Annotated in this window: 46 protein-coding genes and 1 other RNA gene (1 of these 47 running past the window's edge); 26 read left to right on the forward strand and 21 right to left on the reverse strand. The window is 71.4% G+C overall.

The window, feature by feature from the left end; all coding sequences use genetic code 11:
- Positions 1-156 precede the first annotated feature (156 nt).
- The 10 genes from JSX79_RS07100 (at position 157) to JSX79_RS07145 (ending at position 8,932) form a co-directional block, all read left to right on the forward strand.
- Entirely contained in the window at positions 157-1,599 is a 1,443-nt protein-coding gene (locus JSX79_RS07100; RefSeq protein ID WP_071296160.1) for a sugar porter family MFS transporter, read from the forward strand.
- A 300-nt stretch (positions 1,600-1,899) separates the two neighbouring features.
- Positions 1,900-2,841 (forward strand): 30S ribosomal protein S2, encoded by a 942-nt coding sequence (rpsB, locus tag JSX79_RS07105; RefSeq protein WP_229085584.1) that lies wholly within the window; start codon positions 1,900-1,902, stop codon positions 2,839-2,841.
- 81 nt (positions 2,842-2,922) lie between these two features.
- Positions 2,923-3,750, forward strand: coding sequence for a translation elongation factor Ts (tsf, locus tag JSX79_RS07110; protein ID WP_071296161.1), 828 nt, complete (start codon positions 2,923-2,925; stop codon positions 3,748-3,750).
- 153 nt (positions 3,751-3,903) lie between these two features.
- Complete coding sequence (pyrH, locus tag JSX79_RS07115; protein WP_070416390.1) at positions 3,904-4,623, forward strand: UMP kinase; 720 nt, start codon at positions 3,904-3,906, stop codon at positions 4,621-4,623.
- 47 nt (positions 4,624-4,670) lie between these two features.
- On the forward strand, positions 4,671-5,225 hold the full coding sequence (gene frr, locus JSX79_RS07120) for a ribosome recycling factor (protein WP_070416389.1): 555 nt from the start codon (positions 4,671-4,673) through the stop codon (positions 5,223-5,225).
- Positions 5,225-6,217 carry a phosphatidate cytidylyltransferase gene (locus tag JSX79_RS07125; protein ID WP_175473642.1) on the forward strand — a complete coding sequence of 331 codons (993 nt, stop codon included), beginning with the start codon at positions 5,225-5,227 and terminating at the stop codon, positions 6,215-6,217. The genes frr and JSX79_RS07125 overlap by 1 nt, the downstream gene beginning before the upstream one ends.
- A 68-nt stretch (positions 6,218-6,285) precedes the next feature.
- Positions 6,286-6,834 (forward strand): DivIVA domain-containing protein, encoded by a 549-nt coding sequence (locus JSX79_RS07130; protein ID WP_070419098.1) that lies wholly within the window; start codon positions 6,286-6,288, stop codon positions 6,832-6,834.
- A 396-nt stretch (positions 6,835-7,230) separates the two neighbouring features.
- On the forward strand, positions 7,231-7,887 hold the full coding sequence (locus tag JSX79_RS07135) for a transglycosylase SLT domain-containing protein (protein ID WP_374475066.1): 657 nt from the start codon (positions 7,231-7,233) through the stop codon (positions 7,885-7,887).
- 14 nt (positions 7,888-7,901) lie between these two features.
- Complete coding sequence (locus tag JSX79_RS07140) at positions 7,902-8,207, forward strand: hypothetical protein (protein ID WP_070416388.1); 306 nt, start codon at positions 7,902-7,904, stop codon at positions 8,205-8,207.
- Positions 8,204-8,932 carry an alpha/beta hydrolase gene (locus tag JSX79_RS07145; protein ID WP_229085586.1) on the forward strand — a complete coding sequence of 243 codons (729 nt, stop codon included), beginning with the start codon at positions 8,204-8,206 and terminating at the stop codon, positions 8,930-8,932. Before JSX79_RS07140 ends, JSX79_RS07145 begins: the two co-directional genes overlap by 4 nt.
- 89 nt (positions 8,933-9,021) lie before the next feature.
- Here JSX79_RS07145 and JSX79_RS07150 read toward each other — a convergent pair whose 3' ends face one another.
- On the reverse strand, positions 9,022-10,896 hold the full coding sequence (locus JSX79_RS07150; RefSeq protein WP_229085587.1) for a hypothetical protein: 1,875 nt from the start codon (positions 10,894-10,896) through the stop codon (positions 9,022-9,024).
- A 185-nt stretch (positions 10,897-11,081) separates the two neighbouring features.
- Here JSX79_RS07150 and JSX79_RS07155 point away from each other — a divergent pair, with 185 nt between their 5' ends.
- Together JSX79_RS07155 and JSX79_RS07160 are read left to right on the forward strand one after the other, a co-directional pair.
- Complete coding sequence (locus JSX79_RS07155) at positions 11,082-12,818, forward strand: hypothetical protein (RefSeq protein ID WP_229085588.1); 1,737 nt, start codon at positions 11,082-11,084, stop codon at positions 12,816-12,818.
- Positions 12,815-13,819: a tetratricopeptide repeat protein gene (locus JSX79_RS07160; protein ID WP_229085589.1), complete on the forward strand. Its 1,005-nt coding sequence runs from the start codon at positions 12,815-12,817 to the stop codon at positions 13,817-13,819. The genes JSX79_RS07155 and JSX79_RS07160 overlap by 4 nt, the downstream gene beginning before the upstream one ends.
- 190 nt (positions 13,820-14,009) lie before the next feature.
- Here the strand turns inward: JSX79_RS07160 and glgB are convergent, their stop codons facing one another.
- From glgB to JSX79_RS07175, 3 genes are all read right to left on the reverse strand, one after another.
- A complete protein-coding gene (gene glgB, locus JSX79_RS07165; RefSeq protein WP_374475068.1) occupies positions 14,010-16,652 on the reverse strand; it encodes a 1,4-alpha-glucan branching protein GlgB in 2,643 nt (880 codons plus the stop codon).
- Positions 16,653-16,762: 110 nt separating this feature from the next.
- Positions 16,763-18,763 carry an alpha-1,4-glucan--maltose-1-phosphate maltosyltransferase gene (locus JSX79_RS07170; protein WP_229085591.1) on the reverse strand — a complete coding sequence of 667 codons (2,001 nt, stop codon included), beginning with the start codon at positions 18,761-18,763 and terminating at the stop codon, positions 16,763-16,765.
- 141 nt (positions 18,764-18,904) lie between these two features.
- Entirely contained in the window at positions 18,905-20,923 is a 2,019-nt protein-coding gene (locus tag JSX79_RS07175; RefSeq protein ID WP_229085592.1) for a glycogen-debranching protein, read from the reverse strand.
- Between the two features lie 58 nt (positions 20,924-20,981).
- Here JSX79_RS07175 and JSX79_RS07180 point away from each other — a divergent pair, with 58 nt between their 5' ends.
- From JSX79_RS07180 to JSX79_RS07215, 8 genes are all read left to right on the forward strand, one after another.
- The gene (locus tag JSX79_RS07180; protein ID WP_229085593.1) at positions 20,982-22,145 is read left to right on the forward strand and encodes a cysteine desulfurase family protein; all 1,164 of its coding nucleotides are present in this window, start codon (positions 20,982-20,984) and stop codon (positions 22,143-22,145) included.
- Between the two features lie 61 nt (positions 22,146-22,206).
- The gene (gene prfB, locus JSX79_RS07185) at positions 22,207-23,316 is read left to right on the forward strand and encodes a peptide chain release factor 2 (protein WP_070419094.1); all 1,110 of its coding nucleotides are present in this window, start codon (positions 22,207-22,209) and stop codon (positions 23,314-23,316) included.
- A 51-nt stretch (positions 23,317-23,367) separates the two neighbouring features.
- A complete protein-coding gene (ftsE, locus tag JSX79_RS07190; RefSeq protein WP_070416382.1) occupies positions 23,368-24,123 on the forward strand; it encodes a cell division ATP-binding protein FtsE in 756 nt (251 codons plus the stop codon).
- Positions 24,120-25,034 carry a permease-like cell division protein FtsX gene (gene ftsX, locus JSX79_RS07195; RefSeq protein ID WP_070416381.1) on the forward strand — a complete coding sequence of 305 codons (915 nt, stop codon included), beginning with the start codon at positions 24,120-24,122 and terminating at the stop codon, positions 25,032-25,034. The genes ftsE and ftsX overlap by 4 nt, the downstream gene beginning before the upstream one ends.
- 205 nt (positions 25,035-25,239) lie before the next feature.
- A complete protein-coding gene (smpB, locus tag JSX79_RS07200; RefSeq protein WP_022907777.1) occupies positions 25,240-25,716 on the forward strand; it encodes an SsrA-binding protein SmpB in 477 nt (158 codons plus the stop codon).
- A 96-nt stretch (positions 25,717-25,812) separates the two neighbouring features.
- Positions 25,813-26,190: a transfer-messenger RNA gene (gene ssrA / locus JSX79_RS07205) on the forward strand.
- Between the two features lie 207 nt (positions 26,191-26,397).
- Positions 26,398-27,114: a hypothetical protein gene (locus JSX79_RS07210; protein ID WP_229085594.1), complete on the forward strand. Its 717-nt coding sequence runs from the start codon at positions 26,398-26,400 to the stop codon at positions 27,112-27,114.
- Positions 27,115-27,240: 126 nt separating this feature from the next.
- Positions 27,241-28,905 carry an APC family permease gene (locus JSX79_RS07215; protein WP_229085595.1) on the forward strand — a complete coding sequence of 555 codons (1,665 nt, stop codon included), beginning with the start codon at positions 27,241-27,243 and terminating at the stop codon, positions 28,903-28,905.
- 24 nt (positions 28,906-28,929) lie between these two features.
- Here JSX79_RS07215 and JSX79_RS07220 read toward each other — a convergent pair whose 3' ends face one another.
- Together JSX79_RS07220 and JSX79_RS07225 are read right to left on the reverse strand one after the other, a co-directional pair.
- Positions 28,930-30,234, reverse strand: a complete 1,305-nt coding sequence (locus tag JSX79_RS07220) for an LLM class flavin-dependent oxidoreductase (protein ID WP_229085596.1) — start codon at positions 30,232-30,234, stop codon at positions 28,930-28,932.
- Between the two features lie 3 nt (positions 30,235-30,237).
- Positions 30,238-31,629: a PLP-dependent transferase gene (locus tag JSX79_RS07225; protein WP_229085597.1), complete on the reverse strand. Its 1,392-nt coding sequence runs from the start codon at positions 31,627-31,629 to the stop codon at positions 30,238-30,240.
- A gap of 125 nt (positions 31,630-31,754) precedes the next feature.
- Here JSX79_RS07225 and JSX79_RS07230 point away from each other — a divergent pair, with 125 nt between their 5' ends.
- Positions 31,755-32,969, forward strand: a complete 1,215-nt coding sequence (locus tag JSX79_RS07230; protein WP_229085598.1) for an amidohydrolase family protein — start codon at positions 31,755-31,757, stop codon at positions 32,967-32,969.
- A gap of 145 nt (positions 32,970-33,114) precedes the next feature.
- Here JSX79_RS07230 and JSX79_RS07235 read toward each other — a convergent pair whose 3' ends face one another.
- The 9 genes from JSX79_RS07235 to aroA form a co-directional block, all read right to left on the reverse strand.
- Positions 33,115-33,657: an NUDIX hydrolase gene (locus JSX79_RS07235; protein ID WP_229085599.1), complete on the reverse strand. Its 543-nt coding sequence runs from the start codon at positions 33,655-33,657 to the stop codon at positions 33,115-33,117.
- Positions 33,658-33,826: 169 nt separating this feature from the next.
- Entirely contained in the window at positions 33,827-34,540 is a 714-nt protein-coding gene (locus JSX79_RS07240; RefSeq protein WP_229085600.1) for a M50 family metallopeptidase, read from the reverse strand.
- Complete coding sequence (locus JSX79_RS18190) at positions 34,537-34,671, reverse strand: hypothetical protein (RefSeq protein WP_267484186.1); 135 nt, start codon at positions 34,669-34,671, stop codon at positions 34,537-34,539. The genes JSX79_RS07240 and JSX79_RS18190 overlap by 4 nt, the downstream gene beginning before the upstream one ends.
- 29 nt (positions 34,672-34,700) lie before the next feature.
- Positions 34,701-36,515, reverse strand: coding sequence for a glutamine--fructose-6-phosphate transaminase (isomerizing) (gene glmS / locus JSX79_RS07245; RefSeq protein WP_071296173.1), 1,815 nt, complete (start codon positions 36,513-36,515; stop codon positions 34,701-34,703).
- A 417-nt stretch (positions 36,516-36,932) separates the two neighbouring features.
- A complete protein-coding gene (locus JSX79_RS07250; RefSeq protein ID WP_229085601.1) occupies positions 36,933-39,629 on the reverse strand; it encodes a LuxR family transcriptional regulator in 2,697 nt (898 codons plus the stop codon).
- A gap of 591 nt (positions 39,630-40,220) precedes the next feature.
- Positions 40,221-41,003 carry an inositol monophosphatase family protein gene (locus JSX79_RS07255; RefSeq protein WP_083294964.1) on the reverse strand — a complete coding sequence of 261 codons (783 nt, stop codon included), beginning with the start codon at positions 41,001-41,003 and terminating at the stop codon, positions 40,221-40,223.
- 20 nt (positions 41,004-41,023) lie between these two features.
- Positions 41,024-42,136, reverse strand: a complete 1,113-nt coding sequence (locus JSX79_RS07260) for a hypothetical protein (protein ID WP_229085602.1) — start codon at positions 42,134-42,136, stop codon at positions 41,024-41,026.
- 279 nt (positions 42,137-42,415) lie between these two features.
- Positions 42,416-43,462 carry a ribosome small subunit-dependent GTPase A gene (rsgA, locus tag JSX79_RS07265; RefSeq protein ID WP_071296175.1) on the reverse strand — a complete coding sequence of 349 codons (1,047 nt, stop codon included), beginning with the start codon at positions 43,460-43,462 and terminating at the stop codon, positions 42,416-42,418.
- A 4-nt stretch (positions 43,463-43,466) separates the two neighbouring features.
- Positions 43,467-44,828, reverse strand: a complete 1,362-nt coding sequence (gene aroA, locus JSX79_RS07270) for a 3-phosphoshikimate 1-carboxyvinyltransferase (protein WP_229085603.1) — start codon at positions 44,826-44,828, stop codon at positions 43,467-43,469.
- 126 nt (positions 44,829-44,954) lie between these two features.
- Between aroA and JSX79_RS07275 the strand changes: the two genes are divergently transcribed.
- From JSX79_RS07275 to JSX79_RS07285, 3 genes are all read left to right on the forward strand, one after another.
- Positions 44,955-45,776, forward strand: coding sequence for a sigma-70 family RNA polymerase sigma factor (locus tag JSX79_RS07275; RefSeq protein ID WP_229085604.1), 822 nt, complete (start codon positions 44,955-44,957; stop codon positions 45,774-45,776).
- Positions 45,773-46,015: a zf-HC2 domain-containing protein gene (locus JSX79_RS07280; RefSeq protein WP_070416370.1), complete on the forward strand. Its 243-nt coding sequence runs from the start codon at positions 45,773-45,775 to the stop codon at positions 46,013-46,015. The genes JSX79_RS07275 and JSX79_RS07280 overlap by 4 nt, the downstream gene beginning before the upstream one ends.
- A gap of 80 nt (positions 46,016-46,095) precedes the next feature.
- Positions 46,096-46,536: a GNAT family N-acetyltransferase gene (locus tag JSX79_RS07285; RefSeq protein WP_070416369.1), complete on the forward strand. Its 441-nt coding sequence runs from the start codon at positions 46,096-46,098 to the stop codon at positions 46,534-46,536.
- A 33-nt stretch (positions 46,537-46,569) separates the two neighbouring features.
- On the opposite strand, the gene JSX79_RS07290 is transcribed toward JSX79_RS07285, so the two are convergent.
- Positions 46,570-50,319, reverse strand: a complete 3,750-nt coding sequence (locus tag JSX79_RS07290) for a multifunctional oxoglutarate decarboxylase/oxoglutarate dehydrogenase thiamine pyrophosphate-binding subunit/dihydrolipoyllysine-residue succinyltransferase subunit (protein ID WP_175473640.1) — start codon at positions 50,317-50,319, stop codon at positions 46,570-46,572.
- 212 nt (positions 50,320-50,531) lie between these two features.
- On the opposite strand from JSX79_RS07290, the gene JSX79_RS07295 reads away from it, so the two are divergent.
- Positions 50,532-51,971: a GuaB1 family IMP dehydrogenase-related protein gene (locus JSX79_RS07295; RefSeq protein ID WP_070416368.1), complete on the forward strand. Its 1,440-nt coding sequence runs from the start codon at positions 50,532-50,534 to the stop codon at positions 51,969-51,971.
- A 170-nt stretch (positions 51,972-52,141) separates the two neighbouring features.
- Here the strand turns inward: JSX79_RS07295 and JSX79_RS07300 are convergent, their stop codons facing one another.
- The 4 genes from JSX79_RS07300 to JSX79_RS07315 all read right to left on the reverse strand — a co-directional run bounded on the left by JSX79_RS07300 (position 52,142) and on the right by JSX79_RS07315 (position 56,419).
- Entirely contained in the window at positions 52,142-53,191 is a 1,050-nt protein-coding gene (locus tag JSX79_RS07300; RefSeq protein ID WP_229085605.1) for a hemolysin family protein, read from the reverse strand.
- Positions 53,188-54,552 (reverse strand): hemolysin family protein, encoded by a 1,365-nt coding sequence (locus JSX79_RS07305; RefSeq protein WP_229085606.1) that lies wholly within the window; start codon positions 54,550-54,552, stop codon positions 53,188-53,190. The genes JSX79_RS07300 and JSX79_RS07305 overlap by 4 nt, the downstream gene beginning before the upstream one ends.
- A 146-nt stretch (positions 54,553-54,698) precedes the next feature.
- Positions 54,699-55,781 carry an NADH:flavin oxidoreductase/NADH oxidase gene (locus tag JSX79_RS07310; protein ID WP_229085607.1) on the reverse strand — a complete coding sequence of 361 codons (1,083 nt, stop codon included), beginning with the start codon at positions 55,779-55,781 and terminating at the stop codon, positions 54,699-54,701.
- On the reverse strand, positions 55,778-56,419 hold the full coding sequence (locus JSX79_RS07315; protein ID WP_229085608.1) for an HAD family phosphatase: 642 nt from the start codon (positions 56,417-56,419) through the stop codon (positions 55,778-55,780). The genes JSX79_RS07310 and JSX79_RS07315 overlap by 4 nt, the downstream gene beginning before the upstream one ends.
- On the opposite strand from JSX79_RS07315, the gene JSX79_RS07320 reads away from it, so the two are divergent.
- Complete coding sequence (locus tag JSX79_RS07320; protein ID WP_229085609.1) at positions 56,418-57,305, forward strand: ADP/ATP-dependent (S)-NAD(P)H-hydrate dehydratase; 888 nt, start codon at positions 56,418-56,420, stop codon at positions 57,303-57,305. The genes JSX79_RS07315 and JSX79_RS07320 overlap by 2 nt on opposite strands.
- A gap of 97 nt (positions 57,306-57,402) precedes the next feature.
- Here the strand turns inward: JSX79_RS07320 and JSX79_RS07325 are convergent, their stop codons facing one another.
- Positions 57,403-57,671 carry the 3' portion of a YceI family protein gene (locus JSX79_RS07325; protein WP_229085610.1) on the reverse strand. 442 nt of this gene lie beyond the right edge of the window, so only the last 269 of its 711 coding nucleotides appear in the window; the start codon falls outside the window, past its right edge — the gene reads right to left on this strand; it ends in the stop codon at positions 57,403-57,405.

Raw genomic sequence — 57,671 nt, forward strand, 5'->3', positions numbered from 1 at the left:
GGCCAACCGCGCCCGCGCGCCCGGTTGGCCCCCGCGCCCGATCCGGTAGTACAGTCGGGGCCGCTCCGGAACACGCAACGCCGCTCGGACGGCGAACCAGCCGACCGCCGGGGCACCGTGCAGCATCCCGCACGGCGGCGGGAAACCTGGAGCATCGTGTCGAACGCGACAACGCAGCACGGCGAAGACCGTGCCTTCAAGGGGAAGGTCACGCTGTTCGCCATCGCGGCAGCGGTCGGCGGCTTCCTCTTCGGATTCGACTCGTCCGTCATCAACGGTGCGGTCGAGGCAATCAAGGGCGAGTTCGGCCTGTCCGAGGCCGCGAGCGGCTTCGCCGTCGCCTCGGCACTCATCGGCTGCGCGTTCGGCGCCTACTTCGCCGGCCGCCTCGCGGACCGCTGGGGTCGCACGCGCGTCATGTTCTGGGCCGCCGTCCTGTTCTTCGTGAGCTCGATCGGCAGCGCGTTCGCGTTCGCCACCTGGGACCTCGTGATCTGGCGCCTCGTCGGCGGTCTGGGCATCGGCACCGCGTCGGTCATCGCGCCGGCGTACATCTCCGAGGTCTCGCCGAAGGCCATCCGCGGTCGCCTGGCCTCGTTCCAGCAGCTCGCGATCACGCTCGGTATCTTCGCCGCACTCCTGTCCGACCAGCTCTTCGCGGTGACCGCCGGCGGCGCCTCGGAGCAGGTGCTCGGCCTCGCCGCGTGGCGCTGGATGTTCCTGGTCGGCGTGATCCCCTCGGTCGTGTACGGCGTCCTCGCCATCACGCTCCCCGAATCGCCGCGCTTCCTCCTCGCCAAGGGCAGGACGGACGACGCGCGCGAGGTGATGGGCAAGATCGTGCCGCGCGACACGGTGAACACCAGCCTCGAGGAGATCCAGGACGGCATCAAGAAGGAGGCCAGCGAGAAGAAGGGCTCCATCCGGGGCAACCGCTTCGGACTCCAGCCGATCGTCTGGGTCGGCATCATCCTCGCGGTGCTGCAGCAGTTCGTCGGCATCAACGTGATCTTCTACTACTCGACGACGCTCTGGCAGGCGGTCGGCTTCAAGGAGGACCAGTCCTTCCTCATCTCGACCATCACCTCGGTCGTGAACGTCGCCGTCACCTTCATCGCGATCTTCACGGTGGACAAGCTCGGTCGGAAGCCGTTGCTCATCGCGGGTTCGACGGGCATGTTCGTGTCGCTGCTGATGGTCGCGATCGCGTTCTCGCAGGCGACGATCGTGAACGGCGAGCCGAACCTCCCCGGTGCGTGGGGCGTCATCGCGCTGATCTTCGCGAACCTCTTCGTCGTGTCGTTCGGTGCCACGTGGGGTCCGCTCATGTGGGTCCTGCTCGGTGAGATGTTCCCGAACCGCATCCGTGCGACGGCACTCGGCATCGGGTCCGCGGCGAACTGGATCGCGAACTTCCTCGTCACCATCACGTTCCCCGTCCTGTCCGGCTTCAACCTGACCGTGACCTACGGCATCTACGCGCTGTTCGCCCTGCTCTCCCTGTTCTTCGTCATCGCGAAGATCCCGGAGACCAAGGGCCGCTCCCTCGAGGAGATGGGCATCACGGCCGAGGGCGACACGGTGGACGCCAAGGCCTGACGCACCAGCGTCACCACCGTCCAGGAGGCGCGGTGCGGGTCCGACCCGCACCGCGCCTCCTGTGCGTCCACCGTCTGCTAACATCTCCTCAGCAGTGCGCTCCGGCGCGCTGACTTCGCGTGTCCACAGCGCCGTCACCGGCGCGGCACCCGACCATCGGTCTCGCTCTCACGAGCGGGCGGTCGCGTGCCAGGGCACCAGGGACCACGACCGACGGTCGTGATCGACACAACCGCAACAGGTCCGCAGCGACGTGCGAGAGCACGGCTGCGCGCCGAGAAGACAGAAGGAGGACGGCACATGGCCGTCGTCACCATCCGCCAGCTGCTCGACAGCGGCGTCCACTTCGGACACCAGACCCGTCGGTGGAACCCGAAGGTGAAGCGATTCATCCTCGCCGAGCGCTCCGGCATCCACATCATCGACCTGCAGCAGTCGCTGGCCTTCATCGACCGCGCGTACGACTTCGTCAAGGAGACGGTCGCGCACGGTGGCACGATCCTCTTCGTGGGCACCAAGAAGCAGGCCCAGGGCTCCATCGCCGAGCAGGCGACCCGCGTCGGCCAGCCGTACGTCAACCAGCGTTGGCTCGGCGGTCTGCTCACGAACTTCCAGACGGTCTCCAAGCGCCTCGCGCGCATGAAGGAGCTCGAGGAGATCGACTTCGACGACACGACGAAGGGCTTCACCAAGAAGGAGCTCCTCATCAAGAAGCGCGAGCTGGACAAGCTCCACAAGACCCTCGGTGGTATCCGCAACCTCACGCGGACCCCGAGCGCGCTCTGGATCGTCGACACCAAGAAGGAGCACCTCGCCGTCGACGAGGCGCAGAAGCTCGGTATCCCGATCATCGGCATCCTCGACACCAACTGCGACCCCGACGAGATCACGTACCCGATCCCGGGCAACGACGACGCGATCCGCTCCGTCGGTCTCCTCACCCGCATCGTCGCCGACGCCGCGGCCGAGGGCCTGAAGACCCGCCACAACGGTGGCGACGACGAGGCTGCGGCCGAGCCCCTCGCCGAGTGGGAGCAGGAGCTCCTCGGTGGCGAGACCGCCGCGCCGGCGGCTGCGACCGCGGCGCCCGCCGCCGCCGAGGCCGAGACCCCGGTCGAAGAGAACGACGCTGACGCGCAGGTCGCCGCGAAGGAGATCGGCGAGCCGATCGCCGACGACGCGAAGAACGCAGAGCCGACGGCCGAGGCCGAGGCCGCTGCGGAGACCACCCCCGCCGAGTGACCATCGGGGGCGTCGGGCCGATCGGTCCGGCGCCCCTGCTCCACTCTCCACAAACGCTCAGTCCAGAAAGGACTCCAGTCAATGGCCAACTACAGCCTTGCTGACGTGAAGAAGCTCCGCGAGGAACTCGGGGCCGGCATGATGGACGCGAAGACCGCGCTCGTCGAGGCCGACGGCGACTACGACAAGGCCGTCGAGCTGCTCCGCATCAAGGGCGCGAAGGCCGTCGCCAAGCGCGACGACCGTGCGACCTCCGAGGGTGTCGTCGTCGCGTCGACCGACGGTGGCGCCGCGACCGTCGTCGAGCTCGCGAGCGAGACCGACTTCGTCGCGAAGAACGAGAAGTTCACCACCCTCGCCGACAAGGTCGTCGCCGCGGTCGCCGCCGCCGGTGCCGCCGACGTCGAGTCCGGCAACGCCGCGCCGCTGGACGGCAAGACGGTCGCCGAGGTCATCGACGAGGCTGCCGCCGCGCTCGGTGAGAAGCTCGCGCTCCGCACGGTCACCCGTGTCGAGGGCGACGCCTTCGAGGTCTACCTGCACAAGACCAGCCAGGACCTCCCGCCGCAGATCGCCGTCGTCATCGCCTACTCGGGCTCCGACGCGGCCGAGGCCCGTTCCATCGCGCAGCACGTCGCGTTCGCGAACCCGACCTACCTCACGCGGGACGAGATCCCGGCCGAGGCGATCGAGAAGGAGCGCGCGACCGTCGAGGCGATCACGCGCGAGGAGGGCAAGCCGGAGGCCGCCCTGCCGAAGATCGTCGAGGGTCGCCTCAACGCCTACCGCAAGCAGGTCGCGCTCCTCGACCAGGACTACGCGAAGGACAACAAGATCTCCGTCGCGAAGGCCGCCGAGAACGCCGGCATCACGATCCAGGGCTTCGCCCGCGTCAAGGTCGGCGCGTAACGAACCCGTGACGGGGCTCGGAACCACCAGGTTCCGGGCCCCGTTTTCGCGCGCCGACACGCGCGAGCACCGACTGGAGGCGCGACCCGCCTCCGCCGGACCGGCTGCGGCCGGGTAGATTCCCACGAGACATTCGACGAAGGGTGCGACCACATGACGAACGAGAAGACCGGACGCCGCCGGGTCCTGCTGAAGCTGTCGGGGGAGGCGTTCGGTGCCGGTTCGCTCGGTGTGAACCCGGACGTCATCAGCACGATCGCGAAGGAGATCGCGGTCGCCGCGCAGGAGGTCGAGGTCGCGATCGTCGTCGGCGGCGGGAACTTCTTCCGCGGCGCCGAGCTCTCCCAGCGGGGCATGGACCGCGGGCGCGCCGACTACATGGGCATGCTCGGGACCGTCATGAACGCCCTCGCGCTGCAGGACTTCCTCGAGCAGGCCGGAGCCGCCACGCGGGTGCAGTCGGCGATCAGCATGACCCAGGTCGCCGAGCCGTACATCCCGCGGCGTGCCGAGCGGCACCTCGAGAAGGGGCGCATCGTCATCTTCGGTGCCGGGGCGGGCCTGCCCTACTTCTCGACCGACACGGTCGCCGCGCAGCGTGCCCTCGAGATCGACGCGCAAGAGGTCCTCGTCGCCAAGAACGGCGTCGACGGCGTCTACACGGCGGACCCGAAGAAGGACGCCACGGCGGAGAAGCTCCACCACGTCACCTACCAGGACGCGCTCCTGAAGGGCCTCAAGGTCGTCGACGCCACCGCGTTCTCGCTCTGCATGGACAACGGCATGCCGATGCACGTCTTCGGCATGGAGGGCGACGGCAACGTCGCCGCCGCGATCCGGGGCGAGCGCATCGGCACGGTGGTCAGCAACTGACCCCGTCCGCTGACTAGACTCGACGCCAGTACCGAAGGAGTAACACCGTGATCAGTGATGTCCTGACCGAAGCCACCGAGAAGATGGCGAAGGCGGTCGAGGTCGCCAAGGACGACTTCTCGACCGTCCGCACCGGCCGCATCAACGCGGCGCTCTTCCAGAAGATCCCGGTCGAGTACTACGGCACGCCGACGCCGCTCGCGCAGCTCGCGTCGCTGCAGACCCCCGAGGCCCGCACGCTCATCGTGACGCCGTACGACAAGACGGCGCTCAAGGAGATCGAGCGCGCGATCGCGACGTTCCCGAACCTCGGCGCCAGCCCGACGAACGACGGTGACATCGTCCGCGTGACGATCCCGGAGCTCACGCAGGACCGCCGCAAGGAGTTCGTCAAGCTCGTCCGGAGCAAGGGCGAGGACCACAAGGTCGTCATCCGCAACATCCGCCGCAAGGCCAAGGACGACCTCGACGCGCTGAAGGGCGAGATCTCGGACGACGAGATCTCCCGTGGCGACAAGGACCTCGAAGCCCTGACGAAGAAGCACGTCGACCAGATCGACGACTCGCTGAAGAAGAAGGAAGCCGAACTCCTCGAGGTCTGATGCACCGTCCGGACCAGGGCGGTGACCGCCCCACAGCAGAGAAGCGTTCCGCCAAGGGGCTGCGTCAGGACTTCGACGCGCGCGCACGAGCCGCACGCACCGACTTCGAGGCGCAGCTCCGGCAGCGGAAGGCCGACTTCGGCGCCCGCAACGAGGCGCTGACGGCGCGCACCGGACGCAACCTGCCGGCCGCGATCGGGATCGCCCTGGCGTTCGCGGTCGTGATGCTCGGCTCGTTGCTCATCTGGAAGCCGTCGTTCATGGTCGTCGGGGCGTTCCTGCTCGGCGTCGGCGTCTACGAGCTCGCGAGCGCCATGCGGTTCGCCGGGCGCGACGTGCCGCGCATCCCGAGCGTCATCGTCAGTGTGGCGATCGTGCCGGCGGCGTTCATCGGCGGTCAGATCCCGGCGCTGTTCACGCTCCTCGGCGGCATCGTGTTCATCAGCCTCTGGCGCCTGGTCGAGGTCGCGATCGCGCGTCCGAAGCCGGCCGCGGGCAACGTGGTGCGGGACCTCACGAACGGCTTGTTCGTGCAGGCCTACATCACGCTCCTCGGCGCCTGCGTCGTGCTGCTGGCGGCACAGCCCAGCGGGCAGCTCTGGGTGATCGGCTTCATCCTCGTGGTCGTCGCGGTCGACACCGGCGCGTACGCCACCGGGCTCAACCTCGGCAAGCACCCGATGGCGCCGCGGATCAGCCCGAAGAAGACGTGGGAGGGCTTCGCCGGCTCGGTCGCCGCCAGCATCATCGTCGGCATCCTCGTCTCGTGGCTCATGCTCGGGCTGCCCTGGTGGACGGGCATCATCCTCGGCGTGCTCATCTCCGGGTCCGCCACGCTCGGCGACCTCACCGAGTCGATGATCAAGCGCGACCTCGGCATCAAGGACATCTCGTCGTTCCTGCCCGGGCACGGTGGACTCCTCGACCGCATCGACAGCATCCTGCCGTCCGCCGCCGTCGCCTACGTGCTGTACCTCGTCGTCAACCACTGAACGGACCCCTGGCCCACGCCCCAGCGCGTCCAGGTCACACCATGGTCCGGTCCTGGCAGAATGTCGCCGTGGCCACCACCTTCCCGAACGCAGACCGCTCCGCCCTCGGATACGACGTCGACGAGGTCGAGCGCTTCCTCGAGGACGCCCGCCGCGCCTACACGGCGAACGACACCGCTCCGGCGATCGAGGCCGCGAAGATCCGGGCCACCGCCTTCTCGATGCGCAAGGGCGGCTACTCCACCGCACACGTCGACGCCGCACTCGAACGGCTCGAGGACGCCTTCGCGGCTCGTGAGCGCGAGCGGGAGATCGCGGACATCGGGCAGAAGGCCTGGTACGCCGAAGCCCGGTCGAAGGCCTCCGACGTCGTGGCGCGTCTCGAGCGTCCGGACGGGCAGCGGTTCGGTCGCGTCAGCTTCCTCGGCACCGGGTACCACCCGAAGGACGTCGACGCCTTCGCGAAGCGGCTCGAGGGCTACTTCCGCGACGGCAAGCCGCTCAGCCTGACCGAGGTCCGCTCGATCGTCTTCCGACCGAAGCACGGCGGCTACCGCGAAGCACAGGTCGACGCGCTGCTCGACGCCGTCGTCGAGGTCATGCTCGCTGTCCGCTGACGACGCGCTGGTGGCGGGTGCTTCGCTTTCCGTGATCGTTCCGTTATCCTGGTCGAACTCATGGGCAGGCACACGGCAGACATCAGCTCCGACCGCGATACCCGCGAGCACCTCGGCCTCACGGCCGCCGGTGAGCGCCGCGCGGCACTGAACCGAACCCGCACGGCGGAGAACTCGGTCCTCCCGGCGAACCCGACGGTGGTCACGGCATCGGTGCCGACCGCTCCGGCCGTCGCCCCCAAGTCGGTCGCGGCGAACCGCGTGTCGGACACGACGGACGCGCAGGCGTCGGTCGCCCACGCGGTGCCCGCCACCCCTGCCGACCCCCGCATCGTCAAGCAGCGTCGTGCCCGTGCGGTCGCCGCAGCCGCGAAGCCGTCGTCGTCCCCGCAGAGCATGAACACCTTCGTGCGCAAGCGCGCTGCGGTGCCGGTGCTGTCCTTCTTCGCGGTGTCCGGCATCGTCGTCGGCTCGCTGTTCAACCCGCTGCAGCCCGACGTGGCCCAGGCAGCGGTCTCCGCTCCGGTGCTCGTCAAGGCGCCGGCGGCCCCGCAGGAGTACACGGCGCACGGCACCTACGCCGCGTTCGACGTCTCCCGCGACGCGTACGGCGTGACGCTCCCGAAGCCCAAGGTCGTCGAGAAGCCGAAGACCGAGACCGAGACCACGGATGCCGACGCGGACACCGCCACGGACGAGACCGCCTCGGTGAGCGCCTCGAACACCCTCGCGGCGACCGCTGCGACGCCGGACCCGGGCAGCGCCCAGGCCATCGCGCAGGAGATGGTGGCCGCGCGCGGCTGGGGGACCGACCAGTACAACTGCCTCGTCTCGCTCTGGAACAAGGAGTCGGGCTGGCGCGTGAACGCGTACAACCCGAGCGGTGCCTACGGCATCCCGCAGGCGCTCCCCGGCAGCAAGATGGCCACGGCCGGCGCTGACTGGCAGACGAACCCGGCGACGCAGATCACCTGGGGCCTCAACTACATCTCCGGCGTCTACGGCACGCCGTGCGGTGCCTGGGGCCACAGCGTCGCGAACAACTGGTACTGATCGGCTGAACGCAGGTGCCGCGGAGCAACCGGCCGCGACGCCCTCGGGGCCGCGGTCCCGAGCAGGACGACGAGCCCACCGGTCTCGACCGGATGATGAGCTCGTGGAAGCGCACCGAGGTGCGCCGCGGCCGTGAGTACCTCGTGCAGCCCATCTCCGCCGCCTCGGCGCAGAAGGAGTACATCTGCCCGGGCTGCGGCGGCACGGTGCTGCCCGGCGTGGCGCACGTCGTCGTCTGGCGTGCCGACGGGGTCCTCGGGGACGAGGCCGACCTGGCGTCCCGCCGCCACTGGCACAACCACTGCTGGAGCATCGCATGACCACCGAGATCCGGTCGAACACCGAGCTGCCGGCCCGACGCACCGACATCGAGCTCGTCACGGACGACCACCTCACCCTGGTCGGAGAGCTCGCCGAGCCGCTGGAGCACGCTGCTCGCGGCACGATCGTCACGCTGCACCCGCTGCCGACCGCGCACGGTTTCATGGACTCGCACGTGCTGAAGAAGGCGGCGGCCCGGCTCCCGGCCCTCGCCGACATCGCGGTGCTCCGGTTCAACTTCCGCTCGGTGACGTCCCCGCGCGGCACGTCCGAGGGCGTCTTCGGCGACGGCGTCTCCGAGGGGTTCGACCTGCGCGCCGCCGTCACGGACGTCGTCGACCGCGGTCTGCCGACACCGTGGCTCGTCGGGTGGTCGTTCGGCACCGAGGTGATCCTCAAGCACGCGCTCGAGCACGTCGAGGCCGGCCGGGTCGCCGGTGTCGTCCTGCTCTCGCCGCCGCTGCACCGCACCACCGACGACGAGATCGCGCGCTGGGCGGAGGTGTCCGTCCCCGTCGTGGCCCTCGTCCCCGAGCACGACGACTTCCTGCAGCCGGACGAGGCGGCACGTCGCTTCGCCATCGCGCCGAACGTCCGTGTCGTCCCGGTGGAGGGGGCGAAGCACCTCTGGGTGGGGGAGAAGTACGTCCGGATCGTGCTCGACGCGGTCGCGGACCTCGTCGTGCCGGGCAGTGCACCGCTGCCGACGCACGTCGCCGACTGACGGACGGGCCGGGTCGCGGGGAACGGGTCGCGTCGCCGACGCGGGCCGGTCCAGGAGGCGCGGGTCGCGCCTCCTGGACCGGCCGACGCTCAGCGCGTGGTCGCGTCCTCGTCGTCGGTGACCGACTCGTCGTCGGGCTCGATCACGAGCTCGGCCGGCTCCGCGGCGTCGACCGACGGTGCGGCGCCGAGCAGGCCGGTCGCGTTGGTCAGGACCCCGCGGAGGTTCTCGAGGTAGCCGGCGACGGCGTCGCGTTCGGTCCGGATGGCCGCGAGGCGGTCCTCGGACTCGGCGATGATGCCGGCGGTGCGCTCCTCGGCGTCAGCGATCATCTTGTGCACGCGGTCCTGGGCGTCCGCGACGATCGTACGTGCGTGCTCCTGCGCGTCCGAGGTGCTGGAGCGCTCGAGGTCGTCAGCCTCCTGCTGGAGGCGCTCGGCCCGTTCGCGTGCCTCGGTCGCGCGGCGCGTCGCCTCGGCGAGCTGCAGGTTCGCCTCGTCGAGGTACTTCTGCGTCTCGGTGACGGTGTCGTGGTGCTTCTGCAGGTAGTCCTGCTCGGCGTCGTCACGTCGGGCGGCGAGTTCCGACTCGAGGGTCGTGCGGGCCTCGTCGCGTTCGCGGGCGATCTCGGCACGGACCTCGTCGCGCTCGCGGGTGAGGTCGGCACGGGCCGTGTCGATCTCCTGCCGGAGCGCCGTGCGCTCGGCCTCGAGCGTGCCGAGCTCGGCGGTGCGGCGGTCGGCGATCTCGGTGTCGACCTCGGCGTGTTCGCGTTCGCGGCGGGCGGCGAGTTCGTTCTCGTGCTCGCGGGCGGCGCGTTCCGCGGTCGCCTCGGCCTCGGCGCGCTCCCGCTCGATGCGCGTCGCGTGCTCGTCGAGTTCGCGGGCGATGCGGTCCGCGGTCTCCTGCACCAGCCGGGCGTTCTCGGTGCGGGTCTGCTCCTCGTCGACGCGGAGCTGGGCGCGTGCGGCCTCGATCTCCTGCTCGAGCGCGGCGCGGGCCGAGGCGAGTTCGCGGTCCCACTCGGCGCGGGCGGCCGCGAGTTCCTCGTCGAGGACACGGCGGCGGTCGCCGAGCTCGGCGTCGAGCTCGGCGCGACGGCGGTCGACCTCGGCGGCGAGGTCGGCGCGTCCGGTCTCGAGCTCGAGCGCGTGGGCCTGCTGCTCGTCGTCGCGTTCACGGTGCCAGGCGGCGCGACCCTCGGCGATCTCGCGCTCGAGGGCGTCGCGGCGGGTGGTCTCGTCGCGGTCGAGGTCCTCGACACGGCGGGCGTGGTCGGCCTCGAACACGCTGCGGCGGTGCTCGGTCTCGCGGACGAGGTCGGCGGCGGCGCGACGGGCCTCGGCGGACTCGCGCTGGGTGATCTCGCGGAGCTCGGCGACCTCGTGCTCGACCTGGGCGCGCAGAGCGTTCGTCTCGCGGATCGCGACCGAGCGGACCTCGGCCGCCTCGGTCACGGCGGCACCGCGGATCGCGGCGGCCTCGTTGCGGGCGTCCTGCGTCAGGAGCCCGGCCTCGGCGCGGGCGCGTTCGACGGTGTCGGCCGACTCGGCGCGGGCACGGGTGAGCTCGTTCGTCGACCGGGTGCGGGCGTCCTCGAGCGTGTCGCGGGCTTCGTCCTGCGCCTCGCGCAGGGTGCGGTCGGCCTCGGCACGGCTCGAGGCGCGGAGCCGCTGCGCGTCGATGTCGGCCTGGCTGATGAGCCGCGTGGACTGTTCCTCAGCGACGCGGAGGGTCGACTCGAGACGGGTGCCGAGTCCGCTGTACGTGGGGGTGCCGGCCTCGTCGAGCTCGCCCTGCAGCTCGGAGACGCGCGCCTGCAGGAGGCGGATCTCCTTCGCGGCGTCGGCCCGGTCGTTGTTCGACTTGATGAGCTCGCGGCGCAGATCGTTCAGCGAGCGGTCCACGTCTTCGCGGCGGTACCCGCGCAGCTCGGTCCCGAACTCTGCCTCGTCGTTCGCCACGTGTTCGCTCCTGGGTGCTCGGCGGAGGGCACAGGGAAGGCCCGGCACGATTGTAGTGGCGTGCGGAGACGGTGGGCTGTGACCGCGGACAGCGGTGGGGGATGCGGCGTCCAGACTCCCTCGCTATCCTGGAGCGCTGATTCGCGCGCCGACACCCCCACCCCGGCGCGGTAGGGAGAAGATCCGTGCGATTCGTCCTGGCGATCGTCAGTTTCGTCATCGGGCTGCTGCTCGTCGCCCTCGCGGTCGGCCAGCGGACCGTGTTCGAGCCACCGTCGTCGCTCGTCGCGGCATCGTCCTCGAAGAGCTCCGCCCCGGTCACCGTGATCCCGGGCTCGACGCTCAACGCCAACCCCGGCTACCAGCGCATCAACGTCTCCGGCTCGGGCAAGGTGTTCGCGGCCTACGGCAAGACGAGCGACGTCGACGCCTGGATCGGCGACGCGAAGCACACGACGATGCGGTTCGACGCCGAGCAGGCGAAGCTCGTCGGCCGCACGACCGGCTCCGAGTCCACCGTGCCGGACCCCGCGGGAAGCGACCTCTGGTACCAGGAGTACGACAGTGCCGGACAGTTCACGGTCCGTCTGCCCGAGGACGTCAGCGTGATCATCGTCGGCGACGGTACGGCCGCGGCCCCGAGCGACGTCTCGGTCACGTGGCCGCGCGACACCGCGACGCCGTCGGTCGGTCCGCTCCTCGTCGCCGGTGGCGTGTTCCTGGTCGGCGGCATCGTCCTGCTCGTCTGGGCGTTCGTGCACCAGCGTCGTGGTCGCGGACCGCGCCGCCGCAGCGGGGGCTCCCGTCCGCCGCGCGTGCGTGCCTCACGCCGGGCCGCGGCCGCCGGCGCCCAGGTACCGGTCCGCGGTCGTCGCGGCCGCCGGGCGTTCGTGGCGATCCCGGTCCTGCTCGTCGGGGCCCTCGGTCTCGCCGGCTGTTCGTCCGACTACTGGCCGCAGGGGGCGTCCGCGGCCAGCCCGACGCCCACCGCGACGGCGACCGGGACGGCTGCGCAGGCCGAGCCGACCGCCGCCACGAAGCAGCAGATCACCCGGATCGTCCAGCGGGTCGCGTACGTGGCGAAGCGTGCCGACGACGCTCGCGACGCGAAGCTCGCCGAGCAGCGCTTCACCGGTGCGGCCCTCGACCTGCGCGCGGCGAACTACACGATCCGCGGCAAGGACTCGGACGTCGACGCCCCGCCGACGATCTCGGGGGAGCAGGTGTGCGTGGCGCTGCCGCAGCAGACCGACTCGTGGCCGCGTACCGTGTTCGCGGTCGTCGCCGAGGACTGCGACGCGAAGTCGGCCCCGCAGGCGCTGACGCTCGTGCAGGACTCCGCCCGCGACGACTACAAGGTCGCCTACGACGTCTCGCTCGAGGCGGCGGCGAAGATCCCGAGCCTCGCGCCCACGTCGATCGGCGCCGCCCTGCTCGCGTCGAACACGAAGCTGCTCGCCATCGCACCCGACGAGATCGCGAAGGCGTACGGCGACATCCTCTCGAAGGACAAGGACAGCTCGTACGCGTCGCTGTTCCAGGCGGACGGCGACGGCCTCCGGTCGACCATCGGCAAGGCCTACAAGGACAAGAAGTCCGAGTCGCTGCCGGACACCGCGAAGATCGAGTACTCGTCCGAGGTCCCCGACGACAGCGCCGTGGCGATCGCGACGGACGGTGCCGGAGCGCTCGTGTCCGCCGACCTGAACGAGGTCGAGAAGGTCACGCCCACCGCGGCCGGCGCCGAGGTGAACACCGAGGGTGCTGTGAAGGCGCTCTCCGGTGTCGACTCCAGCACGAAGGGCATCAGCGCGACCTACGGCGTGCAGCTGCTCTTCTACGTGCCCCCGGTGGGCACCGATGACAAAGTGGTCCTGCTCGGGTTCACGCAGGGCCTGACAGCAGCGAGTGAGGTGCAATGACCAACGTCCCCCCGACCCCGTCCGGTCTCCGCGGAGCCGTCGACCTGTCGTCCCTGGTGGACCGCGCCCAGCGGCCGCCCCAGCCCGGCGGTGCCGCTGCCGGCGGCCCCGGGTCCGGCGTCGCCGCCGGTGCTCCCGGCAGCGAGACCGGTGCCGACCTGACCGTCCCGTCGCTCGTCCTCGACGTCACCGACCAGACCTTCCAGGACGTCCTGCAGCTCTCCACGATCGTCCCCGTGATCGTCGACATCTGGGCCGAGTGGTGCGGGCCGTGCAAGCAGCTCTCGCCGATCCTCGAGCAGCTCACCGCCGAGTACGACGGCCGCGTGCTGCTCGCGAAGGTCGACGCCGACACGAACCCGCAGCTCGTGCAGGCGTTCCAGGCGCAGTCGATCCCGACCGTGGCCGCGCTCATCGGCGGACGCCCCCTCGGGCTCTTCGTCGGTGCGCTGCCCGAGGCGCAGGTCCGCGACGTCTACGAGCAGGTCCTCGCCGCTGCCGCCGAGAACGGTGTCTCCGGCCGCGTCACGGTCGACGGAGCGGCCCCGGCCGACGCCGTCGAGCAGGGCGAGTCCGAGCCGGAGCCGCTGCCGCCGCACCACCAGGCCGCGTACGACGCGATCGAGCAGGGCGACTACGCCACCGCGATCCAGGAGTACAAGACCGCGATCGCGCAGGACCCGCACGACCAGATGGCCGTCGCCGGGCTCGCACAGGTGTCGCTGCTCGACCGGCTGAACGGTCGCACCGCGGACGACATCCGGGCTGCTGCGGCCGCCGGGCCCTCCGACGTGCAGGCGCAGCTCGCGGTCGCCGACCTCGACATCTCCGGCGGGCACGTCGACGACGCGTTCGGCCGGCTGCTCGACCTCGTCCCGACGGTGTTCGGGGACGAGCGCGAGGCGCTCCGCGTGCGGCTCGTCGAGTACTTCGAGCTGATCGGCACCGAGGACCCGCGCGTGGTCGCCGCGCGCCGGCGTCTGGCGAGCGCGCTGTACTGAGCGCCGACGCAGGCGTCGAACCACGAAACCGACGTCGAACCAGGGTCGCACCCTGGTTCGATGTCGGTTTCGTGGTTCCACACCGTGGTCCTGCGCCGCGGTCGTGGTCGCGTCCGGGACGCGACCGCACGACGGACGGGAGGCGCGGTGCCAGCCGGCACCGCGCCTCCCGTCCGTCGTGTGCGCGGGGCTAGCGCGCCAGCTTCAGCCAGACCGCGCCGAGCGGCGGCACCACGAGGTGCGCGGACGCCGGACGCCCCGCCCACGGGGTGTCCTCGGCCGTGACCACGCCGAGGTTCCCCACGCCCGACCCGCCGTACTCCGCGGCATCGGTGTTCAGGACCTCGTGCCAGGCACCGGCCGCCGGCAACCCGAAGCGTCGCTCGACCGGCACGCCGGAGAAGTTCACGAACACCGCGAGCCGGTCGTCGCCGTCCTTCCGCAGGAACCCGAGCGTCGAGTGCGGTGCGTCGCCACCCTCGATCCACTCGAAGCCGTCGGCCGTGGCGTCGTGCGTCCAGAGCGCCGGCGTCTCGCGGTACACCCGGTTGAGCGAGGACACGAGGTCCTGCACTCCGCGGTGCCCCGGGTCGTCGAGGAGCCACCAGTCCAGCCCGCGCGCCTCGGACCACTCGCTGGGCTGGGCGAACTCCTGCCCCATGAAGAGCAGCTGCTTGCCGGGGTGCGCCCACATGAACGCGAGGTAGGCCCGCACGTTCGCGAGCTTCTGCCACTCGTCGCCGGGCATCTTGCCGTAGAGCGATCCCTTGCCGTGCACGACCTCGTCGTGGCTGATCGGCAGGGTGAACTGCTCGCTGAACGCGTACACGAACGAGAAGGTGATCTCGTCGTGGTGGTAGCTCCGGTACGCCGGGTCGCGCTCGATGTACTGCAGGGTGTCGTGCATCCAGCCCATGTTCCACTTCTGGCCGAACCCGAGACCGCCCGCGCTGGTCGGCTGCGTGACGCCCGGCCACGAGGTGCTCTCCTCGGCGATCATCACGATGCCCGGGTAGCGCTTGTACGCGGTGGCGTTCGTCTCCTGCAGGAAGGAGATCGCCTCGAGGTTCTCGCGTCCGCCGTGGATGTTCGGCAGCCACTCGGTGCGCGAGTAGTCGAGGTACAGCATCGAGGCGACGGCGTCCACGCGGAGCCCGTCGATGTGGAACTCCTCGAGCCAGTAGAGCGCGTTCGCGACGAGGAAGTTGCGGACCTGCGGCTGCCCGAAGTCGAACACGTAGGTGCCCCAGTCGAGCTGCTCGCCACGGCGGGGGTCCGGGTGCTCGAACAGCGCGTAGCCGTCGAACTTCGCCAGCGCCCACTCGTCCTTCGGGAAGTGCCCGGGGACCCAGTCCATGATCACGCCGATGCCGGCGGAGTGCAGCCGGTCGACGAGGTACCGGAGGTCGTCGGGGGAGCCGAACCGGGCAGTCGGGGCGTAGTAGCCCGTGACCTGGTAGCCCCACGATCCGCCGAAGGGGTGCTCGGCGAGCGGCAGGAACTGCACGTGGGTGAAGCCCGTGTACTGGACGTGGCCGATGAGTTGGTCGGCGACCTCGCGGTAGGACAGCCCCGGACGCCACGAACCGAGGTGGACCTCGTAGACGCTCATCGGACGGTCGTGCGTGGTCGTCCGTGCCCGGTGCTCCATCCACTGCGCGTCGCCGTCGGACCACTCGTGGTGCGACTCGTCGATCACGGAGGCGGTCAGCGGCGGGACCTCGGTCCGCCGGGCGAACGGGTCGGCCCGCTCCACCCAGCCGGAGTCGGTGAGGAGCTGGAACTTGTACCGCTGACCGACGAGGGCGCCGGGCCAGAACAGCTCCCAGACACCGAGGTCGGTCAGGCGACGCATCGCGGTGGTGCGGCCTTCCCAGCCCTCGAAGTCACCGATCACCCGGGCTGCGGTCGCCCGCGGGGCCCAGAGCGTGAACGAGACGCCGTCCACGCCGTCGACCGTGGTGACGTGCGCGCCGAGGTGGTGCCACAGCTGCTCGTCACGGCCCTCGCCGAAGAGGTGCAGGTCGAGCTCGCCGATCGTCGGGGGGAACCGGTAGGCGTCGTCGGTCGTCCAGGTGATGTCGTCGCTGTCGGTCGACGGGTCCGGGTCGTAGTCGGCCTCGACCCGGTACCGTCCGAGCTCGCCGGGGGTCGCGCCGGCCCAGAGGCCGTCACCCTCGTGCGTGAGCTCGACGTCGTCGCCGTCCGGTCGGACGATCCGCACGGCGGTCGCGAGGTGGCGGACCACACGGACGCTCGTGCCGCCGTCGACGGGGTGCGGTCCGAGGACGTCGTGGGGCTGGGACCAGCGGGCCTCGGCGACCTGCTGGCGGAGCCACTCCTCGACGGGGGCGGGACGCGGGCCGGTCGTCCCCGGCGTGGTGTCGGTCGGACGGGAGGCGCGGGTCGACCCCGCCTCGCTCGTCGCGGCGAGCGGGCTGCCGCCTTCGCTGGTCGGCGCGTCCGCCCCGTCGCCGGGGCCGTCCGTGTCGCCCGCGTCGGCCGACGTCGTGACGCCGGTCGCGCCTCCTGTGCCGTCACCGGCGGCCGCGGACCGCTCGACGGACTCGACCGCCTCGACCGTGACGTGGCGCGGGTGGGCCGCGTCGGACGCGTGTCCGGCGAGCGTGGCCGATTCGGCGACGTCGCGGTCCGGCGCTTCCCGTCGGGCCGGGGGTGCACCCGGCAGGTCCTCGCCGGGCGCCGAGACACGTGGCTCGTAGCGGGGGGTCGCAGGCTCCGGCGATGCCGACGGACGCGGTCCTCCGGCTGCCGGCGTCTCCGGTGCGACGTGCTGCGCCGGGTGCGTCGGGCGCGGGGTGTCGGCCGGCATGCGGCGGGGCAGCACGGGCGGCGGGGGCGGCGGCACCGGCGGAACGCTCGGCCCCTGCCCCCGGTCGTTCGGCGCTGCCGTCGGTGCGTCGTCCTCGGGGTGGGTGTCGGTCATCGGTGGGGTCCCTCCACGACGAGCAGGTGCACGGGTTCCTGGAACGCGTCCAGGCGGACGTAGTTCGACGATCCCCAGACCCAGCGCTGGCCGGTCACGACGTCGCGGACGTCGAACGCCTGCTCCGGGTCGAGGCCGAGGGCGGCGAGGTCGAGGTGGACCGTGGTCTCACGGGCCGAGTGGGGGTCGACGTTCGCGACGACGATCACGGTGTCGTCGCGCCCGGAGCGGATGAACCGTCCGGGCAGGTGCTTGGAGTACACGACGATCGCCGGGTCCTCGGCGTCGTGCACGTGCAGGTTCCGGAGCTGGCGGAGCGCCGGGTGCGCCTGCCGGAAGCGGTTGAGCATCGTCACGTACGGCGCCAGGCTCGCACCCTCGGCCTCGGCCAGGGCGAAGTCACGCGGCTTGTACTCGTACTTCTCGTTGTCGATGTTCTCTTCCGAGCCGGGGCGTGCGACGTCCTCGAACAGCTCGTACCCGGAGTACATGCCCCACGTCGGCGCACCGGTGGCCGCGAGCGCCGCACGGATCTTGTACCCGGCGCGGCCGCCGAACTGCAGGTACTCGGTGAGGATGTCGGGCGTGTTCACGAACAGGTTCGGACGCAGGTACGCGCTCGTCTCGTGCGAGAGCTCGTCGAAGTAGTCGGCGATCTCGTCCTTCGAGTTCCGCCACGTGAAGTACGAGTACGACTGCTGGAACCCGACCTCGGCGAGGGCGCGCATCATCGCCGGGCGCGTGAACGCCTCGGCGAGGAACACGGTGTCGGGGTGCTCGTCGCGGATCTCGCGGATGACCCGCTCCCAGAACCAGAGCGGCTTGGTGTGCGGGTTGTCCACGCGGAAGATGCGGATGCCGAGGGCGATCCAGTGGCGCAGGACCCGCAGGACCTCGGCGACGAGCCCCTCGGGGTCGGTGTCGAACTGGATCGGGTAGATGTCCTGGTAGCGCTTCGGCGGGTTCTCGGCCGTGGCGATGGAGCCGTCCGCGCGCACTGTGAACCACTCGGGGTGCTCGGTGACCCAGGGGTGGTCGGGCGAGCACTGCAGGGCGAAGTCGAGCGCGACCTCCATCCCGGTGTTCTTCGCCGTCTCGACGAAGTCGCGGAAGTCGTCCTCGGTGCCGAGGTCCGGGTGGATGGCGTCGTGCCCGCCGTCGGGGCCGCCGATGGCCCACGGGCTGCCGGGGTCGTGCGGGCCGGGGGTGAGCGTGTTGTTCGGGCCCTTGCGCGCGGTCGTGCCGATGGGGTGGATCGGCGGGAGGTACACCACGTCGAAGCCCATGCGCGCGACGCCCGGGAGCCGTCGGGCCGCGGTGCGGAAGTCGCCGCTCTTCCACGAGCCGTCGGGGTTCTTCTTCGCGCCTTCGCTGCGGGGGAAGAACTCGTACCAGGCGCCGACACCGGCGCGGGTGCGCTCGACGTCGAGCAACTGCGTGGGCGAGTGCGTCCGGAGCGAGGTGAGCGGCGCTTCTTCGACCTCGCCCGTGATGCGCGGGTCGTCGACGGCGGCGAGTCGTTCGGCCGGGTCGAGGTCGGTGTCGCGGATGCGCGCCGCCGCACGCGTGGCGGCGGGGGAGTCGGTCTCGTCGGCGAGTCGGTCGAGGAGCGCCGCTCCGTCGAGCAGCGTGGCCTCGGTGTCGACGCCCGCGGCGATCTTCAGGCGGGCACCGTGCAGCCAGGACGACCAGTCGTCGGCGTAGGACTCGACGTGCCACGTCCACACACCGGTGTGGTCGACCTGGACGGTCGCCTCGTAGCGGTCGGTGCCCGGGGCGACGAGCACCATCGGGACGGTCCTGGTGCCGCCGTCCGGTCGTTCCAGGACGAGGTCGGCGCCGATGACACCGTGCCCTTCGCGGAAGACGGTCGCACCGAACGTGATCACCTCGCCGTCGAACGCCTTGCCGGGGAACCCGTTGGGCGTCGTGGGGGCGAGCTCGGTGATCGGGATGCGCCCGATCTTCGGTCGGCGGGGTCGGTCTGCAGTGGCCACGGAGCCGACGCTACCCGGCGAGCGCCTCCGCGTTCCCCGGAACGTGCCGTCCGTGGAGACCCGGGCGCGCCGTGGCGCTGTGGAGGAGCACCGCGCGACCGTCGTGCCGGAGCCGACCTGCGCCTCCTGGACCGGCCGCCGTCAGGCGATCTCGAACACGTGGATGCCCGGTCCGTACGCCGTGAACACCTGACCCGCGGGCCGGAGCCGCTCGTGGTCGCGGTGCTTCTCGCTGGACCACGCGAGCCGGTACCCGAGCACGTCCTCGCGCACGGGCAGCGTCATGTCCCGCGTGCGCCCACTGCCGTGCACCACCACGAGGACGCGGTCGAACGGCTCGTGCTCCGGCGTCGACTCGACGAAGTACTGCAGCGCGCGGTGGATCGGCTGGTCCCACCCCTCGGCCGTCATCGGGTGGCCGTCGGGCCCGTACCAGGACATCCGGGACGCGCCGGGGGTCTCCTGCCCCTCGACGCCGAACCGGGTCGGCCGGAGGGCGGGGTGCGCGGCGCGGAGCCGTGCGAGTGCGGAGACGGCCTCGGTCATCGCCTCGGCGTCCTCGTCGTCCGACCAGTCGACCGGGGTGAGGTCCTCGGACACCACGTAGGCGTTGTTGTTGCCGTGCTGCGTCCGGCTCCGCTCGTCGCCGGCGGTGAGCATCGGCACGCCCGCGGAGAGCATGAGCGTCGCGACGAGGTTCCGCATCGACCGGCCCCGCGCCGCCCGCACGCCGCGGTCGGCGGTGTCGCCCTCGATGCCGTGGTTGAACGAGCGGTTGTCGTTCGAGCCGTCGCGGTTCTCCTCGCCGTTCGCCTCGTTGTGCTTGCCGTCGTACGACACCAGGTCGAGCAGGGTGAAGCCGTCGTGGGCGGTGACGAAGTTGATGCCGGCGAGCGGCCCGCGTGCCGTGTCGAAGAGGTGGCGCGAGCCGGTCAGGGCCCCGGCGAGCGCGCCGATGCCGGTGGCGGGGGCGCCGTGGCGTCGCTCCTCGGCGATGTCGGTGAGCCAGAACTGCCGCACGGTGTTCCGGAAGCCGTCGTTCCACTCGCTCGTGCGCGCGCCGAACGAGCCCGTCTTCCACCCGTCCGGTCCGACGTCCCACGGTTCGGCGATGACCAGGGTGTCCTGCAGGTCAGGGTGGTTCCGGATCCGCTCGAGCAGCGGGTGCGACCGGTCGAACACGTGGTCGGCGTCGCGGCCGAGCGCCGCCATCAGGTCGAACCGGAACCCGTCGACCTGCACCTCGCGCGCCCAGTAGCGCAGGCTGTCGACGATGAGGTCGGCCGTGGCCTCGACCGAGGTGTCGAGGGTGTTCCCGCAGCCGGTGGTGTCGTAGTACGAGGCGCCGTCGGCGGTCCACCGGTAGCGGTTCGCCCCGTCGATGCCCCGGAGCGAGGTCGTCGGGCCGCCGAGGCCCTCTTCTGCGGTGTGGTTGTAGACGACGTCGAGGACGACCTGGATACCGGCGGCGTGCAGCAGTCGGACCATGCCCTTGAACTCGCGCAGCACCGCGGAGGCGCCCTCGGCCCGCGCACCGGGGGAGGCGTGGGCCGCGTGCGGCGCGAAGAACCCGAGCGTGTTGTAGCCCCAGGCGTTCTCGCGTCCGGCGTCCCGCAGCCACCGTTCGGTGTCGAAGGCGTGCACGGGCAGCAGCTCGAGCGTGGTCACGCCGATCCGGTGCAGGTGCGCGATGGTGCTCTCGTGGGCGACGCCGGCGTACGTGCCGCGGAGGTCCTCCGGGACGGCCGGGTTCGTCGCGGTCAGGGTCCGGACGTTCGCCTCGTACACGACGACCCGGTCGAGCGCCGTCGTCGGCTTGACCACCCCGCCCCAGTCGAACGCGTCGTCGACCACGACACCCGTCCAGCGTGGTCCGGTGCCGCGCACGATCCCACGGGCGTACGGGTCGAGCAGCGGACGCTCCGCGTCGAACGCGTCGCGCGGACCGGCGGGACCGTCCACGAGCAGGTGGTACGTGTCCCCGGGTCCGACTCCCGGCACGGCACCCGCCCAGACGTCGCCGGACCGCGTCAGCGGGAACGTGCCGCGGCCGTCGACCACGACCGACACGGCCGTCGCCGTCGCCGACCGCACCGAGAACCGCGGGACATCGGCGGTCAGGAGGAACCCCGGGGTCTCGTCGATCGCCGTCTCGTGCATGGCACCAAGGGTACGAGGACCGACGAGTATCCTGGAAACGCTCGTTCAGGGGGTGCAGATGCCGGTCTACCTCGACCACGCCGCGACGACGCCGATCCTGCCGGAGGCGCTCGCCGCGTTCACCGCCGCGCTCGGCACCGTCGGCAACCCGTCGTCGATCCACAGCGCGGGGCAGCAGGCGAAGATGCTGCTCGAGGACGGCCGCGCCGCAGTCGCCGCCTCACTCGACGCCGACCCGGTCGAGGTCGTCTTCACCTCCGGCGGCACCGAGAGCATCAACCTCGCCGTGAAGGGCATGTTCTGGGCGCGGCAGCAGGACCGTCCGCGCCCGCGCATCGTCGTCCCCGGCGGGGAGCACCACGCGACCGTCGACACCGTCGAGTGGCTCGAGCGCCACGAGGGCGCGGTCGTCGACGTGGTCCCGTTGGACGCGCAGGGACGCGTCGACCTGGCGGCCCTGGAGGCGCGGCTCGCCGACGCCTCGGACGTCGCCCTGGTCACGTTCCTGTGGGCGAACAACGAGGTCGGCACGATCGCGCCGGTGTCACGCATCGTCGAGCTCGCGCACGCCGCGGGCGTGCCCGTCCACAGCGACGCGGTCGCCGCGTACGGCCAGGTACCGGTGTCGTTCGCCGCCTCCGGGCTCGACGCGTTGAGCGTGTCGGCGCACAAGATCGGCGGCCCGGTCGGCATCGGCGCGCTCGTGCTCGGCCGTCGTGCGAGCGTCGAGCCGCTCATCCACGGGGGCGGGCAGCAGCGCCAGGTGCGGAGCGGGACGCAGGACGCCCCGGCGGCGGCGGCCTTCGGGGTCGCGGCCGCGATGCCGCACGCGGACGTCCGGGCACTGCGGGACCGGCTCGTCGCCGGGGTCCGGGCAGCGGTGCCCACCGCGGTGCTGATGGGGGACCCGGTCGACCGGCTCCCCGGCAACGCGCACTTCACGTTCCCGGGCTGCGAGGGGGACTCGCTGCTCTTCCTGCTCGACGCCGCCGGGGTCGCGGTGTCGACCGGTTCGGCGTGCCAGGCCGGCGTGCCCGAGGCCTCGCACGTCCTGCTCGCCATGGGCCTGTCGGAGCAGGACGCCCGCGGTGCGCTCCGGATCACGCTCGGGCACACCACGACCGACGCCGACGTCGACGCGTTCCTCGCCGCCCTGCCGGACGCGGTGGCGCGCGCCGGAGCCGCGGGGATGGCGTCGAGGGAACCGCTCCTCGGACGCTGACCGGTCCACCGGGGCCGAGCCGCGCCTCCCGGGCTGGGAAGCACCGGTAGGATCGGTGATCATGGTCGAACTGGACTTCACCGAGCAGCTCTCCGCCCTCCGCGAGACCTTCGGCAACATCCGCTCGGTGGTCGACGTCGACCGCCTGCAGCGTGAGATCGCCGACCTCAGCGAGCAGGCCGGGGCCCAGGACCTCTGGGACGACGTCGAGCACGCGCAGCAGGTGACGAGCGCGCTCTCGCACCGGCAGTCGGAGCTGAAGAAGATCACCGACACCGAGCGCCGCATCGACGACCTCGAGGTGCTGGTCGAGATGGCGAACGAGGCCGACGACCAGGACTCCGCCGACGAAGCTGCTGCCGAGCTCAAGGCGATCCAGAAGACGATGGGCGACCTCGAGGTGCAGACGCTCCTCGACGGCGAGTACGACGACCGACCCGCGGTCATCACGATCCGTGCCGGTGCCGGTGGTGTCGACGCCGCGGACTTCGCCGAGATGCTGCTGCGCATGTACCTCCGCTACTCGGAGCAGCACGGCTACAAGACCACCGTGATGGACACGTCCTACGCGGAAGAAGCGGGCATCAAGTCCGCCACGTTCGAGGTCGACGCCCCGCACGCCTTCGGCACCCTGTCGGTCGAGGCCGGCACCCACCGCCTCGTCCGGATGTCGCCGTTCGGCGCCGCGGGCAAGCGGCAGACGTCGTTCGCCGCGGTCGAGGTCATCCCGCTCATGCCGGAGACCGAGTCGATCGACATCCCCGAGAACGACATCCGCGTCGACGTGTTCCGCTCGTCGGGCCCCGGTGGGCAGTCGGTCAACACGACGGACTCCGCGGTCCGCCTGACCCACATCCCGACCGGCACCGTCGTCTCGATGCAGAACGAGAAGTCGCAGATCCAGAACCGTGCCGCCGCCATGCGCGTGCTGCAGTCGCGCCTCCTGCTCCTCAAGAAGGAAGAGGAGAACGCGAAGAAGAAGGAACTGGCCGGCAACATCACGGCGAGCTGGGGCGACCAGATCCGCTCGTACGTGCTGGCGCCGTACCAGATGGTCAAGGACCTGCGGAGCGAGCACGAGGTGAACAACCCCTCAGCCGTGTTCGACGGTGACCTCGACGGGTTCATCAACGCGGGCATCCGCTGGCGTAAACAATCCGACGATTCCTGAGCCGCGCGCCTCGGTTGATTTCCGGGCGACGCGACCTACCCTGATCCGGTCATGATCAAATTCGACCAGGTCACCAAGGTGTACTCGGGCAACCCGAGCCCCGCCCTCGACGCCATCTCCCTCGAGATCCTCAAGGGGGAGTTCGTCTTCCTCGTGGGCGCGTCCGGGTCCGGCAAGTCCAGCTTCCTCCGCCTCGTGCTGAAGGAGGAGAAGCCGTCGCGCGGGCAGATCCACGTGCTCGGGCAGCGGCTCGGCGCCCTGTCGTCGCGCAAGGTCCCGTACTTCCGCCGCAACCTCGGCGTGGTCTTCCAGGACTTCCGGCTCCTGCCGAACAAGAACGTCTTCGACAACGTCGCGTTCTCGCTGCAGGTGATCGGCAAGAGCAAGGGCTTCATCAGCGAGGCCGTCACCGACGTGCTGAAGCTCGTGGGTCTCGCCGGCAAGGCGACGCGCATGCCGCACGAACTCTCCGGTGGTGAGCAGCAGCGCGTGGCGATCGCCCGCGCCGTCGTCAACAAGCCGGCGATCCTCCTCGCCGACGAGCCCACCGGCAACCTCGACCCGACGACCTCGGCCGGCATCATGGCGCTCCTCGAACGCATCAACCAGGGAGGCACCACCGTGCTCATGGCGACCCACGACGCCAGCATCGTGAACCAGATGCAGCGCCGCGTCATCGAGCTCTCGAACGGGACGATCCTGCGCGACGAGCAGTCCGGCGGCTACCAGACCCAGGCCGTGCCGATCCAGCGCGCGGGCGTCTCGAACACCACCGGCATCCAGACCATCCCTGGGATCATCCGATGAGGCTCGGGCTCGTCATGTCCGAGGTCGGCTCGGGCCTGCGGCGCAACGCGTCCATGGTCGTGTCCGTCGTCCTCGTGACCTTCATCTCGCTCACCTTCGTCGGCACCGCGATCCTGCTCCAGATGCAGATCAACCAGATGAAGGGGTACTGGTACGACCGGGCGCAGGTCGCGGTCTACCTCTGCACCGACACGGACACCACGGGGAACTGCACGGGCGCCAAGGCCACCGACGACCAGCGCAAGCAGGTCCAGGAGCAGCTCGACTCGTCGACCCTCAAGCCGTACATCGAGAAGACGTACTACGAGGACCAGGACCAGGCGTACGACCGGTTCAAGCAGCAGTTCAAGGACTCGCCGGCGACGGAGTTCGTCAAGCCCGAGTACCTCAACGAGACGTTCTGGGTGAACCTGAAGAACCCGTCGCAGGCGGACGTCCTCGTCGAGAGCCTGTCGAAGGTCGCCGGCGTGCAGAGCGTGGTCGACCAGCGCGGGTACCTGCAACCGATCTTCAACCTGCTCAACGCCTCGTCGTACACGGCGATCGGCATCGCGGCGCTCATGCTCGTCGCCGCCGTGCTGCTCATCGCGACGACCATCCGGTTGTCCGCGTTCAGTCGACGGCGAGAGCTCGGCATCATGCGCCTGGTGGGGGCGTCGAACCGGTTCATCCAGACACCCTTCGTGCTCGAGGGGGTGATCGCCGCTGCCATCGGGGCCGTCCTGGCCGGTGGCGCGATCACTGCGGTGGTCTGGTTCTTCGTGCGGAACTACCTCGCGCAGCGGTTCTCGGGCACGGCGTTCATCGGCATGGGGGACGCGGCCGTCGTGGTGCCGTCGGTGATCGTGATCGGCATCGTGCTGGCGGGACTGTCCGCCTTCGTCGCGATCCGCCGCTACCTGAAGGTCTGACGCCCCGGCGGTCGTGCTGGCCGAGTCTCGGGCCGGCGGACACTTTCGTGCCTCCGGTGCCGCGAAAGTGTCCGCGTGGCCGAGTCTCGGCGGCGGCCGATCCCGGCCCGGCGCGGGCGGCGCGCCGGGAAGGTGCGGTGGGTGCCGCGCGTTGGGTAGTCTGTAGGGCTGCGCATCCGCAGCGACCGCACGGAAGGAGACACGCATGGCGAAGGAACGCGGCGAGAAGATCGTGGCGACGAACCGTCGCGCGCGTCACGACTACCTGATCGAGGACACGTACGAGGCCGGCATGGTGTTGTCCGGCACCGAGGTGAAGTCCCTCCGCGAAGGGCGCGCCTCGCTCGTCGACGGGTACGCCTTCATCGACGGCGGCGAAGCCTGGCTCGACGCCGTGCACATCCCCGAGTACACCGAGGGCACGTGGAACAACCACGCTCCCCGGCGCAAGCGGAAGCTGCTCCTCCACAAGCAGCAGATCGTGAAGATCTCGCACAAGACGGCGCAGGGCGGCTACACGCTCGTGCCGCTGCAGATCTACTTCCACGACGGCCGGGCCAAGGTGGAGATCGCGGTCGCGAAGGGCAAGCGGGAGTTCGACAAGCGCCAGGCCCTGCGCGAGAAGACGGACAAGCGCGAGGCCGAGCGGGCCATGCGCACCCGGAACCGCGTCGGCGAGTAGCGCCGGTGCACCTCGGTCGGCTAGACTGAGGGACTGCTCCGATCGGAGCATTGGCAACTCAAGAGCGTGACAGCGGTTCGCACGTCCGGCCCGCATGGGGATGATCGGTTTCGACATTGCCTGTGTGCCGACGGGAAGCGGGCCGAGGACCCACGGTCATCTCGTCAACGATCCGTGGAAAACAACAAGTGCCAATTCCAAGCGCACTGACTTCGCTCTCGCTGCGTAAGCAGCCCAGCACATGAAGTCCGTCGGCCAGGTGATCGTCTTCTAACCTGAGTTCCGGCGTCATCCAGAGGACTTGCTGCACGGTTGCGCCTCAGGGCCGTGCGGGACTTGCACTGAGACTGGGCCCGTCGTCCTAGAAGCCGGTAGCAAAGGACGGGGCCGAGCAGAACGAACCATCCGGATACGCCCGTAGAAGACGTCGAATTGCAGCGATGGACGGGGGTTCGATTCCCCCCATCTCCACCATTCGCCGGACGCCGCACCGCTGTCACGCACTGCCACACCGAACGCCCCGACACCGTCCCCGGACGATGCCGGGGCGTTCGCTGTCCCGCCACCTCCGAGGACTACGATCCGCAGCAGGCGCGGGAACACGCCCGTGCCCACGAACGGGAGGTCCACGTGGTGCAGGAGATCGCGATCCGAGTCCGTCTGCGAGAGCAGGAGCGAGTGGTGCTCGCCGACTACGAGCGGGCGGTGGCCTCGGTCGCGACCGTCGCTGCGCTGGCCGCGTGGCTGCCGACGCCGGACGCCCGGTTGGTCATCCGCGGGCGTGGGGCCGAGCCGGTCCGCCTCGAGACGGTGACGTACGGCTCGGTCATCGAGATGCTCGTCGTGCTCGACCAGCGCTCCGCAGCCGTCGAGCGTGGGGCAGCCGCGATCGCCGCGCTCATCGAGTCCGTGCGGCACGAGCACGTCGAGGACGACGTCTCCGGTGTGGCCGGCGAGCTCGACCGCCTCGACCGCTCGGCGCCGCGGGGTCGTTCGGTGGTCGAACGGTCGCTCCGCGCCTTCCTCGAGGGTGCCCGCGCCGACGTGCTCGCCCGGAAGACGACGACCCGCGTCCGGGCAGCCCAGGCGCTCGTCCGGCTCGCCGAGGACGGTGCGTCGATCGTCGTCGAGCGGGTGGAGGACGCCCTCGCGCCGACGCTCGAGGAGCACGAGGTCGACGTCCTCGCCGACACGGGGAGCGCGGTGGTGGTCGAACCCGTCGACGGGGTGGAGTCGCCCGAGCCCGAGCCGGACAAGAAGGGCAAGCAGAAGTCCGACAAGAAGAAGTCCGGCAAGAAGCAGGACGCGAAGAAGAAGTCGGACAAGAAGTCGGACAAGAAGCAGGACGAGAAGAAGAAGTCCGACAAGAAGAGCAAGAAGAAGCACGACAAGAAGTAGCCTGAGGGCTTGTACAGCACGTTTGTTTCCATTGTGTTAAACAATCCGACCAATGTGCTGTCACGGTGCCAGAGTCGATGAGCGCAGCCCCCGTCCGAGGGGCGGCGCTCATCGACAGGAGCAACAGTGGCTACAACGACACAGGCGCTGCCGGACTCCGGCCTCAAGCGCAACGTCGGCTTCATCGGGCTCATCTGGGCCTCGACGGGGTCGATCATCGGCTCCGGCTGGCTCTTCGGTTCGCAGGAGGCCCTGAAGACCGCCGGGCCCGCCGCGATCATCTCGTGGCTCATCGGTGGCGTGGCGATCCTCGTCCTCGCACTCGTGCACGCCGAGCTCGGCGGGATGTTCCCGATCGCGGGTGGAACAGCGCGGTTCCCCCACATCGCCTTCGGCGGCATCGCCGGAGCCTCCTTCGGGTGGTTCTCGTGGCTGCAGTCCGTGACGGTCGCCCCGATCGAGGTCGAGGCGATGATCAAGTACGCGCAGCACTGGCAGTTCGCCCACCCGTGGCTGCACACCGTGGTCATCGAGGGTGAGACCCAGCAGCTGCTGACCGGCGCCGGGATCGCGGTGGCGATCGTCCTGATGGCCGTCGTCACGGTGATCAACATGCTCAGCGTGAAGATCCTCGCGAACACGAACTCCGCGGCGACCTGGTGGAAGGTCGCCATCCCCCTGCTGGTCATCATCGTCCTGGCGCTCAGCGGGTTCCACGGCTCGAACTTCACGGCGGCTGATGGCTTCATGCCCGAGGGTGCGAAGGGCATCCTCGCCGCGGTGTCGACGTCGGGCATCATCTTCGCGTTCCTCGGCTTCGAGCAGGCGGACCAGCTCGCCGGCGAGGCCAAGAACCCGAAGCGCGACATCCCGCGCGCCGTCATCGGCTCGGTGCTCATCGGGCTCGTGATCTACCTGCTGCTGCAGATCGTGTTCCTCGGCGTCCTGCGCTCCGACGCGATCCAGGGCTCGTGGGCGACCGCGGACTTCACGAAGTACACCGGACCCTTCGCCGACATCGCGATGGCGGCCGGCATCACCTGGCTCGCCGTGGTCATCTTCATCGACGCGATCATCTCGCCCGCCGGCACCGGCCTCATCTACGTGACGGCCACGAGCCGCATCTCGTACGGGCTCAGCCGCAACGGGTACTTCCCGAAGGCCTTCGAGTGGACGACGAAGCAGGGCGTGCCCTGGGTCGGCCTCATCGTGGCGTTCGTCGTCGGGTGCGCGTGCTTCGCGCCGTTCCCGTCGTGGCAGGGGCTGGTCAGCCTCATCACGAGTGCGTCCGTCCTGATGTACGCCGGTGCACCGTTGGCCCTCGGCGCGTTCCGGAAGCGGATCCCCGAGGTCGAGCGCCCCTACCGGATGCCGGCCGCGACGCTGCTCTCACCGATCGCGTTCGTCGTCGCGAACCTCATCATCCTCTGGACCGGGTGGGACACCGACTGGAAGCTCGGGGTCGCGATCCTCATCGGTGCCGTGGTGATCATCCTGAACAACGTGTTCCGCGGCGCCTCGAGCGTCCGCCCGCGCTGGGACTGGAAGGCGGCCCAGTGGCTGCTGCCGTACCTGATCGGCATGGGGCTCATCGTGTTCCTCAGCGACTTCGGTCCGCTGACGCACCCGGTGTTCCCGCTGTGGATCGACATCGTCGTGGTGGCGGTGTTCTCCCTGGTGATCTACTACTGGGCGATCAACTCGGCGTCCGACCGCGACGAGATCCTCCGCACCGCCGAGGACGTCCGCGACGTCGAGGAGAGCGGCGTCGTGGAGCCCGTCCACCACTAGGACCCGCGGCACGGGGGCGCGGTCTCAGAAGTCGAACAGGTTCTGCCGGATGCCTCCGGCGCCGTACTCCCGTCGCAGGAGCCCGCGGCGCCGGAGCACCGGCACGAGGTCGCCGAGCATCCGGTAGACCTGCGCCGGGTGCAGGTCGCCCGAGAAGATGATGCCGTCGTTGTCGGCGTCCTCGCCGAGCTCCTCGATGAAGTCCGCGAACTCGTCGGCGGTGCCGACGAAGCCCTCGCGCGAGGACACCCGACCCTTCCGGGCCTTGCGCTCCAGGAGCGTGCGCAGCGGTGCGTCGGGGGTGTCGCCGACGAGGCCGCGGATCGTCCCGGCCGAGACGTGGTCACCGAAGGTGCCCTCGGGGATCGGCGCGTCGAGGTCGAGCGCGAGCAGGTCCGTCTCGGAGTCGCTCGACCACGCGATCGCCGCGGTGCGGAGGTCGTCGTCGGACGGGTGCCGGGAGGCGGCGACGACGCGGTCCGCCTCGGCCGCCGACGACACGATCTCGGGCTTGAGCACGAACAGGATCCGCAGCGCGTCGGCAGTGCGTCCGGCGTCGGCCGCGGCGGAGAGCACCCGCGCGCGGTAGTCCCGGACGGCCGCCGCGGACAGCGGTGCGAGCGCGAGCTGCACGTCCGAGTGCGTGCCGGCGAACCCGAGCCCCCGGCCGGAGCCGCCGGGGGAGACCACGATCGGGTCGGAGTCGAGCGGGAGGGCGTTGAGCGGGCCGTCCGTGGTGAAGTAGGCACCCTCGTGGTGGAACGCGTCGAGGGCGTCGCCGTCGGCGAAGTGCCAGTCGGAGCGGTCCCCGACGTAGCCGGAGCCCCACGAGTGCCAGAGCCGCCGCACGAGCTGCAACCACTCCTCGGCGCGGTCGTACGCGGCGTCGTGCGGGAGCGGGGCGAGCCCGGCGTGCCGAGCGCTCCCGGTGTCGGTCACGACGTTGACGCCGAAGCGGTCGCCGGAGAGGTGCGCGAGCGTCGCGAACTGCCGTGCGGCGAGGTACGGCGGGGTGAACCCCGCGTTCACGGTCGGGGCGATGCCGATGTGCGAGGTCGCGGCGAACAGGTACGGCGCGAGCAGGAGCGGGTCGTGCTTCGGGCCGCCGTACGCCTGCCGGATCCGCAGGTCGAGCGTCGACGGGTTGCCGAGCGAGATCGCGTCCTCGGCGATGACGAGGTCCATGCCGGCCTGCTCGAGGGCGCGGACGGACTGCTGGTACAGGTCGGGCTTCGTCCAGTCGTGCCCCCAGTCCCAGTCGGACCGGCCCCACGCCTGCGGGCCGAACCCGCGCGAGAAGAAGTACCCGAAGTGCTGCAGTCCGGCCATTGCCTAGAGTTCCTCCGCGATGACGTGGTTGCCGGGAACGGCGTGTTCGAGGGAGGCGAGCTCCGAGTCGGAGTCGACCCGCGCCTCCTGGCCCGCCCCGGCGCCACGCAATGCGGCGAACCCGCGCGACAGGTCGCGGACCAGGTCCGCGACGTCCTCGATGCCGACCGACAGGCGGATGAGGCCGTCGTCGATGCCCTGGTCGGCGCGTTCCTGGGGCGTCTTGCCGGCGTGCGTCGTGGTGGCGGGGTGCAGGATCAGCGAGCGGACGTCACCGAGGTGGGTCATCCGGCTGAACAGCTGGACGCTGTCGATGAAGGTCCGTGCGGCGGCTTCGCCGCCGTCCAGCGTGAACGCGAAGACGGACCCGGCACCGCGCGGCAGGTAGCGCTGGGCGAGGTCGTGGAACGGACTGGAGGCGAGACCCGCGTAGTCGACGCTCGTCACCTCCGGCTGCTGCTCCAGGAAGGACGCGACGGCCAGCGCGTTCGCGCTGTGGCGTTCCACGCGCAGCGACAGCGTCTCGATGCCCTGGCGGAGCAGGAAGGAGTTGAAGGGGGAGGGCGTCGGGCCGATGCGCGAGGCGACGACGTCGCGTGCGAAGACGACGAACGCGCGGCTGCCGTAGCGCTCGACGTAGCTCTCGCCGCCGAGCGACCGTTCCGGGCTGGTCAGGTGCACCCAGCGGTCCGGGGAGGCCGACCAGTCGAAGGTGCCGCCGTCGACGACCACGCCGCCGAGCCCGGCACCGTGGCCGGAGAGGAACTTCGACGCCGAGTGGACGACGATGTCGGCACCGTGGTCGACCGGACGCACGAGGTACGGCGTCGCGAGGGTGTTGTCGACGATGAGCGGCACACCCGCACGGTGCGCGGTGTCGGCGACGCCGGTGATGTCGAGGACGTCGTTCTTCGGGTTCGGGATCGTCTCGGCGAAGAAGGCCTTCGTGTTCGGGCGGACGAGTCGCGCCCACTCGTCGAGGTCGCGCTGGTCCGCGACGAAGTCGACCTCGATGCCGAGGCGTCCGAGGTTCTGCACGAGCAGGCCCTTGGTGCCCTCGTAGATGCTGCGCGCCGCGACGACGTGGTCGCCGGCCTGCAGGATGCCGAGGAACGCGACGGTGGCGGCGGCCTGCCCACTGCCCACCAGGATCGCCTCGACGCCGCGCTCGAGCAGCGCGACCCGGCGCTCGACGTCGGCGTTCGTGGGGTTGCCGAGCCGCGTGTAGGTGTAGCCGTCGTCGGTCCCGGCGAAGCGGTCGCGGGCCTGGTCGAAGTCGTCGAACAGGAAGCCCGAGGACATGTGGATCGCGGGGACCCTCGCTCCGTGGCCCTGGTCGGGCTGGAACCCGCCGTGCACCTGCTCGGTCGCGAAACCGTGCGCCTCGTCCGTCACGGGACACCTCCTGCCGTCGTCGTGCCGGTACTCTCGCAGGCTTCCCTCCGCGGTTCCCGTTTGCGGCGTTCCGTTACGGCGGGTCCCGCGCACACCCGGTGCGGCCGGACTGGCAGGGTGGGGGCATGGTGGACGAGGACGCGACCCTGATCATCCGCGACGTGCGACCGTGGGGAGGGGAACGGGCCGACGTGGTCGTCACCGGCTCCCGCACCACCGCGGTCACACCCCCGGGCACCGTCCCGGCCGGCAGCGCGACCGAGGTGCAGGGTCGTGGGCAGCTCGCGCTCCCCGGGCTGGTGAACACGCACGCGCACGTCGACAAGAGCTGGTGGGGCCACCCGTGGGAGTCGTACGGCGGCGAGGGCGGGACCCAGGGCCGGATCGCCCACGAGCGCGCCCGACGTGACGCCCTCGGGATCCCGGGGGAGGCCGTCGCGACCAGGGTCCTGCGGGAGTCGCTCCGCACCGGCACCACCCGGGTGCGCACCCACGTGGACGTCGACCTCGGAGTGGGACTCCGGGGCATCGAGGCCGTCCGCGCCGCGGGTGCTGCGCTCGACGACGCGGTCGAGCTGTCGATCGTGGCGTTCCCGCAGGACGGCGTGCTCCGGCGCCCCGGCGTGCTCGACCTGCTGCGCCGTGCGGCGGAGGGCGGAGCGGACCACATCGGCGGCCTCGACCCGTCGCTCATCGACCGCGACCCCGTCGGGCACCTCGACGGCCTGTTCGACATCGCCGCCGACACCGGGTGCGGGATCGACGTCCACCTGCACGAGCCCGCCGAGCTCGGGGCGTTCTCGTTCGACCTGGTCCTCGACCGCGTCGAGCGGCTCGGCATCGCGCCCGGCAGGGTCAACGTCGCGCACGGCTTCGCGATCGTCGACGTCGACCCGGTCCGGCGCCGCGACCTGCTCGCCCGGATGGCGGGCCTCGGGGTCACGATGACGACGGTCGCGCCGGTGCGCATGAAGCAGCTGCCGCTGCACGAGTTCGACGACGCGGGGGTGCGGTTCGGCTTCGGCACCGACGGCATCCGCGACCTGTGGAGCCCCTACGGCGACGGCGACCTGCTCGGCATCGCGTGGCAGTACGCGCGGGCCGGCGGGGTGGTGCGGGACGACGATCTGGTGCGGGTGGTCGAGATCGCGTCGCGCGACGGCGCACGGTTCGTCACGGACGAGGAGCACGACATCGTCGCCGGTGCGCGTGCGGACGTGGTCCTGGTCGACGCGGAGAACCCGATGGACGCGCTGGTGCGCCGCGTGCCGCGGTCGCTCGTGGTGGCCGGTGGGCGGGTCGTCGACCCGGCGGAGCTGGCGCAGCACCCCTGGGAGTAGCGCGGCGGGCGGCGGGCGGCGCGCGGCGCGGTTCGCGCGGCGATCGCGACACTGCACCCGTCGATCGACGCGTGTCACGTCGGAAGGTGCGCACGCACCGGACTGGAGGCGCGGGTCGGTGCCGACCCGCGCCTCCCGTCCGGTGTCAGTCGCGGTGCGCGACCGTGGCGACCACCGCGGCCAGGCGTGCGGGCAGCCCGGGCGCGAGGCCCTCGGGCAGTGCGTCGAGGGCGAACCACCGGACGTCGTCGCTCTCGTCGCTGACGGTGGTCGCCCGAGCGGGATCGACCACGGCGACGAAGCCGACGTCCCAGTGCGCGGCGCAGGCGAAGCCCCCGTGCAGGTCGTGCCGGTCGAGGTCGGCCACGGAGGCGTCGAGCAGGTCGAGGTCGGCGATGCCCGACTCCTCGCGGGCCTCGCGACGGGCGGCGTCGGCGAGGTCGCGGTCGCCCGGTTCGAGGTGTCCACCGAACTGCACCCAGAACCGGCCCTTGCGGTGCAGGCACAGCAGCACGCTCCCGAGGTCGGGCGGGAACACGAAGCACGACGCGGTGAGGTGCTCCGGGCCGCCGTCGCGTCGGAGTGCCGCGTCGCCGTGGGTCCGCACGAACGCGAGGAAGCGGTCGCGGTGCGGAGCGGTCGTCGCGGCGAGGGCGGTGGTCACGTCGTCGAGGTGCATCGTCGTCATCCTCGCAGCGTTGTTGCGCGCGCGGGGTTGCGACAACGTCGATGTCGTACGACAGCGGGCTCGTCGTTGCCGCGCGGGCGCAACTGTTGCGCTCGCGGGGGTGCGACGACGTCGATGTCGTACGACAGCGACGATGTCGTTCCGAGTCGGCCCGCCGCCGCCGCACGCGTCAGAACAGCGCGCGGACCCCGTCGGAGACGGTCGCCCACACCTCGAGCAGCGGACCGCGCGCGAGCCACACCGCGGCGGCGTTCACGGCGACGAACAGCACGAACCAGACCGACGCCGGCACCCGCATCTCGGCCGCGGCGATGTGGAAGTCGGTCTGCACACGGGCCCCGGTCGCGAGCCACCGGGCGACCTGCACCACCGAGCGCAGTCCGTCCACGACGAAGAACGCACCGACCGCGGCGACCACGAGCACGGTCGTCTCGGACGGGCGCAGGGCGACCCAGAGCGCGAGCGCGTCGAAGCCGAGGACCACGAGGATCCCGAACCAGTTCCGCACGAACGCGAGTGCGACGAGCCCGACGACGCCGAGGACCACGACGGGCACCCACCTCGACCCGTGCAGCACCCCGGTCACGAGCAGCACGCCGGCCCAGAGCGGCGCGCTGTAGCCGGCGTACAGGTTCACGATCCGCACGAGCCACCGGATCGCACGGGGGACCCGGCCGAGCTGGACCCAGGCCTCGCCCGAACCGTCCGGGTGCAGCTCGATGCGCTGGATGCGTCCGCCGAACGGCACGACGACGACGGCGTGCCCGACCTCGTGCGCGATCGTCGCGGCGATGCGCGCCACCCGGCCGACGAACGGCACGAACGGCAGGACCGCGCCCACGAGGAGCGCGACGACGACGAGGGGCGGGGCTGCGGTGGTCAAGGGTCCAGGATCGCAGCACCGTCCGTGACGAACCCGGCAAGACCCTGGGGGAGCAACGACGGCACCAGCGTCGCGGCGATCACGATGACCGTCGCGACGATGGCGAGCGCCGTGAGGACGGCGAGGAACACCGTCAGGCGGTTGAAGCGCGTGTGCCTGGCTATTCGACCGTCACCGACTTGGCGAGGTTCCTCGGCTTGTCCACGTCGCACCCCAGCTGGAGCGCGAGTTCGCGGGCGAGCATCTGCAGCGGGACGACGGCCTCGAGCGGACCCCACGGTGCGGTCGCGCGACCCCAGGCGAGGTCGCCGACGATGCGACGGCCGAGTGCGGGGATGTCCGACCCCTCGCCGCCGATCGTGATGACGAACCCGCCGCGGGCACGGACCTCGGCGATGTTCGCCTGCAGTCGGTGGTCGCCGTGGTCGATGACGACGACCGGGGTCCCCTCGTCGACGAGGGCGAGCGGGCCGTGCTTCAGCTCGCCGGCCGGGTAGGCCTCGGCCCAGCGGTAGCTGAGCTCCTTGAGCTTGAGTGCGCCCTCGGCCGCGTAGGGCAGCCCGGCGCCACGGCCGAGGAAGAGGAAGCCGGTCGCGTCCTTGACGCTCGAGACGAGCAGCGGGATGCGGTCGGCGGCGATCGCGGCGGCGTGGTCGATGCGGGCGGGCAGGTCGGAGAGCTCACCGACGAGCGCGGCCGCGCGTTCGCCGTCGATCCGACCCGAGGCGACGAGCGCGGAGATCACCGCGGCGACGCCGACCACGACCTGCGCGGTGAACGTCTTCGTCGCGGCGACACCGATCTCCGGGCCGGCGTGGCAGTCGAGCACGGCGTCCGCCCGGCGGGCCAGGGACGAGTGCACGTTGTTCGTGAGGGCGAGCACCGGGTGCCGGTCCTCGAAGCGGTCGAGGGCGCGGAGGACGTCGGCGGTCTCGCCGGACTGGCTGATGGCGACCACGAGCGTGTCCGGGCCGAGCACCGCCTGGTCGGCCTCGCTCGCGACGACGATGTCCGTCGGCACGCCGCCGATGCCGCGCAGCGCGGTGGCGATCACCTGCCCGGCGTTGAGCGAGGTGCCGCACGCGACGATCGCCAGTCGGTGGAACCCGGGGAGCCCCAGGCCGACCCACATGCTGCCGTCGGCGGCCCGGCGGGCGACCCGGTCGAGGATCGAGGCGACGACCTCGGGCTGCTCCTCGATCTCCTTCGCCATGTGGTCCGGGTGGTCGCCGAGGTCGAGCGCGGTCGCGGCGAACGGGGACGGCGTCGGGAAGGGCACGGGGACCGTGACGCCGGAGGACGACCACGTCCAGGCCTCGCCGAGTTCGACGACGTCGCCGTCGCGGAGCGCCACGAAGGTCTCGCACCACTCGGCGATCGCACCGATGTCGCTCGCCACGAAGTCGCCGCGGGCGGACCGTGCGACGACGAGGGGGGAGCGCTCGGCGGCGACGACCATGCGGCCGTCCCGGGCGTCGAGCACCACGATCGCCCACGAGCCCTCGAGCTGCGCGGTCGCGATCTGCACCGCGAGCATGAGGTCCGGGTCCACCGCGAGCGCCCGCTCGACGAGGTGCGCGATGACCTCGGAGTCGACGTCCGACGAGAACACGTGGCCCTGGCGCTCGAGCGTCGCGCGGAGCCGGTCGGCGTTCTCGACGATGCCGTTGTGCACGATGCTGATCCGTCCGGAGCAGTCGGCGTGCGGGTGCGCGTTCGCCTCGCGGACCACGCCGTGCGTCGCCCACCGGGTGTGCCCGATGCCGACCCCCGTCAGCGCGTCGCCGGAGCGTGCGGCGACGAGCGTGCGCAGGTCACCGACGCGCGACACGGACCGGATGGTCTCGGTGCCGCCGTGGGCGGTCCGGACGGCGATGCCCGCCGAGTCGTACCCGCGGTACTCGAGTCGTTCGAGTCCGTCGAGCAGGTAGGGGGACGCGTCGTCGGTGACGCGGGCCGCGATGATGCCGCACATCTGGTTTCCCTTCGGGTGGGAGGAGCAGCTCGGGTGGGGGAGGGAGGAGCCTTGCGGCACCGACCGCCGTCGGGTCTGCCGTGCGTCCGGTCCGCCGGCCCGGGCCGCCGCCCGTCCTCGGATCAGGCGAGGACGGACGACGGCGTTCGTGGGCCGACGGTTCGGGTACCGGACGGGGTACCACGGGCGGGCTCCCGGAGGAGCACGGCGGTCGGTGCACGAGAAGCATCACCCGCCGGTCGGTGACACGGCAACGGTCGTCGCCCGCTCTTGCGGTTCACCGCGAGCGGTCCCCCGTTCGGAGGACAGGGCGTGCGGAGTCCCGCAACCCGCATCCACGGCCCGCACCGACGACGAACGGGAGGCGCGGTGCCAGCTGGCACCGCGCCTCCCGTCCGGTGGTGGGTCGCGTCTCGACTACGTGAGCAGCGCGACCAGGTGCGAACGCGAGCGCGCTCCCACCTTGCGGTAGATCTGCGTCAGCCGCAGCTCCACCGTCCGCTGCGACATGAAGAGCGACGAGGCGATCTCGCGGTTGCGGTACCCCTCCGTCACCTTCTGCACGACGGCGCGCTCCTCCGCGGTGAGCGAGGTGAGCACCGCCGAGGCATCCGGCGCGCTGCGCGGCGTCCCGGGCATCTGTGCGGACAGCACCGGCGCGGACCGGAGCGACGTCGGCGAGCCGAAGACCGGCATCGCGACCGTCGCGGCCGGGGTGGCCAGCGGACGCCGGAGCCCCGCCGCCTCGTACGCCGCCGCAGCGGCCGCACCGAGGCGCGGACGCTCCGTCGGGGTCCCCACGGCAGCGAGTGCCGCGAAGGTCCGAGCACGTTCGAACTGCGAGTCGTGCGGCTGGAACAGCTCCAGTGCACGGCGACGCGCGGTGTCACGGGTGGTGTCGTCCGCGACCAGCGCGAGGCTCCGCGCCAGGACGAGGGCGCCCCAGCGCGACGGGCGCGCGTGGTGGTCCGCCGCGAGCCGTGCGGCGATCGCTCGGGCGTCGTCGATCCGGTCGAGGCGCGAGTACGCCTCCACCAGGTCGCCGAGGTGCCGGAGCACCGCCGGGTTCCGCAGCGAGCGACCGATGGCGTCCGCCGCCTCGAGCGAGGCCGCGGCCTCGTCGAGCCGACCGTCGAGCAGCAGGACCCGACCGCGCAGGGCGTGCAGCTTGGCGGTCGCACCCCACAGACGGTTCGTGGACCGCTGCGCGAGGCACCGGTCGAGGACCTCGAGTGCCTCGGGGGAGCGCCCCTCGGCGAAGTGCCGCCAGGCGAGCGCGATGGCACGGGACGGCTCACGGAGCCGCTCGACCACCGACGATCCGGCTTCCCACACGTCGATCGCGCGGAGCGCCTGCCGGAAGTTCCCGGAGCGCACCTCGTTCTCGGCGGACAGGTAGCGGGCGGCCTCGGTCCAGACCGGCATGGCCTCCTGTCCCCGGGCGAGGACGAGGGCGAACACGCGGCGGGCGCTGCGGTACCGCTCGGCGATGCTCAACGCGTGGGCGAGGAGCAGCAGCGCGGGGTCGGACATGCCCACCAGCGTCGTGGTGGAGAGCCCGTCGTGCAGCGCCGTGTCGGCCGGGAGGGTCCCGTCGACCGCGGCGATGAGCTCGTGCGCGGTCTCCGTGATCTCCAGGGTGTGCTGCGACGCGGACCGCTTGAGCGGCTCGGCCCGGGCGAGGAGGTCCCTGGCGTGGTCGAGCTCCCAGGCCTCGGCCCGGAAGCACGCGACCATCGCGAGGAGCCCACCGAGCGCGTCCGCCTCGGCGGCGTTCTCGGGGTCGACCGGCACGAGGAGCTCGTCCGCGTGCACGGCGTCGCCGCTGAGGTACTGCACCGAGTACGACAGCCGGAGCCGACGGGTCTCGTCCGCGGTCGCTCGGAACGGCCGGATCGCGGCGAGGTACCGCGCGGCGAAGCCGAGCAGCCGGTTCGCCAGCAGGGCTTCGGCGACACCGAGGAGCGCAGCGTGCTCGTCCTCGTGCCCCGAACCGATGTGCAGGGCGCGCTCGGTGAGCACGACCGCCGCCTGGGCGTTGCCGTCCACGACGTACGAGCGGGCTGCACGGAGCAGCGCGACCACGTCCGGGACGTCGTCGACGAAGCTGCGGTGCCACGCGGCCGCACGCGGGTCGGACTCGGCGCTCGCCGCGGCGAGTTCCGTGTGCGCGGCCCGACGGTCCCGTGCCGGCATCCGCCAGTACAGCGCGGAACGGACCAGGGGATCGCGGACCGAGACGGTCTGCCCCTTGACGGTCGTGAGTCCGGCGTGTGCCAGGTCGTCGAGCTCGTCGCGGTCCCAACCGGTGGTCTTCGCCACGGGGACGAGGGCCAACCGCGCCAGGACGTCCAGATCGCGTCCTGCTGCGGAACCGAGCACCAGGGCCGCGATGGCCTCGGTGGTCGGGGTCGGTCGGAGCGGCAGCACGAGCGGCTCGGAGCCGTTCAGCTGCTCGCGACTGAGCACGGCGAGCTGCTCGCGCAGTGCGCCGGGGTTGCCACCGGTCTCCTCGGCGAGGACGGCGAGGACACCCTCGTTCGCCTCTTCCGGAGCCATGTCACGGGCGAGCACGAGTGCTTCGTCCGAGGGCAGCGGTTCGATCCGGAGCGTGGGCAGGGCCGCGAGCGGTCCCGCCGGCGGCACGGTGCGGACCGTGGCGACGACGCGCAGTGCGGTGCCGGCGAGCCGCGACGCGAGGAACGCGATGAGCTCCTGGCTCTCCACGTCCATGCGGTCGAGGTCGTCGATCAGCACGAGCGTCGGCGGCAGGGTGAGGGCGTGCACGGCGTCGAGGAAGTCGTGCGCCGCCGCCAGCCCCGGCGTCTGCCGGTCGACGGGTGCGCTCCCCTGGAGGAGGTGCGCGATGTGGGCCGTCGCACGGGGATCGTCGAGTGCGGTGAAGAGCGAGGTCACGCCGGCCAGGGGCCAGTGGGACTCACTCCCGTTCACTCCGACTCGTACGACGGGGAGGGAGACGCGGTTGGACACCGCGTCGAGGACGCTGCTGCGTCCGGAACCAGGGTCGCCGACGACGACCATCGCGGACTCACGAGGGAGTACAGCGAGGGTCGCGATCCGGTCGACCTCGAGACGGCGACCGGTGAGTGCCATGACTCACCGGCCTCCGGGCCCGGAAGCGGATGCAACGGAGGAGAGGGACCGGTCGGAGGCACGGCGGGTGACCGCGCGCAGAGCCGGACGTGGGGCACGCAGGGAAGAACGCGTGCCGGAGCAGTCGGAAACGGAATGCGGATGACGAGTGAGGGTGCACTCGGTTCCGCTCGGGAACGATGAAGTCATCGTCTGTATCACCCCTCGGGTTAGGGTCTTCGGACGAAGCACGACCGGTCTGGCATCCCGTTCGGAGCTAGGGACTCCGAAGCGGCACCTGACCTGTCGCCTGCAAGCAAGATAACTCAGGTTCTGGCTCGGATGGCCGGTCTCCGCAATCCGATGTCCACCCTCGGTGTCCCCAGTCCGGGGGGCCACGTGCCCCCCTCGGGGGGTGTTCCGGGATCGGTTGCGGCGATCCGCGGTACGAAACCGGGGTACAGCCGGTGTCCGCCGCAGGGCCGACCCGCGGGGTGGGTTGTCGGTCGAGTGTTCGTGCCGACTCGGAACGACAACGCCGATGTCGTACGACGTCGATGGTGTCGCACCGCGGCGCGTGCAACAGTTGCACGCGCCGGGCGTCCGGGGCCGTCAGCGGCGGATGACCTCGACCACGGCGTCGTGCACGAGTCCGTTCGTCGCGAGGGCGCTGCCGTGCCAGGGGCCGGGATCACCGTCGAGCGAGGTGAACCGGCCGCCGGCCTCCTCGACGATCGGCACGAGCGCCGCCATGTCCCACGGCTTGAGGTCGGGTTCGCCAGCGACGTCGAGGACGCCCTCGGCCACGAGCATGTACGACCACATGTCGCCGTAGGCCCGGGTGCGCCAGACCCGACGGGAGAGCGTCACGAGGGCGTCCAGGCGGTCGTCGTCGTCCCACTGCTGGATGCTGTTGTAGCTCAGGCTGGCCTCGGCGAGGGAGTCGACGCCGGAGACGTGCAGGGGACCGTCGAAGGAGTGCGCGCCGAGCCCCTCGGCTGCCCACCAGCGCTTGCCGAGGGCGGGTGCGCTCACGACGCCGAGGACCGGGCGCCCGTCCACCGCGAGCGCGATGAGGGTGGCCCAGACCGGGACGCCGCGGAGGTAGTTGGCGGTGCCGTCGATGGGGTCGACCACCCACTGGCGGTGGCCCTCGCTGACGGCCTCGGCGCCGGTGTCGGCGGTGGTCTCCTCGCCGAGGAAGGCGTCGTCGGGACGCTCGGCACCGAGCCGCTCGCGGAGCGCTCGTTCGACCGCCTGGTCGGCGTCGGTGACGTGCGTGCTGTCGGCCTTCTTCGACACGTGCAGGTCGGCGGCGCGGAACCGCTCGAGGCTGATCGCGTCGGCGGTGTCGGCGAGGGAGCGGGCGAAGTCCAGGTCGGCGCTGAGGTCCACGGTCGCCAGCGTAGCGGGGGCTACGCCGCCACGACCTCTTCCTCCTCGAGGGCGGTGACCTCGCGCTCGCGGGCGATGCGGGCGCGGCGGGCGACGAGACCGTGCACGACGACGCAGAGCAGCACGGCTGCGGCCAGCCACAGCGCCAGCACGAGCGACGACCGACCGAGCGAGGCGCCCGGGAAGTACTGCAGGTCCTGCGCTGCCTGGAGCCAGGCGGCACCGCTCCAGAACGTGTTGAGGCCGGCGAAGAACCCCGGCTGGAACGCCGGCTGGAAGATGCCGCCGGACGACGTGAAGTTGAGCATCACGAACAGCATCGTGAGGATCGGCGTCGTCCACCGGCCGAGCAGCGGGTGGAGGCCGACCCCGAGCGCGACGATGATCGCGTCGTACATCCAGGCGAACAGGAAGATCTCCCACCGGTTCGTCGTGATGATGCCGTACAGCGGACCGGCGATGAGGATGCCGATGCCCGCGACCACTCCGGCCGTCGCGAGGCCGGTGACGGCGGTCCACAGCGGTCGCAGCCGGGTGGCGAAGGCGGCCACCGCGATCGCGGACGCGTAGCCGCCGACGCTCAGGGCGACGAGCAGGAAGAACAGACCCTGTCCGGTGGTGTCCTCGTCGCCGGAGGGCACGACGTCCTGCACCGTGAAGGGCAGGTGCGACCGGTAGGCGATCGGCATGAAGATCTTCTGGGCCGCGCTCGCGGTGGTCTCCGAGGCCGCGGTCGAGACGTAGAGCGTCGCCCCGGTCGCGGTCGGTGCGTAGACGGCGGCGAGGTCGCGGTCACGGACCTGGCGCTCGGCCTCGGCGGTGGAGGACACGACGTGGGTGACGAGGGCGCCGTCCGACTCGTCCGTGACGGTCTGCGCGAACACCTGCGTCGCCGCACCCTGTCCGACGATGCCGACCGGGAGGTCGTGCGGCGTCGGGGCGTGGAAGGCGCCGAGGTAGGCGAGGCCCATGCCGATCGCGAGGAAGAGGGGCACGAGGATGTGCGAGCCGAAGCTCAGCAGGGTGCGGCCGAGGCCCTGCGGACGGAGCGTCGACGGGCCGTTCGGCTGACGCGGGGCCCTGGGAGCCCGAGGCGCGGCGTGCGAGTGGGTGTGGGGGGAGGTGGTGTGCACGTGCGACGTCGTTGTCGTCATGGGGGAGGACGGGGCGTCGACGGCGGGGGTCGGCGCAAAGTTGTACTTTGCAACTTCAGACACGAAGGGCAACTGTACAACGTCGGTGCACACCTGTCGACCCAGGTACCGCAGCGCACGGTGCGGTGCGGGCGCCGGAGTGTGCGAGCCTCCGCACACCGTGGGAGGGCGCCGGCGTCCCACCGAGCGCGGAACCTCGCACACTGCGCGAGGCGCGAGGCACGATGCGCGAGGCGCGAGGCGCGTCGGCGCGGCGCGCTACTCCGTGCCCGGGTCCTCGGCGCCCATGCCGGTCAGCAGCGCCCGGAACGAGTCGAGCCGCTCGACCCCGGTCGACCCGAGCTCGCCGGCCTGCACCCGGTCGACGATCTCCCAGTCGTGCGCCTGGGAGAGGGGGATCCCGTCCACCGGCTCGCGGACGGGCACGGCGTGCGAGGCGAAGGCACGGAAGACGTTCGCCGGGTCGACGTGTCCGAGCCCGAACGACCGGACGCCCGGGGTGTCGATGATCCACCCGCCGTCCCGCACCTGCAGCGCGATCGACGACGACGAGGTGTGCCGTCCCCGACCGGTCACCGAGTTGACGACCCCGGTGGCCCGGGAGGACCCGGTCAGCGCGTTCACGAGCGTCGACTTCCCGACGCCCGAGTGCCCGACGGTCACGGTCACCTTGTCGTCGAGGACCTCGTGCAGGGCGTCGAACGGCACGTCGTCCGAGCGGCTCGTCACGATGCGCAGGTCGAGGCACGCGAAGTGCGCGAGGAACTCGGTGGGATCGGCGAGGTCGGTCTTCGTGATGCAGAGGATCGGGTCGAGGCCGGCGTCGAACGCCGCCACGAGGTACCGGTCGATCAGTCGGGTGCGCGGCTCGGGGTCGGCGGCGGCCACGACGATGAGCATCTGGTCGGCGTTCGCCACGATGACGCGCTCGACCTCGTCGGTGTCGTCGGCGCTCCGGCGCAGCAGCGTGGTGCGCTCGGCGACCTTCACGATGCGCGCGAGCGAGCCCGGTTCGCCGGAGACGTCACCGGCGAGGTGGACCGTGTCGCCGGTGACGACGGACTTCTTCCCCAGCTCGCGGGCCTTCGTGGCCGTGATGACCCGGTCCCCGACGAGCACGCCGAAGCGCCCGCGGTCGACGTTCGTCACCCACCCGGTGGGGGCGTCCTCGTACGTCGGACGGACCTTCGTGCGGGGGCGGTTGCCCTTCGGGTTGGGGCGGACCCGGACGCTCGACTCGTCGTACTGCCCGTACGGCTCGTCCGCGTCGGAGTCGTCACCGTCGACGTCGTCCCACCAGCTCATCGCGTCAGACCCCTTCGTCGCCGGTCGCGACCAGGGCCGCCCACAGCTCGGGGAACTGTGGCAGCGTCTTCGCGGTCGAGCCGATGTCGTCGACGGCGACGCCGTCGACGACGAGGCCCACGACCGCGCCGGCCGTCGCCATGCGGTGGTCGTCGTACGCGGCCCAGTCGCCGCCGTGGAGCGCGGCAGGCTCGATGCGGAGGCCGTCGTCGAGTTCGTGCACCGCGCCTCCCGAACGGTTGACGTCCGACGCGAGCGCGGCGAGACGGTCCGTCTCGTGCCCACGCAGGTGGCCGATCCCGGTGATCTCGGACGGGCCATCGGCCAGGGCCGCCAACGCGACCAGGGCAGGCGCGAGCTCGCCGCCACGGCTCAGGTCGAGTTCGAGACCCGGGAGGGAGGCGCCACCCCGGACCCCGACGCCGCCGTCGAAGACGAGGTCGTCGCCGTCCCGCGTGACGGTCGCGCCCCACAGGGGGAGGAGCCGCTCGAGGTCGGCACCCACCTGGGTCGTCGCCGTCGGCCAGGTGCGGATGCGGACGGTGCCGCCGGCGACGAGCGCCGCCACGGCGAACGGCGCGGCGTTCGACAGGTCGGGTTCGATGGTGACGTCGCGGGCGGCGATCGGCCCGGGGTGCACGACCCACTCGCCGACCGCGGGCTCGTCGACCCGGACACCGCGGGCACGGAGGGCGGCGACGGTCATCTCGATGTGCGGCATGCTCGGCAGTCGCTCGCCGACGTGCGTGAGGTGTAGGCCCTCGTCGAAGCGCGGGGCGGAGAGCAGGAGCCCGGAGACGAACTGCGACGAGGCCGAGGCGTCGATCGAGAGCGATCCGCCGCGGACCGAGCCGGTACCGGTGAACGAGAACGGCATCGCGCCGCCGCCGTCGTCGGTGACGTCCACGCCGAGGTCGACGAGCGCCTGGATGATGGCGTGCATCGGCCGCTTGCGCGCGTACGGGTCGCCGTCGATCGTGACCGGCCCGACCGCGAGGGCGGCGAGGGGCGGCAGGAAGCGCATCACGGTGCCGGCGAGTCCGCAGTCCACCCGGACGTCGCCGTGCATCGGCGCCGGTGTGATGCGGAGGTCGGGGCCGTACGGGTTCGGGGTCGCACCGGGCGCCGGCGGGACCTCGTCGATCCCGACGCCGAGCTGCCGGAGCGCCTCGACCATGAGCGCCGAGTCGCGCGAGTGCAGCGGCAGCCGGATGGTCGACGGACCGTCGGCGAGGGCGGCGAGCACGAGTTCGCGGTTGGTGAGCGACTTCGACCCGGGCAGCGACACGTCGCCGCGCAGCGGACCCCGCGCGAGCGGGGCGATCCAGGGCTCGGTGCGGGACTGGGAATGCGTCGTGACTGCCATCGGTTCACAAGGGTACTGAACGCACCGGGAGGATCAGTGGCGACAGCGACACTCGCACGACCGCGGACGACTCTGCCCGCCGTGCCGACGACGCTCGGGAGCACCGTCGGCCTAGACTCGACGGCGATGACGACCGACGAACCGCACGCAGCACCGCACGACCTGGTCGAGGAGACCGAGGCGCAGCTCGACGCGGTGTCCGAAGAAGCAGCACTGCGCGAGGACGAGGCCAGCGACCGCGAGGACGAGGCCAGCGACGACGAGGCCGGCGCGGTCGACGTCGTCGACGCGAAGACCGTCTCCGAGGCCGAGCTCCGTTCCCTCTTCGAGGACCAGGCGCTGCCCTTCATGGACCAGCTCTACGGCGCGGCGATGCGGATGACCCGCAACCCGGCCGACGCGTCCGACCTCGTGCAGGAGACCTTCGTCAAGGCCTTCGCCGCGTTCCGCCAGTTCAAGCAGGGCACGAACCTCAAGGCCTGGCTGTACCGCATCCTCACGAACACGTTCATCAACACGTACCGCAAGAACCAGCGCAACCCGTACCAGGGCACGATCGACGAGCTCGAGGACTGGCAGCTCGGCGGCGCGGAGAGCGTGACGCAGTCGATCTCGGCGCGCTCCGCCGAAGCCGACGCCATCGACCACCTGCCGTCCTCCGCCGTGAAGGACGCGCTGCAGGCCATCCCGGAGGACTTCCGGATGGCCGTCTACTTCGCCGATGTCGAGGGGTTCTCCTACCAGGAGATCGCCGACATCATGAAGACCCCCGTGGGGACGGTCATGAGCCGCCTCCACCGTGGCCGCCGGCTCCTCCGCGGGCTCCTGGCCGACCACGCACGTGAGACCGGCATCGTCCCGGACGCAGCGTCGACGGCGACGATGCGCGGACGAGGCCGGAAGGTTGCCGCGGCGTCGAGCCGCGTCGAAGGGAAGGAAGCGCGATGAGCGGCTGCGACTGCTCGAAGGCGAAGGCCGAGCTCGAGGAGTTCCTGCACGGGGAGCTCTGCCGCGAGGACGCGGCGGACATCCGTGAGCACATGGACGACTGCGAGGACTGCACGACCGAGCACCGCGTCGGCGTGGTCCTCATCGAGACGGTCCGTCGCGCGTGCAAGGAGACGGCACCCGAGGAACTCCGCACCGAGATCCTCGCCCGCATCCGCCTGGAGCAGGCCACCCACTGAACGTCCCGGCGGGAACGTCCCGGCGTGAACGTCCTGGCAGCCGTCGTCACACGCACGGGGCTGTCGGTAGTGTCGCGGGCATGACCCTCTCCGTCGAGTCGATCACCACCTGGTCCGACACGGACGTCGCCGACGTCGCCGCCCTCGTCCGACTGCTCGGCCACGAGGTCGACGACGCCGCCATGCGCGCCCGCCTCGAACGGCTCACACCCGAGGCCGGACACCGCACCTGGGTGGTGCGGGACGACGACGGTCGTGCGATCGCGGTCGCCGGCGCGCAGGTCACGTGGGCGTACGCGAGCGACGAGCCGACGGCGCAGCTGCTGCTGATGGTGGTCGACGAGTCGGCCAGGAGGCTCGGCACCGGTTCGGCGCTCATCGGCACGTTCGAAGCATGGGCGGTCGAGCAGGGCGCACGTCGCCTCAGCGCCGTCAGTGCGGCGGCCACGGACAGCGCGCACCGGTTCTACCAGAAGCGCGGGTACCACGACGCCGGGGTGCGCTACACGAAGATCGCGTAGCGCACCCCGGCGTCAGGGGCCCGGCGTCGGGCGTCAGCCCAGCGCTCGCGTGATGACGTCGGTCGCTTCCTGTGCGGAGCGCTTCGACGACCCCGTGGCCGGCGCGGCACTCGCCGGACGGGCGGCGACCGACAGCGGCCGACCGTCGAGGTGCGGCGACAGGTTCATGCACACGAACGGCCAGGCGCCCTGGTTCTCCGGCTCTTCCTGCGCCCACACGACGTCGGCGCCCGGGTAGCCCGCGAGCACCTGGAGGATCTGCTCGAGGGGGAGCGGGGCGAGCTGCTCGAGCCGGACGAGGGCGACGTCGGTGGCGCCGCGCTTGTCGAGCTCGGCGCGCAGGTCGTGGTGCACCTTGCCGGAGTGCAGGACCACCCGGCGCACCGCCGACTTGTCGGTCACGCGGTCGTCGTCGAGGACCTCCGAGAAGGTGCCGCTCGTGAACGCGTCCACCGGGCTCGTCGCCTGGCGGAGGCGCAGCATCGCCTTCGGGGAGAACACGATGAGCGGCTTCTGCGGCCGCTCCCACGCCTGGCGTCGCAGCAGGTGGAAGTACGACGCCGGGGTCGACGGCCGGGCCACCACCATGTTGTCCTCGGCGCAGAGCTGCAGGTACCGCTCGATGCGCGCCGACGAGTGGTCCGGTCCCTGGCCCTCGTAGCCGTGGGGGAGCAGGAGCACGAGGCCCGAACGCTGTCCCCACTTCTGCTCGGCGGAGGAGATGAACTCGTCGATGACGGTCTGGGCGCCGTTCGCGAAGTCGCCGAACTGCGCCTCCCAGAGCACGAGTGCCTCGGGACGCTCGACCGAGTACCCGTACTCGAACGCCATCGCCGCGTACTCGCTGAGCAGCGAGTCGTAGATGTACAGGCGGGCCTGGTCCTCGGTGAGGTTCGCGAGCGGCAGCCACTCCTGGCCGTTCACCCGGTCGTGGAAGACGGCCTGGCGCTGCACGAAGGTGCCACGGCGGGCGTCCTGCCCGGCGAGGCGGACCGGCTTGCCCTCGACGAGGATCGACCCGATGGCCATGAGCTCCGCCATCGCCCAGTCGACGCCGCCGTTGCGGGTCATGTCGGTGCGCTTGGACAGGAGCTGCTGGAGCTTCGGGTGCACCTGGAAGCCCGCGGGCGGGTTGCTGTGCGCGTCGCCGATGGCCCGGACGAGTTCCTCGGACACAGCGGTCTCGTGCACCTCGACCTCGGAGTCGTCGCGCTGCGCTGCCGGTCGCTCGAGACCCTGCACGGCGCCGTCGTCGTCGACCGTGATGACCGGGATCGTGCCCGTCTGCGCCTCGTGCGTCTCGGCGAAGGCGCGTTCCAGGCGGTCCTGGAAGTCGCGGTGCGCCTCGTCGTACTCCTCTTGCGTGATGTCGCCGCGGCCGACGAGGGCCTCGGTGTAGAGGGTACGGACGGAGCGCTTCGCCTCGATGAGGTTGTACATGAGCGGCTGCGTCATCGACGGGTCGTCGCCCTCGTTGTGTCCGCGGCGGCGGTAGCAGATGAGGTCGATGACGACGTCGCGGTGGAACTCCTCGCGGTAGGCGAAGGCGAGCTCGGCGACGCGGGCGACGGCCTCGGGGTCGTCCCCGTTCACGTGGAAGATCGGCGCCTGGATCGTCTTCGCGACGTCGGTGGAGTACACCGAGCTGCGGGCCGACTCCGGCGGGGTGGTGAACCCGACCTGGTTGTTGATCACGAGGTGCACGGTGCCGCCGGTGCGGTAGCCGCGCAGCTGCGACATCTGCAGGGTCTCGACCACGACGCCCTGACCGGCCATCGCGGCGTCGCCGTGCACCAGCACGGGCAGGACGCCGAACGTGCCGGGGGCCTGCCGGTCCTGCTTCGCGCGGACGATGCCCTCGAGCACGCCGTCGACGGCCTCGAGGTGGGACGGGTTCGCGGCGATCGTCACCGGGATGGCGGTGCCGTCACTGGCGCGGAACACGCCCTCGGTGCCGACGTGGTACTTCACGTCGCCCGAACCCTGGCCCGAGACGGCGCCGGGGAGCGACGACCCCTCGAACTCGCGGAAGATCTGGCCGTAGGTCTTGCCGGCGATGTTCGTCAGCACGTTGAGCCGGCCGCGGTGGGCCATGCCGATCGCGACTTCTTCGAGGCCGGCGGTCGCCGCGCGCTGGATGAGCGAGTCGAGGAACGCGATGGTGGACTCGCCGCCCTCGAGCGAGAAGCGCTTCTGGCCGACGTACTTCGTCTGCAGGAAGGTCTCGAACGCCTCGGCCTCGTTGAGCTTGCCGAGGACCCGGAGCTGGTCGTCCTTCGACGGCTTCGAGTACGGGACCTCGATGTGGGCCTGCACCCAGCGACGCTGTTCCGGGTCCTGGATGTGCATGTACTCGATGCCCACCGTGCGGCAGTAGGCGTCGCGGAGGATCCCGAGCACGTCGCGCAGCGGGGCGTTCGTCGTGCCGGCGAGACCGCCGGTGACGAACTCGCGGTCGAGGTCCCAGAAGGTCAGCCCGTGGCTCTCGATCTCGAGGTCGGGGTGGGTGCGCTGTCGGTACTCGAGCGGGTCGATGTCCGCCATGAGGTGCCCGCGGACACGGAAGCTGTTGATGAGCTCTTGCACACGCGCCGTCTTGTTCACCCGGTGCGCGAGGTCGACGTTGATGTCGTTCGCCCACTGGATCGGCTTGTACGGGATCCGGAGCGCCGAGAAGATGCCCTCGTAGAAGCCGTGCTCGCCGATGAGCCGCTCGTGCACCTTCTTGAGGTACTCGCCCGACCCGGCGCCCTGGATGACGCGGTGGTCGTAGGTGCTCGTCAGCGTGATGGTCTTGCCGATGCCGAGCTCGACGAGGGTCTTCGCCGCCGAGCCCTGGAACTGCGCCGGGTACTCGAGGGCACCGGCGCCGATGATGGCACCCTGCCCCTTCGTCAGGCGCGGCACCGAGTGGACCGTGCCGATGCCGCCCGGGTTCGTCAGCGAGATCGTGGTGCCCTGGAAGTCGGCCGGCGTGAGCTTGTTGTCACGGGCACGCTTGACGAGGTCCTCGTAGGCGGAGAGGAACTGGCCGAACGTGAGGGTCTCGGCGCGCTTGATGCTCGGGACGAGCAGGGAGCGCGAGCCGTCCTTCTTCGGGACGTCGATCGCGATGCCGAGGTTGACGTGCGCGGGAGCGACCACGAAGGGCTTGCCGTCGCGCTCCTCGTAGAAGACGTTCTGACTCGGGAAGTCCTTGAGCGCCTGCACCATCGCCCACCCGATGAGGTGCGTGAACGAGATCTTGCCGCCGCGGGCCCGACGCAGGTGGTTGTTCACGACGATGCGGTTGTCGATCATCAGCTTCGCCGGGATCGTCCGCACGCTCGTCGCGGTCGGCACCGTGAGCGAGGCGTCCATGTTCGAGGCGAGCGTCTTCGCCATGCCCCGGAGCGGGGTCGCCACGTCCTCGTGGGTCTCCTCGTGGTCGTCGGCCTCGTCGTTGGCCTCGGCCGGGATCGGCTGCGGCGTGGGCTGGCGCGACGTGGTCTTCGCCTGGATCGGCCCGGACTTCGCCTCGCCGGGGGCGTCACCGGTCGCGGGCTGCTGGGTCGTGGACTGCTGCTGCTCGGAGGCGGCCGGAGCAGCGGGGGCGGAGGGGGACGGAGCCGGTGCGGACGCGTCGCCACCCTGGGTGCGGTGGTAGCTCTCGAGGACCGGCCACCAGGACTTGTCGACGGACTCCTTGTCGGCGACGAACTGCTCGTAGAGCTCGTCGACGAGCCACTCGTTCGCCCCGAATTCGCCCGCGGTCTCGTCCGTTCCGGTCAGATGGCTCGACACAGCCGATCGCCCACTCTCCGTCGATAGATGCTCGTGTGTGTCGTGCGTGGCAACCCTGCCTCGCACAGGTCCCAAGCCTAGCCGCTCGCAGATGACCGTTCGGTGTCAGGCGGAGGCGGGTCGCGCCTCCCGACCGGGTGTCGCGCGTGTCGCACCGGAGGCGTGCCGAGCCGCCCAGACCGGCCACCCTGGGGAGCCGTACAGTGGGGCCCATGAGGTTCTACGAGACGCGGCCGACACACGACCTGACCTACTCCGACGTCTTCCTCGTCCCCAGCCGGTCGGCGGTGACGAGCCGCTTCGACGTGGACCTCTCGGCGAACGACGGGTCCGGTGCGACCATCCCGATCGTCAGCGCCAACATGAACTCGGTCACCGGGCCGCGCCTCGCCGCGACGCTCGCCCGACGCGGCGGCCTGGGCGTCCTGCCGCAGGACATGCACCTGCAGGACCTCGACGCCGCGATCCGCTGGGTCAAGGACCAGCCGGTCGACTTCGACACCGCCTACGACATGGGCGCGCACACCACGGTCGCCGAGGCCCTCGAGCAGCTCCTGCCCGTCGCCGGACGGGGCGTGGTCGTCCGCGACGCCGCCGGCGAGTACCTCGGCTGCGTCCCCGCGGGGCGCCTCGGCGACGCGGGTCCCGACGCCACGCTCGGCGACCTGCTGCACGGCGCCTCCACCGCGATCGACGCCGAGGACGCCGGCACGCCCCGGCACGTGTACGACGTGCTGACCGCGGCCGAGGTCGACTTCGCGCCGGTCATGCGGCACGGCAAGGTCGTCGGCACGGTCAGCCAGACCAGCGCGATCCGCTCGGACATCTACCGGCCGGCCGTCGACGCGTCCGGACGCCTGCGGGTCGCTGCCGCGATCGGCATCAACGGCGACGTCGCCGCGAAGGCGCAGGCGCTCGCGGCCGCCGGCGTCGACGTGCTCGTCCTCGACACCGCGCACGGCCACCAGGAGGGCATGCTCCGCGCCCTCCGCACCGTCGCCGCCCTCGGTCTCGACATCCCGCTCGTCGCGGGCAACGTCGTCACCGCCGACGCGGTCGCCCACCTCGTCGAGGCCGGTGCGACCATCATCAAGGTCGGCGTCGGACCCGGCGCCATGTGCACCACGCGCATGATGACCGCCGTCGGTCGCCCGCAGTTCTCCGCCGTGCTCGAGACCGCCGCCGCGGCCCGGTCGCTCGGCGCGCACGTGTGGGCCGACGGCGGCGTCCGGTACCCGCGCGACGTGGCGCTCGCCCTCGCCGCCGGCGCGTCCGCCGTGATGATCGGCTCGTGGTTCGCGGGCACGCTCGAGGCGCCCGGAGTCCTCCGTCGCGACGCCGCGGGCAAGGCGTACAAGGAGAGCTGGGGCATGGCCAGTGCCAAGGCCGTCCGGGAGCGCTTCGAGCGCCTCGACCCCTACGAGCGGGCCCGCAAGGCGCTCTTCGCCGAGGGGATCTCGTCGTCGACGATCTACCTCGACCCGGAGCGGCCGAGCGTCGAGGACCTGCTCGACATGATCACCACCGGTGTCCGCAGCTCGGCGACGTACGCGGGGGCGTCGTCCCTCGCCGAGTTCTCCGAGCGGGCGCTCGTCGGCATCCAGTCGGCCGCCGGCTACGAGGAGGGCAAGCCGCTCCCCGTCAGCTGGTAGCGCCCGGCGCGCCGCCGCGCCGCCGCGCCGCGCGCGGGGGCGGCGAGACTCGGCCCCGCGGACAGTTTCGTGGCACTCAGTCCGCGAAACTGTCCGCCCAGCCGAGTCTCGGGTGGCGACCACGGACGGACGGGAGGCGCGGTGCCAGCTGGCACCGCGCCTCCCGTCCGTCAATCGCGCGTCCACCGCCGGCGGGTCGCGTCCTCGACGGTGCCGACGAGCTCCTCGAGGATGTCCTCGAGGAAGAGCACACCGAGCGTCCGGCCCTCGGCGTCGAACGCCCGCGCCACGTGACGACCGGCGGCGCGCATCGTCGCGAGGGCGTCCTCGAGGTCCATCTCCGTGTACAGCGAGATGAGCTGCCGGATCCGCTTCGGCGGCACCGGGTCGTCGTACTCGTCCGGTCGGAGGTCGATGACGTCCTTCACGTGCACGTAGCCCGTGGGGGAGCCGTCCTCGGCCACGAGCACGTACCGCGAGAACCCGCGCTGGGCCACGGCCCGCTCGACGTCACCGGGGGTGGCGTCCTCGGGGAGGGTGACGAGCTCGGCCATCGGCACGGCGACGTCCTTGACCTTCTTCTCGGTGAACTCGAACGCCAGGGCGAGCTTGCCGTCGTCGGTGAGGGTTCCCTCGCGTCGGGACTGCTCGACGATGGTCTGGACCTCCTCGACGGTGAACGCGCTCACGGCTTCGTCCTTCGGTTCGACCCGGAAGAGCCGGAGCACGGCGTTCGCGACCTCGTTCAGGCCGACGACGACCCAGTGCAGGCCGTGGCCGATGTACCAGAGCGTCGGCACGAGGAGGAGCGCCGCACGGTCGGGCATCGAGAACGAGATGTTCTTCGGGACCATCTCGCCGAACACCACGTGCAGGAACGACACGAGCAGCAGCGTGAACACGAACGCCACGACGCCGATGACCTCGACGCTCCAGCCGGTGAGGTGCAGCGGGACCTCGAGCAGGTGGTGGATCGCCGGCTCGGAGACGTTGAGGATGAGCAGCGAGCACACCGTGATGCCGAGCTGGGTGGTGGCGAGCATGCGGGTGGCGTGCTCCATCGCCCAGAGCGTCATCTGTGCGGCGCGCGAGCCCTCTTCCGCGCGCGGCTCGATCTGGGAGCGGCGGGCGGAGATGACGGCGAACTCGGCCGCGACGAAGTAGGCGTTGCCCATCAGGAGGACGACGAGCCAGAAGATGCCCCACCAGTCGGAGCTCATCGGGTGCCGCCCTTCGCAGAGGCCTTCGAGGCCGGGATGATGATGCCGGTCGCCGGGGTCTCCGGCGGCGTGGGCGTCCAGCGGATCCGGTCGATGCGGCGCCCGTCGAGGCGTTCGACGCGGAACACGCCGTCCTCGAGCGGCACCTCGTCACCGACGGCCGGGAGCCGCCCGAGGGTCGACATGATGAACCCGCCGACGGTCTCGTACGGGCCGTCCTCGGGGACCTTCACGCCGGCGCGGTCCTCGAGCTCGTCCGGGCGGAGGAGCCCCGGGAAGGTCAGCCAGTTGCGCGACCGGACGACGTCGATCCGTGCACGGTCGTGCTCGTCGGACACCTCGCCGACGATCTCCTCGATGAGGTCCTCGAGCGTCACGACCCCCGCGGTGCCGCCGTACTCGTCGACGACGATCACCATCTGGTAGCCGCGACCACGGACCTCGGCGAGCAGCGTGTCGCCGGGCATCGTCTCGGGGACGCGCTCGGCGTCGGTCATGAGGGCGCCGACGGGGACCTCGGGGCGCTTCTCGCGGGGCACGGCGACGGCCTGCTTCACGTGCACGATGCCGACGACGTCGTCCGCGTCCTCCTCGATGACGGGGAAGCGGCTGAACCCGGTCTTCCGGGCGAGCGCGATGACGTCGTCGGCGGACTCGGACACGCGGATCGTGGAGAGCCGGGGGCGCGGGGTCATCACGTCGCTGGCGCTCAGCTCGGAGAACGAGATCGTCCGTTCGAGCAGCGTCGCGGTGTCCTGCTCGAGGGAGCCCTCGGACGCGGACCGACGCAGCAGCGAGGTGAGCTCCTCGGCGCTGCGCGCACCGGACAGTTCCTCTTGCGGCTCGATGCCCATCGCCCGGAGCACGGCGTTGGCGGTGCCGTTCAGCACCGCGACGGCCGGCTTGAACACCGTGGTGAACGCGATCTGCAGCGGCACGACGAGCTTCGCGGTCTGCAGGGGGAGCGCGAGCGCGAAGTTCTTCGGCACGAGCTCACCGAGGATCATCGACAGCAGGGTCGCGATGACGAGCGCCACGATCGAGCCGACGGTCTCGACGATCGCCTCGGGCAGCCGCATCGCGAGGAACGGCGCTTCGAGCAGCTTGGCGATCGACGGCTCGAGCAGGTAGCCGGTGAGCAGGGTCGTCAGCGTGATGCCGAGCTGCGCGCTGGAGAGGTGCGTCGAGGTGACCTTCAACGCACCGATGACCGGTGCGAGGCCGGTCTCACCGCGGTCTCGTCGGGCCTCGACGTCGGCGCGGTCGAGGTTGACCAGCGCGAACTCGGACGCGACGAAGACACCGGTGCCGAGTGTCAGCAGGATGCCGCCGATCAGCATGACGATGTCGATCGGACTCATGATTCACCTCCCGCAGGGCGCGAGGCAGTGCAGCTCACCGAGTGAGCGGCGGATGAGTGAGGCGAAGAACTGTTCGGGGGATCGTCCACAGTGAGGCAATCGTACTGCCTGGCGCGCGGCCAAGCCGAGAGAACGTACAGAACGGCCTACGCCGTGACGCGTGCGCGGTGGTACTGCTGCGGCTCGTAGTCCACGGAGACGCCGAGCTCGACCGCGGCGCGGAGCGGGAAGCCCGGGTCGCGCAGGAACTCGCGGCCCACCATGACGACGTCCGCCTGGCCGGTCGCCACGATCTGCTCGGCCTGGAACGCCTCCGAGATCATGCCGACCGCGATCGTGCCGATGCCGGCGTTGCGCTTGATCGCGTCGGCGAAGGGCACCTGGTAACCAGGGCCGACCGGGATCGGGGCGCTCGCGACGTTGCCACCGGTCGAGACGTCCGCGAGGTCGGCACCGTGCTCGGCGGCCCAGCGCGCGACCTGCGTGGTCTCCTCGAGCGTCAGGCCGCCTTCGACCCAGTCGGTCGCCGAGAAGCGGACGACGACCGGGAAGCCCGCGCCGACCTCGGCACGGACGGCGTCCAGCACCTCGAGCAGGGCGCGGGCGCGGTTCTCGAGCGAGCCGCCGTACGAGTCGGTCCGGTGGTTGCTCAACGGCGACAGGAACTGGTGCAGCAGGTAGCCGTGCGCGGCGTGGATCTCGACGAGGTCGAAGCCGGCCTCGACCGAGCGTCGAGCGGCAGCGGCGAACGCCAGGGCCACCACGCGGATGTCCTCGGTGGCGAGCTCGCGCGGCTCGGCGTACCCGTCGAATGCGACCGCGGACGGTGCCACGGTGTTCCAGCCGCCCTGGTCCGCCGGGACCGAACCGTGCGTCGACTCCCACGGGCGGAACGTCGACGCCTTCCGGCCGGCGTGCGCGAGCTGGACGCCCGCGGCGGCGCCCTGCGAGTGGATGAAGTCGACGATCGGGCGGAACGCGTCGCGCTGCTCGTCGTTCCACAGCCCGAGGTCCTGCGGGCTGATCCGCCCCTCCGGCACGACGCCCGTGGCCTCGACCACGACCGCGCCGGCACCGCCCTTGGCGAAGCCGCCGAGGTGCACGAGGTGCCACGGCGTCGGCACGCCGTCCTGCGCCTCGACCGAGTACTGGCACATCGGGGAGACCCAGATGCGGTTGCGGACGGTCAGGTCGCGGATGGTGATCGGTTCGAACAGGGCGTGCGTCACGCGGGCTCCTTCTCGGCGGTCGCCCCGGTCGCGAGCTCCTGCAGGAACGCGCGGAGTCCGGCGGACGACGTGTAGTGGTGGCCGACCGCCCCGATCGCTTCCGCGCCGGCGGCGTTCTCGGCCCTGTTGTCGACGAACACCATCTGCGCGGCGTCGATTCCCAGGCGCGCGCACGTGTCCAGGTAGATCGAGGCGTCCGGCTTCAGGACGTGCTCCTCGGCGCTCACCACGACGGTCTCGAACAGGGACCCCATCGGGGACCGGCGGTACGGGTCACCGAAGTCGAACCCGGCGTTCGACAGCAGGGCGACCCGGGTGCCGGCGTCGTGCAGCTCCTCGACGATCGCGAGGGTCTCCGGCTCGACCTCGAACCAGCCGGTGAAGTCGATCGCCCAGAACCGGTGGATGTCGGTGATGCGCCACGATCGGCCGGTGCGCTCGGCGATCGCGCGCCAGTAGTCCACGACGGAGAGGTCGCCGCGGTCCAGGTCGTGTCGGAGCTCCTGGTAGACGGGGAAGAGCTCGTCCGCCGGCACCCCGGTCGCCGCGACGAGGGCGTCCCGCGAGGCGTGCGGCGTCCGGCTGATCACCTCGCCGTAGTCGAAGACCACCACACGACCGGGCAGGAACAGGCTCATGCGCTCCACCGTAACGTGGCGTCTCGTGAACGACTTCGTCCCCTTCGCCCCGACCGACGCCGCCGCCTGGACCACCGCCCCGCACGGCGACTCCACCAAGTACCGGCGGGGTGTCCTCGGCGTCGCGACCGGCTCCGACCAGTACCCGGGTGCCGCCGTGCTCGGCGTCGACGCCGCCGTGCACACCGGCGTCGGGATGGTCCGGTACGTCGGACCGTCCCGCGCGTCGGACCACGTGCTCGCGCGGCGTCCCGAGGTCGTCGCCGGGGTCGGACGGGTGCAGGCGTGGCTCGTCGGCTCCGGGATCTCGGCTGGCTCGCTCGACGACCTGGACGACGTGACGGCGGAGGGGTTCCGTCACGCCTCGGACGACGGGGTCCCCGTGGTCGTCGACGCCGGGGCGATCCCGCTCGTCGAGCTCGGTCCCCTGGCGGTGCTGACGCCGCACGCGGGGGAGCTCGCCGGCGTCCTGCACGAGTCGCGGGAGTCGATCGAGCAGGACCCGGCCGCGGCCGCGCTCCGTGCCGCCGCGCAGACCGGGAGCGTCGTGCTCCTGAAGGGGTCCGCCACGCACGTCGCGACACCCGACGGGTCGGTGCGGCTCGTGGCCTCGTCGGCGACACCGTGGCTCGCGGCCGCCGGCGCCGGCGACGTCCTCGGCGGGGTGCTGGGGGCGCTCGTGGCGGCTCGGCAGGGAGCGGCGGAGGCGGCCGGGTCGTCGCTGTCGCCGTCCGACCTGGCGCACCTGGCCGCCTCGGCTGCGGTGGTGCACGGGATCGCGGCGCGACGGGCGTCCGGGGGTGGGCCGTTCACGATGGCGGCGCTGGTCGAGCGGCTGCCGGGCGTGGTGCGCGACCTCGTCGTCGAGGGCGACGCGCGGGGGTAGCCGCGAGCGGCGACGGACGGGAGGCGCGGTGCGGGCCGGCACCGCGCCTCCTGGCCGTCAGGTGGTCACGTCCGGGGCGTGACGCGCGTCGTGCGCGTCAGCTCGCGGGGGTGGCGTGCACGAGGAACTCGACCGCACCCGCGTCGTCGACCTGCACGAAGCCGAGGCTCGGGGCCTGCACGCCGAAGTCCGAGAAGGTGATCGGGATCGAGCCGGAGACGTCGACGCCGTCGCCGTTCAGCCCGACCTCGAGCGTCGCGGCGACCGACTTCGTGATGCCGTGCAGGGTGAGGTCCCCGGTGGCCTCGACCTTCGTCGTGCCGGAGCCGGACGGGACCGCGTCCGCGATCGGCTCGGTGAGCGTGA

The organism is Curtobacterium sp. GD1 (assembly GCF_020882855.1).
Classification (GTDB): domain Bacteria; phylum Actinomycetota; class Actinomycetes; order Actinomycetales; family Microbacteriaceae; genus Curtobacterium.

Bases quoted from the DNA above. Each gene is read 5' to 3' on its own strand.
- rpsB (WP_229085584.1), top strand. From the start codon at position 1,900: ATGGCCGTCGTCACCATCCGCCAGCTGCTCGACAGCGGCGTCCACTTC.
- tsf (WP_071296161.1), top strand. From the start codon at position 2,923: ATGGCCAACTACAGCCTTGCTGACGTGAAGAAGCTCCGCGAGGAACTC.
- pyrH (WP_070416390.1), top strand. From the start codon at position 3,904: ATGACGAACGAGAAGACCGGACGCCGCCGGGTCCTGCTGAAGCTGTCG.
- JSX79_RS07125 (WP_175473642.1), top strand. From the start codon at position 5,225: ATGCACCGTCCGGACCAGGGCGGTGACCGCCCCACAGCAGAGAAGCGT.
- JSX79_RS07135 (WP_374475066.1), top strand. From the start codon at position 7,231: ATGAACACCTTCGTGCGCAAGCGCGCTGCGGTGCCGGTGCTGTCCTTC.
- JSX79_RS07145 (WP_229085586.1), top strand. From the start codon at position 8,204: ATGACCACCGAGATCCGGTCGAACACCGAGCTGCCGGCCCGACGCACC.
- JSX79_RS07160 (WP_229085589.1), top strand. From the start codon at position 12,815: ATGACCAACGTCCCCCCGACCCCGTCCGGTCTCCGCGGAGCCGTCGAC.
- glgB (WP_374475068.1), bottom strand. From the start codon at position 16,652: ATGCCGGCCGACACCCCGCGCCCGACGCACCCGGCGCAGCACGTCGCA.
- JSX79_RS07175 (WP_229085592.1), bottom strand. From the start codon at position 20,923: ATGCACGAGACGGCGATCGACGAGACCCCGGGGTTCCTCCTGACCGCC.
- JSX79_RS07180 (WP_229085593.1), top strand. From the start codon at position 20,982: ATGCCGGTCTACCTCGACCACGCCGCGACGACGCCGATCCTGCCGGAG.
- prfB (WP_070419094.1), top strand. From the start codon at position 22,207: ATGGTCGAACTGGACTTCACCGAGCAGCTCTCCGCCCTCCGCGAGACC.
- ftsE (WP_070416382.1), top strand. From the start codon at position 23,368: ATGATCAAATTCGACCAGGTCACCAAGGTGTACTCGGGCAACCCGAGC.
- ftsX (WP_070416381.1), top strand. From the start codon at position 24,120: ATGAGGCTCGGGCTCGTCATGTCCGAGGTCGGCTCGGGCCTGCGGCGC.
- smpB (WP_022907777.1), top strand. From the start codon at position 25,240: ATGGCGAAGGAACGCGGCGAGAAGATCGTGGCGACGAACCGTCGCGCG.
- JSX79_RS07220 (WP_229085596.1), bottom strand. From the start codon at position 30,234: ATGGCCGGACTGCAGCACTTCGGGTACTTCTTCTCGCGCGGGTTCGGC.
- JSX79_RS07230 (WP_229085598.1), top strand. From the start codon at position 31,755: ATGGTGGACGAGGACGCGACCCTGATCATCCGCGACGTGCGACCGTGG.
- JSX79_RS07235 (WP_229085599.1), bottom strand. From the start codon at position 33,657: ATGACGACGATGCACCTCGACGACGTGACCACCGCCCTCGCCGCGACG.
- glmS (WP_071296173.1), bottom strand. From the start codon at position 36,515: ATGTGCGGCATCATCGCGGCCCGCGTCACCGACGACGCGTCCCCCTAC.
- JSX79_RS07250 (WP_229085601.1), bottom strand. From the start codon at position 39,629: ATGGCACTCACCGGTCGCCGTCTCGAGGTCGACCGGATCGCGACCCTC.
- rsgA (WP_071296175.1), bottom strand. From the start codon at position 43,462: ATGAGCTGGTGGGACGACGTCGACGGTGACGACTCCGACGCGGACGAG.
- aroA (WP_229085603.1), bottom strand. From the start codon at position 44,828: ATGGCAGTCACGACGCATTCCCAGTCCCGCACCGAGCCCTGGATCGCC.
- JSX79_RS07275 (WP_229085604.1), top strand. From the start codon at position 44,955: ATGACGACCGACGAACCGCACGCAGCACCGCACGACCTGGTCGAGGAG.
- JSX79_RS07280 (WP_070416370.1), top strand. From the start codon at position 45,773: ATGAGCGGCTGCGACTGCTCGAAGGCGAAGGCCGAGCTCGAGGAGTTC.
- JSX79_RS07285 (WP_070416369.1), top strand. From the start codon at position 46,096: ATGACCCTCTCCGTCGAGTCGATCACCACCTGGTCCGACACGGACGTC.
- JSX79_RS07295 (WP_070416368.1), top strand. From the start codon at position 50,532: ATGAGGTTCTACGAGACGCGGCCGACACACGACCTGACCTACTCCGAC.
- JSX79_RS07300 (WP_229085605.1), bottom strand. From the start codon at position 53,191: ATGAGCTCCGACTGGTGGGGCATCTTCTGGCTCGTCGTCCTCCTGATG.
- JSX79_RS07305 (WP_229085606.1), bottom strand. From the start codon at position 54,552: ATGAGTCCGATCGACATCGTCATGCTGATCGGCGGCATCCTGCTGACA.
- JSX79_RS07320 (WP_229085609.1), top strand. From the start codon at position 56,418: ATGCGCTCCACCGTAACGTGGCGTCTCGTGAACGACTTCGTCCCCTTC.
- JSX79_RS07315 (WP_229085608.1), bottom strand. From the start codon at position 56,419: ATGAGCCTGTTCCTGCCCGGTCGTGTGGTGGTCTTCGACTACGGCGAG.